We start from the raw sequence: 55595 nt of genomic DNA, 5'->3' as shown, positions 1-55595 counted from the left end.
ATCTTTTCCGGGTCCTGAAGAAAACCGGCCTTGCTCAGCGCAGCATGGGATTCATAGGCCTGGAAATAACCATGGGCCCCGGTACCGCGGGCATGGACGATGCGCTCTGGAATACGCTCATGGTCAAAATGCGTGATCTTTTCACGCATGATGAAGTCTTCCAGCAGGGACGGGCCACGTTCACCGGCTTTGAGGGTGTTCTGGTTGTCGGCAACCTTGACCCCCTGATTGGTACGCAGCGCCTGACCTGTGGCGTCACTGCGAACAGCTTCCAGGCTTTGCAGCTTGGCATTGGTGTTGGCCCGGTCCGGGGTCTGGGTGCCGGCGAGTTGGCTTTGCTTGGGAGGGTTGTTCTTGCTGGGCATCAGTGTGCTCTCCTCACTCAATCTGCGGTTCGACCCCACGGTGGGCCTTATCCACTAGTGACTGATGCCCCCCGCAGGCGTTCCTTCGGATTGACCACTGATCGCGTTATTCCAGTAGCATTGGTCAATTGCGAAATAAATGCTAAGAACCTCTATACGAACAGGCTAAAATGCGCGCCCGGCCAACAGCTGCCCCTATTCCCATGCGCCCCACAAGGTTCGCTACGTGATCGAGTTTCAAAATGTCCACAAGACCTACCGCGTCGCCGGTAGGGATATCCCCGCACTGCACCCGACCAACCTGAGCGTCGAAGACGGCCAGGTGTTCGGGCTGATCGGCCATTCCGGCGCCGGTAAAAGTACCCTGCTGCGCCTGATCAACCGCCTGGAAGCGCCGAGCGGCGGCAAGATCATCGTCGACGGCGAAGACGTCACTGCGTTCAACGCCAACGACCTGCGGCGATTCCGCCAGCAAGTCGGGATGATCTTCCAGCACTTCAACTTGCTGGCCTCCAAGACAGTCGCCGACAACGTGGCCTTGCCACTGACCCTGGCAGGCCAACTGTCGCGCAAGGAAATCGACACCCGCGTCAACGAACTGCTGGCCCGTGTCGGCCTGGCCGATCACGCGAAGAAATACCCGGCGCAGCTCTCCGGCGGTCAGAAGCAGCGCGTCGGCATCGCCCGCGCCCTGGCCACCAAGCCGAAGATCCTGTTGTGTGACGAGGCCACCAGCGCCCTCGACCCGCAGACCACGGCCTCGGTGCTGCAGTTGCTGGCCGAGATCAACCGCGAACTGAAGCTGACCATCGTGCTGATCACCCATGAAATGGACGTGATTCGCCGGGTCTGTGATCGCGTGGCCGTAATGGACGCTGGACGGATCGTCGAACAAGGCCCGGTGGCCGATGTGTTCCTGCACCCGCAGCACCCGACCACCAAGCGCTTCGTCCAGGAAGACGAGCAGGTTGACGAGAACGAGCAGCGCGACGACTTCGCCCACGTACCAGGGCGCATTGTGCGCCTGACCTTCCAGGGCGATTCGACCTACGCACCACTGCTGGGCACCGTCGCCCGGGAAACCGGTGTGGACTACAGCATCCTGGCCGGACGTATCGATCGCATCAAGGACACCCCCTATGGGCAGCTGACCCTGGCCGTCACTGGCGGCGACATGGAAGCGGCGTTCGCCCGCTTCACTGCAGCTGATGTTCATATGGAGGTACTGCGTTAATGGACGCCTTGAGTTTCTTTGCCAACGTCGACTGGGCCGAAATCTGGCTGGCCACGATCGACACCATGATCATGCTGTTCGGCTCGCTGTTCTTCACCGTGCTGCTCGGCCTGCCCCTGGGCGTGCTGCTGTTCCTTTGCGGTCCGCGCCAGCTGTTCGAACAGAAGGGCGTGTATGCACTGTTGTCGCTGGTGGTGAACATCCTGCGCTCGCTGCCGTTCATCATCCTGCTGATCGTGATGATCCCGTTCACCGTGCTGATCACCGGTACCTCGCTGGGCGTCGCCGGGGCCATCCCGCCGCTGGTGGTCGGTGCCACACCGTTCTTTGCCCGCCTGGTGGAAACCGCGCTGCGTGAAGTCGACCGCGGCATCATCGAGGCCACCCAGTCGATGGGCGCCAGCACCCGCCAGATCATCGTCAACGCCTTGCTGCCCGAGGCCCGTCCGGGCATCTTCGCGGCCATCACCGTTACTGCCATTACCCTGGTGTCGTACACCGCCATGGCCGGTGTGGTGGGCGCCGGTGGCCTGGGCGACCTGGCGATCCGCTTCGGTTATCAACGCTTCCAGACCGACGTGATGGTAGTCACCGTGGTCCTGCTGCTGGTACTGGTTCAAGTCCTGCAGAGCGTGGGCGACAAACTGGTTGTGCATTTTTCCCGTAAGTAACCCCATGGGTCGGCGCTGCCGACGCACCGGGGGCCGGACCGGCCCTCACAAGGAGTGATTTGATGAAAAAGCTGCTTGCTGTTGTCGCCGCCGTCGCGGCCTTCTCGGCCCAGGCCGAGACCCTGACCGTCGCTGCCACCCCGGTGCCGCACGCCGAGATCCTCGAGTTCGTCAAACCGGCCCTGGCCAAAGAAGGCGTGGACTTGAAGGTGAAGGTGTTCACCGACTACATCCAGCCAAACGTGCAAGTGGCCGAAAAACGCCTGGACGCCAACTTCTTCCAGCACCAGCCGTACCTGGATGAGTTCAACAAGGCAAAGGGCACTAGTCTGGTCAGCGTTGCCGGTGTGCACCTGGAGCCGCTGGGCGCCTATTCGAGCAAGTACAAGAAGCTCGACGAGCTGCCGTCGACGGCCAACGTGGTCATCCCCAACGACGCCACCAACGGCGGCCGTGCCTTGCTGCTGCTGGAAAAGGCCGGTGTGATCAAGCTCAAAGACAAAACCAACATCCTCTCGAGCGTCAAAGACATCGTCGAGAATCCTAAGAACCTGAAATTCCGTGAGCTGGAAGCTGCCACCATCCCGCGCGTGCTGACCCAGGTCGACCTGGCGCTGATCAACACCAACTACGCGCTGGAAGCCAAGCTCAATCCTGAAAAAGACGCCCTGGTCATCGAAGGCAGCGACTCGCCTTACGTGAACATCCTGGTAACCCGCGCCGACAACAAGGACGCGGACGCGGTGAAGAAGCTGGTTGCAGCCCTGCACACGCCGGAAGTGAAGAAGTTCATCGAAGAGAAGTACAAGGGCGCGGTCAAGCCGGCGTTCTGAGTCATCGTGTAATCGCGGGGCAAGTCGAGGCGTCGCACCGCCGCTCCCACAGGATTAGGTAATCACTGTGGGAGCGGGCTTGCCCCGCGATGCTTTTAATCGCGTTTAACCAGCCCAGGCAACTGCGCAACCAGCTTCTGGTTGTTGAACGGCGCCCGGATAAACCCGCGCTGCTTGCCATCGGGTCCCAACAGCGCCAGGTTGCCACTGTGATCAACCGTGTAGTTCGGCTTGCTGGTATCGGCCGGAATGAACGGAATGCTCACCGCATTGGCCAGCTTCTGGATGTTGTCCAGCGGGCCGGTCACCCCACGAAAATCCTTGTCGAAATAACCCAGGTACTGCTTCAGTTGTGCCGGGGTGTCGCGGTTCGGGTCAACACTGACCAACACCACTTGCAAGCGCTCCACAGCCTCCTTGGGCAGCTCGCTCTTTACCTGGCGCAGTTGGGCGAGGGTAGTCGGGCAGATGTCCGGGCAGAAGGTGTAGCCGAAGAACAACAGCGACCATTTGCCCTTGAGCTCGTCCATCACCAGCGGCTGGCCCTGCTCGTCGGTCATCTCCACGGCGGGCACGGTGCGGCTCTGCGGCAGCAGGATGATGCCAGCATCGATCAGCGCGGTCGGGTTGCCTTCGCTACGGCCGTTGAGCACCTTGTTGACAGTAAGCCCGAGGATCACGGCGACCAGGGCAACGAGAATAAAGACGGTTTTCTGGGTTCGAGTCATAGGTTCAACAGTAAGTAGTGGTCAACAAGCAGCGCGATGAACAGCAACAGCAGGTACCAGATAGAGTACTTGAAGGTCTTGATCGCCGCGTGCGGCCGACTGCCACGGTACAACACCCAGGCCCACTGCAGGAAGCGCCCGCCCAGGACCAGGGCACAGGCCAGGTACAACGGGCCACTCATGTGAATGGCATAGGGCAGCAGGCTGACCGCCAGCAGTACCAGGGTGTACAGCAGGATATGCACCTTGGTGTAGTGCTCGCCATGGGTCACCGGCAGCATTGGAATATCAGCCTTGGCGTATTCCTCCTTGCGGTGAATGGCCAGCGCCCAGAAGTGCGGTGGCGTCCAGGCGAAGATGATCAGTACCAGCAACAGCGGTTCGGCGCTGATGTGCCCGCTGATCGCCACCCAGCCCAGCAGCGGCGGTGCAGCGCCCGCCAGGCCGCCGATAACGATGTTCTGCGGGGTGGCACGCTTGAGAAAACCGGTGTAGATCACCGCGTAGCCCAGCAACGAGGCCAGGGTCAGCCAGGCGGTCAGGGCATTGGTGAACACCAGCAGCAATGCCATGCCCACGACCGCCAACACCAGCGCAAAGGTCAGCGCCGCCGCCGGCGCCACCCGCCCTTCGGCGATCGGGCGCTTGTGTGTGCGTGCCATCAGCGCATCGATGCGCCGGTCGACCACATGATTGACCACCGCCGCACCGCCGGCGCAACAGGCGATGCCCAGGTTGCCGAACAGCAGGATGGTCCATGGCACTCCGGCGCGGGTGGCGAGGAACATGCCGACCAGCGAGGTGATCAGCATCAGCACCACCACCTTGGGTTTAGTCAGCTCCAGGTAGTCGCGCCAGCCCGCTTGTAGCCTGCGTTCACTTAGAAGCGTCGCCATGAGTTATCTCCCAGATAATGAACGACTCCACCGCTGGCCAGCGGAGTCAGGCGCCAACCCTGGCTGACCCGACGGACTTTGGCCTGGGCAACCAGGCGGATGCGGTAGTTGACCAGCACCATGCTCAGCAACAGCAGCGCGCCACCGGCGTTGTGGGCTACGGCCACGGCCAGCGGCAAGTGCAACAGCACGTTGCTGATCCCCAGGCTCACCTGCACGGCCAGCGCCAGCAGCACCCATCCGGCCAGCTTGCCCAGGCCATGGCGATACAGTTTCCAGCTCAGGGTCAGCATGACCGCGGTCACCAACAAGGCACCCAGGCGGTGACTCATGTGAATCGCGGTGCGGGCATCGCTGTCGAGTTGGCCGCCAAGGTAATTGGGGCCGATGTGCTGGGTCAGGTGAAAGCCGTTGGCAAAGTCTGCCTGCGGCCACCACTGGCCGTGGCAAGTGGGCAGATCAACGCAGGCCACGGCCGCGTAGTTGGCGCTGACCCAGCCGCCCAGGGCGATCTGGCCGATCACCACCAGTAACCCCAGCGCCGCCACCCGGCGCACGCTCAAAGGCAGTTTGGGCAAGGGTGCAAAGGCCCGCGACAGGCGCAGGCTGAGCAGGAATAACAGGCTCAAGGTGGCAAATCCGCCCAATAAATGCGCCGTGACCACTTGCGGCCAGAGCTTGAGGGTCACCGTCCACATGCCGAAGGCTGCCTGGGCGAACACCACGCCGAGCAACAACAGGGGCAGCCTTAGTGGCTGGCCGTCACGGCCACGGCGACGCCAGGCCTTCACGGCGAGCAGGCTGATCACCAGGGCCAGGGTGCCGGCAAAATAGCGATGGAGCATTTCGTTGCGGCCCTTGTGCGCCTCCACCGGGGTGTCGGGGAAGTGCAACTGGGCATGGGCCAACTGCGCTTCGCTCTTGGGTACGCTGATGAAGCCATAGCAGCCCGGCCAGTCCGGGCAACCAAGGCCGGCATGGGTCAGGCGGGTATAGGCACCGAGCAACACGACAACCAGTGCCAGCACGGTGGCGAAGACGGCGAGGCGAAATCCGGGTCTGGCCATGGCGATGTCCTATCCGATGTTGGACAGCTTCAGCAGATGGCGCAGGTCATTGAGCAAGTCCTTGCCCTTGACCCTGGCGTCGTAGCGCAGCACCAGGTTGCCGTGCGGGTCGATGATCCACAGCAAAGCGTCCTGCTTGCCCTGGCTGACGGCCCCGTAACGCGAAAGGTCCAGGGGGTAGCGCTGCAGTTGCGGGTACTCGCGCGCAAGCTTGGCCTGGTAGTCGCCGGCCAAGGGCTGGGCGGCGGCCAGGGCATGGCTGGCGCGGCTGGCATCGCGGCCCAGACCGATCTGGATCTGCCGGGCCAGGTAAACCAGTTGCTGACAGTCCAGGCCGCATGCCCCGGGCGTGCTCACCAGCAGTTGCCAGCGTCCTTCTTCAGCAGGCACGCCAAGGTCCACGCGGGTCTGGCCGGTGCCGACCATTTCCCCGTGGTAGCTGCGGCTGTCGGGTACCCAGAACTTGAGTTTGTACATGCTGGTGGCAAGGACCATCGGGCCGAGGACCACCAGCAGGATCAGCAACAGTTGCAGGCGACCGCGCGCCCGACTGCGCGGCGCCTTGCCTTCAGACATGTTGAGTGGACTTGTGACGGCTCCCATGCTGTTTCTCCTTGTTGTTATGCCAGCCGAAGTAGAGGTAGAGCAGTACCAGGGCCAACGCCAGGGCGAACCACTGCACGGCGTAACCCAGGTGTTTTTCCGGCCCCAGCGCCACCACTGGCCAGTCCAGCCGGTAGCTGGCAGGGCCTGGCTCCAGGCGCAATTCATGGACAAAACCTTCGCGGCCCAGTTGCGGCCACAGCGAGCCGGCGTCGATGGCAGTCATCAGCCGCGGCCAACTCCCGCCCTGCGGATCGGCATGCAACTGGAAGGTCGCACCCGGTGCGACGTACACCGAGGCATCCAGGCTCAACGGCTGCTCAGGGGTGCTGAATTGCACGGGGATGCGTCGATCCGGCCAGGGCAGCCAGCCGCGATTGATCAACAGCCACAGGCCGCTGGCCTGATCGAGAAAGGGTTGCAACAGCTCAACGCCAACCTGGCCGTCGCGCATGCGGTTATCCAGCAGCAGGCTGTGTTGGCCATCGAACTGGCCGTACAGGTGCACCCGGCGATAGGCCGGATCATCAATCTGCAGCAACTGCGCGCTGCCCACCGCATCGCTGGCGCTGCGCTCGGCGTAGGCCTGCAGTAGCTGGCGTTTCTGTTCAGCGCGCCCGAGCTGCCAGCAGCCGAGCGCAATCAACCCCGGCAGCAGCAACAGCACCACCAGGGTCGGCACGAGGCCTGGGTGAAAGCGCTTCACCGGGCCCTCGAAAAGTCAGTCGCTATACTTGTATTCATCACTGCATCCCCCCGGAGTTTCGCCATGCTCAAAGCCGCGATCGTCCTGATGCTGTTGGCGACCATCGCCAGCCTGTTCAGCGGCCTGATCTTTCTGGTCAAAGACGACGGGCAGTCGACTCGCCTGCTCAAAGCCCTGACTGTTCGCGTCACCCTGGCCGTCTTGACCCTGGCCCTGGTGGCCTGGGGCTTCTACAGCGGCCAGTTGGTGTCCCACGCGCCGTTCTGAACCCGGCTACAGCACGTAAACGAAGATAAACAGCCCCACCCAGACCACATCCACGAAGTGCCAGTACCAGCTGGCCGCCTCGAAGCCGAAGTGTTTGTCGGCGTTGAAATGCCCCCGCAGGATGCGTACCAGCATCACGATCAAAATCAGGGTGCCCATGGTCACGTGGGCGCCGTGGAAACCTGTGAGCATGAAGAACGTAGCGCCGTAAATGCCCGAGCCCAGGGTCAGGCCCAACTCGTTATAGGCTTCGTGATACTCGTATGCCTGCAGTACCAGGAAGCTCAGGCCGAGGAGGATGGTCAACGCCAACCAGGCCTTCAGCGCTCCACGGTGGTTCTTGCGCAGGGCATGGTGGGCGATGGTGATGGTGACACTGGAGCTGACCAGCAAAATGGTGTTGATCAACGGCAAGTGCCAGGGGTCGATGATGTCCTTGGGCGGCGGGAACAATTTCGGGTCCGGCGTATGCAGCAGCGGCCAGGAGAACTCGAAATTCGGCCAGAGCATGTGCGCCACACCCTTGGCGCCTTCCCCACCGAGCCAGGGGCCGGCCAGGTTACGCACATAGAACAGGGCGCCGAAAAAGGCGATGAAGAACATCACCTCGGAGAAGATGAACCAGGACATGCCCCAGCGGAACGAGCGGTCCAGCTGTGGGCTGTAGAGCCCGGCGCGGCTCTCCTTGACCACCGCGCCAAACCAGCCGAACAGCATGTAGGCCAGGCACAACGCACCGAAGAAAAAAATCCACGGCCCATGGGACTCCGGCCGCCCGGCCTTGAGGTCATTGAACCAGGTGCCCAGGCCGAACACCGTGATGAACATGCCGACCGTGGCAATGATCGGCCACTTGCTTTGCGCCGGGACGTAATAGTGCTCATGGGAAGCCATCGTGGTGTTCTCCTTATCGGGCGCCCTGTGCAACCGGGTCCGCCAGGTGTGCAACCGGCGGGTGGCGAGCGGTGATATCGAACAGCGTGTAAGCCAGCGTCAGGTGTTTCACATCTTTGGGCAGGTCGCGGTCGACGATGAATCGCACCGGCATTTCGATGCGCTCGCCCGGCTGCAGCACCTGCTGGGTAAAGCAGAAGCATTCGGTCTTGTGGAAATACGCCGCCGCCTCGGCCGGGGTGATGCTGGGGATGGCCTGGGCGCTCATGGGTTTATCGGTCGGATTACGGGCAATGAAGACCATCTGGTTGACCGCCCCCGGATTGACGTCGATCTGGTCGGCGGTGGAGTAAAAATCCCAGACCATGTCGCTGGCGTTGGTCGACATGAACTGCACCTTCACCGTGCGGTTCATGTCACTGACCTGGGTGCCTTCATACTGCCCGCCGGTCTTGCCGTTGATGCCGAAGGCTTTGCACATCACGTCGTAGATCGGCACCAGGGCAAAGCCGAAGGCGAACATCACCACGGTCAGCAGCATCAGCCGCCACACCAGGCGCTTGAGCGAGGTCCCTTCACTCATGGCTGTATCCTCGGGCCTGAGCCGTTCATTTCACTTCCGGTGGGGTCTGGAAGGTGTGATAAGGCGCCGGTGATGGCACCGACCACTCCAGCCCTTCAGCGCCATCCCAGGGCTTGGCCGGCGCCGGGGCGCCACCGCGAATGCACTTGATGACGATGAACAGGAAGAAGATCTGCGTGGCGCCGAAGGTAAAGGCACCAATCGACGAGATCATGTTGAAGTCGGCGAACTGCAGGTTGTAGTCCGGAATCCTGCGCGGCATGCCCGCCAGCCCCACAAAATGCATGGGGAAAAAGGCCATGTTCATGCCAATGAACGACAACCAGAAGTGCAGCTTGCCCAGGGTTTCGTCGTACATATGCCCGGTCCACTTCGGCAGCCAATAGTAGGCCGAGGCAAAGATGCCGAAGATCGCCCCGGGCACCAGCACATAGTGGAAGTGGGCAACCACGAAGTAGGTGTCGTGGTACTGGAAGTCCGCCGGGGCAATGGCCAGCATCAGCCCGGAGAAGCCGCCGATGGTGAACAGGATGACAAAGGCGATGGCGAACAGCATCGGTGTTTCGAAGGTCAGCGAGCCTTCCCACATGGTGCTGACCCAGTTGAACACCTTCACCCCGGTCGGCACCGCGATCAGCATGGTGGCGTACATGAAGAACAGCTCGCCAACCACCGGAATGCCGACCACGAACATGTGGTGAGCCCAGACGATGAACGACAGGAAGGCAATCGCCCCGGTGGCGTAGACCATCGAGGTATAGCCAAACAACGGCTTGCGCGAGAACGCCGGGATGATCGAACTGACCGCGCCGAACGCCGGCAGGATCATGATGTACACCTCGGGGTGACCGAAGAACCAGAACACATGCTGGAACAACACCGGGTCACCGCCGCCGGCGGCGCTGAAGAAGCTGGTGCCGAAGTGGATGTCCATCAGCATCATGGTCACCACACCCGCCAGTACCGGCATCACCGCGATCAGCAGGAAGGCGGTGATCAGCCAGGTCCAGACGAACAGCGGCATCTTCATCAGGGTCATGCCCGGGGCGCGCAGGTTGAGGATGGTGGCGATGACGTTGATCGCGCCCATGATCGAACTGATACCCATGAGGTGAATGGCGAAGATGAAGAAGGTCACGCTTTCCGGTGCGTAAGTGGTCGAGAGCGGGGCGTAGAAGGTCCAGCCGAAGTTCGGCCCGCCGCCCGGCATGAACAGGGTCGATACCAATAGCAGGAACGCTGCGGGCAATAGCCAGAAGCTGAAGTTGTTCATCCGTGGCAGAGCCATGTCCGGCGCGCCGACCATCAGCGGGATCATCCAGTTGGCCAGGCCGACGAAGGCCGGCATCACCGCACCGAAGACCATCACCAGACCATGCATGGTGGTCATCTGGTTGAAGAACTCCGGCTGGACGATCTGCAGGCCAGGCTGGAACAGCTCGGCGCGGATCACCATGGCGAACGAGCCGCCCAGCAGGAACATCATGAAACTGAACCACAGGTACATGGTGCCAATGTCTTTGTGGTTGGTGGTCAGCACCCAGCGCATCAGGCCCTTGGCCGGCCCGTGGGCGTGCTCATGACCGTGGCTGTGGTCGTCGATCACTGCGCTCATGTCCTGTCTCCTGCAGTCCGGTGGCCGGTGCGCGAATACGCCTCACCCCGGCTCATTTGCTTTCAGCCTGTTTGATCGCCAGCACATCTTTTGGCGTGACCATGTCGCCCTTGTTGTTGCCCCAGGCATTGCGTTCATAGGTCACAACAGCGGCGATATCGACTTCCGAGAGCTGTTTGCCGAAGGCAGCCATGGCCGTGCCCGGCTTGCCGTGGAAGACGATGCTCAGGTGGTCTTGCTTCGGCCCGGTGGCGATTTTCGAGCCCTTGAGTGCCGGGAACATTGGCGGCAAGCCCTGGCCTTCGGCCTGGTGACAGGCCACGCAGGTGGTGTGGTAGACCTTGTCGCCGCGCTCGACCAGCTCTTGCAGGGTCCATTCCTTGCTGGTCAGCTCCTTGAGCTTGGCGGCTTCGGCCTTGCGCTCGCCGAGCCAGGTGTCGTAGTCGGCCTTGGACTTGACCTCGACCACCACCGGCATGAAACCGTGGTCCTTGCCGCACAGCTCGGTGCACTGGCCGCGGTAGATGCCGGGCTTCTCGACCCGGGTCCAGGCTTCGTTGACGAAGCCGGGGATGGCATCACGCTTGACCGCGAAGGCCGGTACCCACCAGGAGTGGATAACGTCCGCGGCAGTTACCAGAAAGCGCACCTTGGCGCCCACCGGCAGCACCAGCGGCTGGTCGACTTCGAGCAGGTAGTGCTCGTCCTTGGGGGCTTTGTTGTGGATCTGATCGGCAGGGGTGGCCAGGTTGCTGAAGAATTCAACATCCTGGCCCAGGTATTTGTAATGCCACTTCCACTGATAGCCGGTGACCTGGATATCGACGTCAGACTCGCTGGCATCGTAGATATCGATCAGAGTCTTGGTCGCCGGGATGGCCATGGCCACCAGGATCAGGAACGGCACAACCGTCCACATGATCTCGACCCAGGTGTGCTCGTGAAAATGCGCAGGCTGCTGGCCGGTGGAGCGACGGTGAATGATCATCGACCAGAACATTGCGCCAAAGACCACCAGGCCGATGATCACGCAGATCCAGAAAATGGTCATGTGCAGGTCGAACACTGCGTTGCTGACTTCAGTCGCCCCTGGCGCCATGTTAACGGTCCAGGCGGCGTGCGCCTGACCGAATACCGACCACAACAGGAGGCCCATCCAGACATGTGGATGTCGCATCATTGCGGGTTCCCCTTATCGTTCTTGTTATCCCGGAGGCGTGGACCTACGGCTAAGGGTACGGCGGCCAAGACTGCGAACTTCGACGACCGAGCCCCTGCGAACTGCAGTCGGGCCTCATCAGCGAATCACTTTCAAACCGGAGTATAGACAGCGACCCTCGCCTGGCAATGCGCGCAGACAAAACATCGGCAGAAGTTGAACGTTTGCGCGCGAAGCCGCGAATTACCTGGCCTGGGGCACAATGATGGCACTTCGATATAATCGACGAATATTAATCTATTAATGGTTATGCAAAATGCGTCTTAGCCATTTTTGTATCCGAGCTACCTTATGTCTTCCGTTTGTCACGCCTTTACCCTGGAGTTGTCATGAACATCGCCGCTTTGCGCGAGCAGATCACCCGTGCCCGTCAACATGAGACCGAAACCGGCCAACTCAAAGAGCAACTCGAAAAACAGCTGCCTCACCTGCATCCTTCGATTCATCTGCCAGAAGCCGACGCCAATGGCGCCCTGGCCCGCTTTGTCGGCGCTTACATCGATCAAGTTCCTGAGCTGCTGGAAGCGGCCAACGACGTTGCCCGCGAAGCAGGCATCGAATCGCAAATCAAACCGGTGCTGAAAATCGCCGAGCAGTACTTCCTGCAACCACCCGCAATCACCTCTACCCACTTGGGTCTGGGCTGCCTGCTGGACGAGGCGTACCTGGCCCATCGATTGGTGGAAGAAGTTAACGATCTGTACATCAAGCACTTCAATCAGCCCCTGATCCCGCTGGATACCACAGTGGCCAACCTGATCGCCCACCAGTTGATCGGCGAGGCGTTCGCCAACCAGCTCGATGAAGTGGTGCACCACTCGGTGGACGAGATGCTCAATGACGAGAGTTTCGCCCTGGAGTCGGTCGAGCAGTACCGCGACAAACTCAGCAGCCCGGATACCGGAGCCGCCTGGAAGCGCTGGCCGTGCCTGTCGCGGCAACTGGGTGTGGAGTTGGAGCTGGATCAGAGCGCTTGAAGCCTATCGCGGGGCAAGTCGAAGCGGCGGTGCGACGCTTCGACTTGCCCCGCGATGAATCACCTCAAGCCCCCAAGCCAGCCGTAGTGCGCACGCGACCCTCAACCCGGCGCTTGAGCCGGTGCTGCTCGATCAGCAGCCGCGACCCCTTGCCGGCATTGGCCCGCCCCCAATCCTCGAGCAGCTCCAGGCAGGAGTGGTCGATGTAGCTGAGGTTCGCCAGCGGCACATGCAGCGTGGTCCCGGATGGAATCCCTTCCAGCACCTGGGCCAGCGCCGGCACCTTGAGAAAGGTTGCCGCACCGCTCAGGCGCAGTTCCAGATGGCCCGGTTGCTCAAGGCTGACCACGCTGATCTTCAGGCGTGCGGCCTTGAGCGCCAGCTTCAGCAGGGTCAGGGCGAAACCGAGCAGCACGCCGGTGAGCAGGTCGGTGAAGATGATTGCCAACGCCGTCGCCGCATAGGTAATCATCGGCATCCGCCCATAGCGTCCCAGCCCGCGAAAGGCTTTGAAGTCGACCAGCTTGAGCCCGGTAAAGACCAGCACCCCGGCCAGGCTCGCCACCGGAATCTGCTGCAGCACACTGCTCAGCACCACCACGAACCCCAGCAACCAGACGCCATGCAGAATCGCCGACAGGCGCGTCTGCGCCCCGGCCTGGACGTTGGCCGAACTGCGCACGATCACCCCGGTCATTGGCAGCGCCCCCAGTAGCCCGCAGAGCATGTTACCCAGCCCCTGGGCTGACAGTTCACGGTCAAAGTCCGAGCGCTGGCCGTTGTGCATACGATCGACTGCAGCGGCAGAGAGCAGGGTTTCGGCGCTGGCAATGAAAGCCAGGGCGAATGCCGCCACCAGCAGGCCGGGGTCGGCAAGGTTGAGCAGGTCCGTAGGGCGCAGCCAGTCGATGGCTTGGCTCAAGTCCGCGGGAACCTCGACGCGGTTCACCGACAATCCCAGCCAGATGCTGATTACAGTCATCAATGCCACGCCGAGCAGGGCGCCCGGCACGAAGCGCAACGGCTGCGGGCGCAAGCGTTCCCAACCCCACATAATGACGATGGTGCCAAGCCCAAGCAGCCCGGCCTGCCAGCCATTGCCGGTGCCTTCCAGCGCCTGGGTCAGGGTTGCCGCAAAGCCCAGCAGGTTGGCCAGGCCCGAGGGCTGCGGTGCGCTGTCGAACATCACATGCACCTGGGACAACACGATCAGCACGCCAATGCCGGCGAGCATGCCGTATACCACCGCCGGCGCAGTCACCCGGAACCAGCAGCCCAGGCGCAGGCGCCCGGCGAGCAATTGCAGCAAGCCTGCCAACAACAGGATCGGCCCCAGCATCGCCACGCCATGCTGGCGCACCAGTTCGAACACCAGCACCGCCAAGCCAGCTGCCGGGCCACTGACCTGCAACGGCGAGCCGGCCAGCCAACCGACCACGATACCGCCGACGATCCCGGTAATCAGGCCTTTGGCCGGTGGCATGCCCGAGGCGATGGCAATGCCCATGCACAAGGGCAGGGCGACCAGGAACACTACCACCGAGGCCAGCAACTCACGCGGCAATGCCGCTTTCACTTGTGTCTTGTTCACCCAGTCACTCCTTCTCTGATGATGCCGGCCAATCCAATGGCCGTTGGCACGGTCCCTGACAGGCGCGCAGCCGCACATCGCCAGCGGGCGCCGGCACGGCAGTCAGGGGAACTCAAGGCAGCCGATGACCAGGCCGCACCAGGCAGGTGCAGCCGTCAATCAGCGGGTTGCGGGGGGCGGGAACGCTTAGTAGCGGCCTCGGGGTGTTGCGCAAGGGATCGGCTGGCCTTGTGCAAGGGGCAGGAAGCTGTCACTTGCGGCGTCGTAAGCCTCGATCTGGCTGGTTTCAATGTCATAGATCCAGCCGTGGATGTACAGCTGGCCAGCCGCCAGGCGCGAGGCCACCGACGGGTGGGTGCGCAGGTGGTGCAACTGGGCGATGACGTTTTCCTTGGTCAGCACCTGCATGCTTTCATGCTCGCTGCCGCAGGAGCAGTTGTCTTCGACCACCGTGCGGGCGACCTCGGCATGGCGCAGCCAGGCCTTGACCGTCGGCATCTTCTCCAGGCTCTGCGGGTTGAGTACCGCGCGCATGGCGCCGCAGTCGGAGTGACCGCAAACGATGATGTGGTGTACGCCCAGGGCAAGCACGGCGTATTCGATGGCGGTGGAGACGCCGCCGTTCATCTGCCCATAGGGTGGCACGACGTTACCGACGTTGCGGGTCACGAACAGGTCGCCAGGGGAACTCTGGGTAATCAGCTCGGGCACGATGCGCGAGTCGGCACAGGTGATGAACATCGCCCGGGGCGTTTGTGCGGTGGCGAGTTTCTTGAACAGCTCCTGCTGTTCGGGAAAAACGTCATGATGGAACCGCAGAAAGCCGTCGACGATATGCTTCAGGGCGGCATCGGCGCTCTCGGCAGGGGCTTGCGGGGCGGCCTTGGATGGGTCCTTGACGGGCATGATTCATCCTCTTTGACGGTTTTGGGTTAAGTCCATTTTACCGGGTTGATGATTCAAACAGCGCATGACAGTTGGATGAAATGCGCGTGCCAATAATCACATCAGTTATTGACTGAATTCCTACGCTACTCGGCGAAACTTAACTCAAACTGAATTGAGAGGCTCTAGGACGGGCGTTACAGAGATTCAAAGAGTTGCCTAGATAATATCAAAAAAACATTAATGGCCAATACCCAGTATCGAAAATCAGAGCAGTGACAGCTGTCCACCGGGGGGGCAGAACGCACTGCAATCAAGCGCATAGCCTTCACGCAGGTTCAACCCCAGGCGACGGTTCGCCTTGCTGAAGCGCTGCGCCAGCAACTCGGCGAACACCCCTTCGCCACGCATGCGCGCCCCGAAGCGGCTGTCGTACAGCTCACCGCCACGGCTCTGGCGAACCAGGCTCAGCACATGATTGGCCCGTTGCGGATAATGGTCCTGCAGCCATTGCTCGAACAGCGGCGCCACTTCACGTGGCAGGCGCAGCATCATATAGGCTGCACTCAGGGCGCCATTGGCCTTGGCCGCTTCGAGCAGGTGTTCCAGCTCACTGTCGTTGATCATCGGGATCATCGGCGAGCACAACACGCCCACCGGAACGCCGGCTTCAGTCAGCACGCGGATCGCCCGCAAGCGCGCCTTGGGCGCCGCTGCCCGCGGTTCAAGGGTGCGCTTGAGTTCATCGTCCAGGGTAGTCAGGCTGATCATCACGCTGACCAGGCGCTGGCGGGCCAGCTCGGCGAGCAGGTCCAGGTCACGCAGAATCAACGAGCCCTTGGTGACGATGGTTACCGGATGACGATAGCGCAGCAGCACTTCGAGTAGCCGCCGGGTCAGCCGCTGCTCGCGCTCGATGGGTTGGTAAGGATCCGTATTGGAGCCCAGGTTGATCGGCGCGCAGACATAACCAGGCTTGCTCAACTGCTGTTCGAGCACGGCCGCAGCGTTGGTCTTGGCGATCAGCTTGGTTTCGAAATCCAGCCCCGGCGACAGGTCCCAATAGGCATGACTGGGACGTGCATAGCAGTAGATACAGCCATGTTCGCAACCGCGATAAGGGTTGATCGAACGATCGAAAGGCAGGTCGGGCGAGTTGTTGCGGGTGATGATGCTCTTGGCGGTTTCGAGGCGCACCTCAGTGCCCTGGGTCAGCGGCACTTCCTGGTACCAGCCATCGTCCTCGGCTACCGAGCGGTTGGGGGCAAAACGATTATGCGGGTTGCTGGCGGTGCCGCGCCCGCGTATCGGTGCTTGAGGCGTAGACATGTGAACAACCCCGAATACTGTTTTTATATACAGTACACGGGGTGCCTTTGTCATTCCACTACCGCTGAGCGCTCAAGGAACGCCTGGACGGACGCTGACATCGATCGCAATGCGCCCGGCGCCAGCAGTTCCTCGCGCATGGCCTGCCCCAGGCGCGGATTGAAAACACCCTTCGCCTTGAACCTGGCGAACACCTCGGTGGCCTTCACGTCTGCCCACAAGTAGCAGTAGTAGCCCGCTTCATAGCCGGCGACCATATAATCGAAACCACTGCTGAAGCGGTCATTTGTGGCCAGCGGCAGCACTTGGGTTCGTGCGTAAACAGCCTCCCTGACGTGCTGGATGCTGCGTCGATCCGGGTAACTTCGGTGCAGTTCGAAATCGAGCAGAGCACGCTTGAGTTCCTCGGCAACCTCCAGGCCCCGCTGCGTTTCTCGCGCCGCCAGCCATTGCCGAACGTCACTGAGCGAGGCGCTGGACGCATTCACACGATGCCTTGAAACAGACTGCAAGCACTCGGCTGACCAGCACCACTGCTCCAGCAGTTTGGCGATGAACTCCGAGAGGTCGTGGCCCAGGTCGCGAATGCTGTTCAAGCGGCGATGGCTGTTGCTCATCAGCACCTGCTGGAGGCAATGATGAAACTCATGGAACAACTTGCGCAGGTCCAGATGACCCAGTTGGGCCTTACCCGAGTCATAAGTGGCAAACAACACCGCAATCGGTAGTGACAGTTTGGCATCCGCGTCCACATGCCGGTTGCGAACGAAATGCGCCCAGGGGTAGTCCGGCTTGCCAGGTCGGGCGTAAACATCCAGGTAGATATGCCCTAGCACCTCACCGGCTTCGGTGATTTTCAGCACCTGTACCTGAGAGTCCCAGACGGGGGCATCAACCCAGGTGATCGACAGGCCATACAGCTGCTCGACCAGGCCAATCAGCCCGTTCACCGCCGAGTCGAAGGAAAAGTATTCACTCAGGGCCTGATCCGGATCGATGCCATCCACCAGGCGCATCTTTTGCGCATAGAACTCGTAATCCCATGGCTGCAGGTCATCACAGCCCAGGCGTTTGGCGAATGCCCTCAACTCGCTGGCTTCACGCTCAAGCCTTGGCGTACTGAGGGCGATCTGGGTGTTCAAGAATTCTTCGACTTCTGTGCTCGACTGCGCAGCCTTGGCTTGCAAGCTCAACTCGATAAAATCGCTGAAACCCAGCAGTTGAGCCTTTTCGTGACGCAAACGCAGCAATGCCTGCAACACCGGCTGGTTGTCGAGGTGGCTTTGCCCTGCAACCTGGTCGGATGCCCGGGTCACATAGGCCAGGAATATCGCTTCACGCAGTTCACGGTTATCGGCATAGCGCAGGATCACGCCGCAAGTCGATTCATCCAGGGTAAGCAGCCAGCCGCTGAGGCCTCTGGCTTGCGCTTTGTCTTGCATGACCTGCAGATCCGCAGCCGGTACACCGGCCAACTCGTGCTCTTGCGTGATGTGTTTGCTCCATTGTTCTGCAGCAACAGCGAGATTTTCCTGAAAGCGCGCCTCCAGGCCAGTAATCGCCGTGACCTGATCCATGAACTGTTGTTGCTCGGAGGCTACGATATTGGCCCCCTCAAGACGAAAATCCCGAAGGATCCGGGCCAGTACCGCGTGCTGTTCAACAGTAAAGTCGGTGCTGTCGAGGCGCTGGTAGGCTTTGAGCAATGCGATGTTCTGATATTTCTGCGCGCGATAGGCCCTGTATTGCCCATAGCATCCATCGACCGCAGCGCCCCATTCATCATCGGTGAACGCCAACGGTACCAACGCGTAAAAAACATCTTCCAGACGCTGGTCGAGTGCCTCGATGGCCAATACCAGGCCATTCCAGGTCGGTGAATCGGTCTCACGCTCGACGATCTGCGCCAAGGCCGCGTGATTGTCCTCGACGATCTGCTCGATCGCCGGTTGCAGGTCTTCTATGCGTACATGGGTGTAGGGGAACAGATCGAAAGGTTGCAAAAGCGGGTTGGGGCTAGACATGAGTTGCTCCTGACGGCAGTAGGACAAGACCAACAACCTACCGTCAGGACGCACTCACGCTGAGCTGGATAACTACCGCAGCTTGCCTCCCGAATCTGCTACCGGGAGGCGCCACGTCAGTCTTGGGCCGCGGGCTTTTTCAGCTTGGGATTGGGGAAGAACTGCACCGTCTGCACCGAAGGGGCAGCCGGTTTCACCTCAACCTTGTTGACCCGCGTACCGAGCTCCTTGGGCACCGAAAGCCCCTGTTCATTGAGGGTGTCGGAAAACCCGCAAGCCACGCACTCACGGTGCGGAACGCTGTCTTCGCTCCACATCATCAGTTTGTCCGGCTCGCTGCACGCCGGGCAGACCGCCCCGGCAATAAAGCGTTTTTTCGTGATTACAGGCCCATCACTCATGCCGCCACTTCCTCACTCAAGCCGCTATGGCGCAGGAGTGCATCGATTGACGGCTCACGGCCACGGAAGTCGACGAACAGCAGCATCGGCTCCTGAGAACCGCCACGGGCCAGGATCGCTTCGCGGAACGCGCGGCCGGTGTCGGCATTGAGCACGCCTTCTTCTTCAAAACGCGAGAAGGCATCGGCTGACAGCACTTCAGCCCACTTGTAGCTGTAGTAACCGGCGGCATAACCACCGGCGAAGATATGCGCAAAGCTGTTAGGGAAGCGGTTGTACGCCGGTGGACGCATGACCGAGACCTCGTCGCGAATGCCTTCGAGCACTTGCAATACGCTGCGGCCATCGCCGTGGCTGGCATGCAGTTCGAAGTCGAACAGCGAGAACTCCAGTTGGCGAACCATCATCAGCCCGGACTGGAAGTTCTTCGCCGCGAGCATCTTCTCCAGCAGGTCCTGGGGCAGCGGCGCGCCGGTTTCATAGTGAGCGGAAATCAACGCCAGGCCTTCAGGCTCCCAGCACCAGTTTTCCATGAACTGGCTCGGAAGTTCGACCGCATCCCAGGCCACGCCGTTGATACCGGACACACCGGCATGCTCGATACGGGTCAGCAGGTGATGCAGACCATGGCCGAATTCATGGAACAAGGTGGTAACTTCATCGTGGGTCAGCAGCGCCGGCTTGCCCGGGGCGGCCGGGGTGAAGTTGCACACAAGGTTTGCCACCGGGCTCTGCAGCTGGCCGTCAACGGTCAAGCGACGGTCGCGGGCGCCGTCCATCCAGGCACCGCCACGCTTGTTGGCGCGAGCATAGAGGTCGAAGAAGAAACGCCCGACGTGCTGGCCGTGCTCCTTGATTTCGAACAGGCGCACATCCGGATGCCAGCTGTCGAAGCCCTTGAGCTCGGCAATCTCGATGCCGTACAGGCGCTGGACGATGGTGAACAGGCCGGTCAGGACCTTGTCGATCGGGAAGTAGGCGCGCAGGGTTTCCTGGGAAACGCTGTAGCGCTGTTCACGCAGTTTTTCACCGTAGAAGCCGCTGTCCCAGCTCTGCAGATCCGGGCAACCCTGCTCGGCGGCGTAGGCCTTGAGCTGAGCCAGGTCCTGGACGGCAAACGGCTTGCTGCGCTTGGCCAGGTCACGCAGGAAGCTCAGCACCTGGTCGCTGGACTCGGCCATCTTGGTCGCCAGGCTCAGCTCGGCAAAGTTGGCGTAACCAAGCAGGCCGGCCAGTTCCTGACGCAGGTCGAGGATTTCGCGCATCACCGGGCCGTTGTCGAACTGGCCGGCATTCGGGCCCTGATCGGAGGCACGGGTACAGTAGGCGGCGTAGATTTCTTCACGCAGGGCGCGGTCTTGGGCGTAGGTCATCACCGCGTAGTAGCTGGGGAATTCCAGGCTGATCAGCCAGCCGTCGAGGCCCTTGGCCTGGGCGGCGGCGGCCATCTGCGCCTTGGCCGAATCGGTCAGGCCGGCCAGCGCAGCTTCGTCGCTGACGTGCTTGGTCCAGGCTTGTGTCGCATCGAGCAGTTGGTTGGAGAAACGGCTGCCCAGCTCGCTCAGTTTGCTCTGAACTTCGGCATAACGCTGTTGCTTATCGGCCGGCAGGTCGATACCCGACAGGCGGAAGTCACGCAGGGCGTGTTCCAGAATAGTCTTTTGCGCCACATCGAAACCGCTGGCTTCGGGGCTGGCGATCAACGCTTCGTAGGCCTGGAACAGCTCGCGGTTCTGGCCCATTTCGGTGGCGTAGGCGCTCAACGCTGGCAGGCACGCCTCATAGGCTTCGCGCAGTTCGGCGCTGTTGCACACGGCGTTGAGGTGGCTGACCGGGCTCCAGGCGGCGCCCAGGCGGTCGTTGAGTTCGTCCATGGCCAGGACCAGGCCAGCCCAGCTTGGGGTTTTGCCCTGAGCCTTGAGGATGTCGGCAATGGCGGTACGGTTGTCGGCCAGGATCTGTTCAATCGCCGGCTGCACATGCTCGGCACGGATCGCCGAGAACGGCGGCAAGTCATAAGACTGCAGAAGCGGGTTGTTTGCACTCACGGTTAAACACCTTGGCAGAAGAAACACTTCCCCATCTTAATTACAATCGACGCCGACCGCAGCCCTATCCATACCAAAGAGAATTCCTATCATGGCCATCCGCAGCTTCCACAATCACACACCCAAGCTTGGCGATCGGGCCTTTGTCGACCGTAGCGCCGTGGTCCTGGGTGATGTCGAGATCGGCGCGGACAGCTCGGTGTGGCCATTGACGGTGATCCGCGGCGATATGCACTACATCCGCATCGGTGCGCGCACCAGCGTGCAGGACGGTAGCGTGCTGCACATCACCCATGCCGGGCCGTTCAACCCGGACGGTTTCCCGCTGCTGATCGGCGATGAGGTAACCATTGGTCACAAAGTCATGCTCCACGGCTGCACCTTGGGCAACCGCATCCTGGTCGGCATGGGCAGCACCCTGATGGATGGCGCCGTTGTCGAAGACGAAGTGATCATCGGCGCTGGCAGCCTGGTGCCGCCAGGCAAGCGCCTGGAAAGCGGCTTTCTCTATGTCGGCAGCCCGGTCAAACAGGCCCGCGCCCTGACCGAGAAGGAGCGTGCGTTCTTTTCCTACAGCGCCGGCAACTACGTCAAACTCAAGGACCAGCACCTGGCCGCCGGCTATCACCTGCCTGAGTGAAGCTGCCCACAGCCCTATTCGAGACTGCCATGCATCAGCAAAACATCCTCTTCGACCTTGACGGCACCCTGACCGACCCGCGCTTGGGCATCACCCGCTCGATCCAGTACGCACTGGCCAAGCTCGGCATCGACGAGCCGGACCTGACGCGTCTGGAACACTTCATCGGCCCACCGCTGCTGCAGGCCTTCATGCAGTTCTATGACTTCGATGAAGCCAAGGCCTGGGACGCGGTGAATTACTATCGCGAGCGCTTCAAGGTCACTGGCCTGTACGAAAACCAGGTGTTCGACGGTGTCAGCGAGATGCTCGAAACCCTGCAAGGGCAGGGGCGTACGCTGTACATCGCCACCTCCAAACCCTGGGAATTTGCCCGCGAGATCGCCCGCCATTTCGATTTCGCCCGGCACTTCAAGGTGATCTACGGCAGTGAGCTGGACGGCACACGCACCAACAAGGTAGAGCTGATCCGTCATCTGTTGACTGAAGAAGCCCTGGACCCGGCGCACACCTTGATGATCGGTGACCGCAAGCACGACCTGATCGGGGCGCGCAGCAATGGCCTGGAAGCAGTGGCGGTGGGCTATGGGTTTGGCAGCCAGGAAGAGCTGACAGCGGAACAGCCGGCGTATCACTTTGCGACCCTGGCTGAGCTGCATCAGGCGTTTCAGCGCGGCTGAGGGCTCTATCGCGGGGCAAGCCCGCTCCTGCTGTGGGAGCGTGCTTGCCCCGCAAAGCTTTTCAACGCTTGTTGGCGCTGATTAACCGGCAACTGCCCCAAAGCATCTACTCGCTGATAAAACACCTGCCAATCGCCCCCCACTTCGACAAACAGCTGGGCAAAAGCCGGCACCCACTGGTCATACAGGCCAAAGGGCAGCAGCTTGGCGTTGTTCAGTGGCGCATTGATCCAGGCGTCGTAGCGACCGACACCACCCCATTGGCCCTCGCGCAGGGCCCGGTACTCCCGGCGCAAGCGTTCGAACTCGGCCTGCTTGCCGGAGCGCTTGGCAGAGTCGCTCAGCGGCGCCGCGTACAAGCCCTTGAGCCGTTCGCGGCTGGCCAGAACCAGGGCGACAAACTGATCGCGCTGCTCGCCAGCCCCGTCGGCCAAGGCCGGCAGCCCGCGTGCCGCGCGCCATTGATGGCTACCTTCTTGCTCGACAAAGGTGGCGAAGGACTCGTTGAACGCAGTGTCGTCCTGCACATAGACCCGCTGATGCGCCAGCTCATGAAAAATCACCGCGGCCAGGCGCTCGTCGCCCCAACCGAGCATGGAGCTTAGAATCGGATCATCGAACCAGCCCAGTGTCGAATAGGCCTCAACACCGCCGATGTACACATCCAGCCCCTGCTGCTTTTGCAGTGCCGCCGCCCCGCGCGCGGCGCCCTGACGGTAGTAGCCTCGGTAGGCGACGCAACCGGCAATAGGGAAACAATGGGTTTGCGGCTCAAGGGATAATTCAGGGGTGGCAAACACGTTCCAGACCACGAAGGGCCTACCAATGTCGGCATACACCCGGTAGCTGCGGTTGTCCGGCAGCTTGAGCTGCTTACTGGCAAAGGCTCGTGCCCGCTCGGCCTGCAGCAGTTGCTGGCGCAGTTTGCCGTCGGTGGCAGGATCGGCAATCAGTTCAGCAACCGGCTGGCGTGCCTGCAGCAACTGCAATTGACCGCTGGCCAGTTGCTCGTAGTAACTGACGCTGGCGCAACCGTTCAGCAGCCCGATGGCCAGCAGGGGAACCAAGTGGCGAAAAATGTGGTCGAGTGCCCCATGACTTGAGCGTAACAAAAGAAATAGTCGAAGCATTCGTGTCCTGTCATCCGCTCAAGTACTCATCAGCTTCAAGACTATCCTGCCCGGCTGGAGTTTTGCCATGCGTACACTGCTTGTCGTCAGCGCTGTTGTGCTTGTTTGCGGCTGTGCCAGCCTGCCCGTCGCCGACCCCAATCAGGCCTGGATCGACCTTGCCCCGGATCGGGACGATACCCTGCATGCTATTGAAGTGGACGAGCGTGCCTGGGCCGACAAACGCTACTTCGAAGTGTCGCCAGGTAGCCATGAACTGACCGTGCGCTACCTGTTCCCGGTGACCCCGAGCAATATCGGCCCGGTCGAAGAGCCGCTGTGGCGCGATTGCCAGCTCAATGTGAAGTTCAAGGACTTCGCTGCCGGCCAGCGTTACCAGCTCGAAGCGGGCAGCATCGGTTTCCGTCCGTGGGCAAAGCTCTATGACCAACAGCGCAAAGTGGTGGGCACCGGCTTGCCGGCAGGCTGCCAACGCACCTGAAGACGTGAATGGCGCTATGCTTAAGCTTTGTAACCCGCACGTCGGAGTTCGCCATGCGCCAGCCTATGATGCTGCTCGCAATCAGTACGCTGGGGGCCTGCGCCAGCCCCCTGCCACCTGTGGATAACAAACAGGCCTGGGTCGATTTTTACACCATCACGCCAGGGAAACTGGTGATGGCCGAGCGCCTGGATGGCCAGCGTGTGACCGATGGCCGTTTCTTCCAGGTGACGCCCGGCGCACACGAGCTGGTGGTACGTTTCGATTACGAAATCCAGTCCGGCGGTTTCATCACCGACCCCACCGAACGCACCTGCTACCTGACCGTCAAGTTCGATCACTTCGAGGCGGGGCAGCGCTATCGCCTGGAAGCCCGGGCCCCGGCCATGCAGCCCAGCGCCTACCTGTATGATGCCCAGCGCAAGGTGGTTGCCGAAGAATCGAACAACATTTTCTGTACGCCCTGAAGTCTAACGATCATTCTTCTGATAGATGATCTTCCGGCTGCCGCCTTCACAGCTGCCGACCACCATGTTCTGGTCGTGGACATCCTCGGTCTTGACGATTTCCAAGGTATAGGAGCTCACGTTGTTGGCCTGGATCTTGGCTTCGATCTCGGCCTTGAGCTCTTCACAGTTCTTTGGCGCGGCCAGCGCAGAAGTCGCCAGCAGCGAAGCCAGCACAGCCATTGCAACACGAATCATGGGACAGCTCCTGGTGACGGTGGACGCTCCACCGACTTCTATTTGACCACAACAGGTGCGTCCCGGTTCTGCCTTAGCTCAGCAGCGTTGCCTCCAGGCTGATTGTCGCGTTGAGCACCTTCGAGACCGGGCAACCGGCCTTGGCCTTGTTGGCGATCTCGACAAACTGCGCCTCGCTGGCACCAGGCACCTTGGCCTTGAGTATCAGGTTCACGGCGGTGATGGCAAAGCCATCAGGCAACTTGTCGAGGGTGACTTCGGCAATGGTGTCAATGCGCTCGGCGGTCAGACCCGCCTCGCCCAGCATCATCGACAAGGCCATGGAGAAACAGCCGGCATGCGCCGCGCCGATCAACTCTTCAGGGTTGGTCCCCGGCTGGCCTTCGAAACGGGTGTTGAAGCCATAGGGGTTTTGCTTGAGGGCACCACTTTCGGTGGAAAGCAGGCCTTTGCCTTCCTTAAGCCCGCCCTGCCAAATAGCCGATGCTGTCTTTTTCATAAAGCCTCCTGAGCTCCCAGGGCACGTGATATCGCGCCTTGCCTTAAATTCAGAGACCCCTGACACATGCAAGTTCATACGGATTACGAACTCCGGCATTGATTCCTGCGGATGTGCCCATACAGAGCTAGAAAGGCCGTTGCTCCACCTCGGCCAAATGACTGCCCAGGAGGCTCAATCGCCCATGAAGCAACTTGCGGATATCAAGATTTCCACCCTCGACCTGGTACCCGTGCGCGCTGACAGCGGCCCGGCACAGTCGCTGCGCAACTCGCTGGACCTTGCACAACATGTCGAGAAGTTTGGCTACAACCGCTTCTGGGTGGCCGAGCACCACAACATGGATGGCATCGCCAGCTCGGCAACCTCGGTGCTGCTCAGCTATCTGGCCGGCGGCACTTCGACGATCCGCGTGGGCGCCGGCGGGGTAATGCTGCCCAACCATGCGCCATTGGTGATCGCCGAACAGTTCGGCACCCTGGCCAGCCTTTATCCCGGGCGTATCGACCTGGGCCTGGGCCGCGCCCCGGGTTCCGACCAGATGACCGCCCGCGCCCTGCGCCGCGAGCGCTCCGGCAGTGCCGACGACTTTCCTGATGATGTCGAAGAACTGGTGCGCTACCTGGGCCCACGGACACCGGAGCAAAAAGTCATTGCGGTGCCGGGTTACGGCACCGAAGTGCCGATCTGGTTGCTCGGTTCGAGCCTGTTCAGTGCGCAACTGGCCGGCATGCGCGGCTTGCCCTACGCCTTCGCCTCGCATTTCGCCCCTCGCTACATGCATGAGGCGATTCGCGTGTACCGCAACCACTTCCAGCCTTCGGCGGTACTCGACAAGCCCTACGTGATGCTCGGTGTGCCGCTGGTTGCCGCCGATACCGACGAGCAGGCGGATTACCTGGCCACCTCGGTGTACCAGCGCATCCTCGCCCTGATGCGCGGGCAAAGCCTGGTGCAACGTCCGCCGGTAAAAACCATGGACGGCCTGTGGCTGCCTCATGAACGTGAAGCGGTAGGCAGTTTCCTCGGGCTGGCGATGGTTGGTAGCCCAGAGAAGATCCGCGCCAAACTTGAAGTGCTGCTGGAGCAGACCGAGGCCGATGAGCTGATCTTTACCTGCGACCTGTATGAACATGCGGACCGGATCCGCTCCTATGAGCTGCTTGCGCGCACAGTGCTGGGCGGCTGAGGGCCCAATCGCGGGGCAAGCCCGCTCCCACAATAATGTAGGAGCGAGCTTGCCCCGCGATGGATTCAATATCGATCAGCCACGCTTGTAGATGATTTGCTTGGTACCGCCTTCACAGCTACCCACAACTTTGCCGTCTGCGGCAGCACCTTTATCAACGATCTCCAGCGAGTAACCGCTGACGCCTTTGGCATCGAGCTTGGCTGCTATTTCGCTCTTGAGCTCTTCGCATGGCTTGCCGGCGGCTAGTGCGGTACCCGCCAACGTCATTAAACCTATCGCTACTACCAATGTCTTCATCGATCGCTTTCCTTGTTCAGATCAAATAGAGAAGGGCGCCAGGAAGGCCGGGCGCCTCAGGAGTGTTTAACGCAATTGACCCGCACAAGCCAGTGCCGCCGCTTCAGCTATTGACGATGCGGAAGCCCACTTTGAGCGTGACCTGAAAATGCGCGGCCTTGTTGTCCTTGATATGGCCCCGGGTGTCGACCACCTCGAACCACTCAAGGTGCTTGATGCTCTTGCCGGCCTCGGCCAGGGCGTTGTTGATCGCCTCCTCGATGGAGGTGGGCGATGAGCCGACCAGTTCGATTTTCTTGTAGGTGTGGTGATCAGACATGGGCAATCTCCTTTTTGAACATGAGATAGAGCCTAGCAGTGCCGGGCTTTTTTACCTGCCAGAGGTAAATGCCGCCAAAAGTTCGACTGCACTTTCCCGGCGCCCTGTAGTCGGAACCTACACAGCTCAACTCAACCTCGAAGGAGAGTCACCATGGCCAACACCTCGCTGCGTAAAGCTTCGCTGCAAAGCATGGAAGCCGAGATCGAAAGCCTGCTCAAGTCACTGGAAAGCCTCAAGGACGATGCCTCGGACGAGTCGCGCAAGACCCTGAAGACGCTCAAGGGCAACGCCGAGAATGCCCTTCGCCATTCGCGCAGCCTGCTCAGCGATGCCTATGAAGAGGTGAAGACCAAGACCCGTGAAACCGGCTTGGCCACCCGTGACTACGCTCAGGAGCACCCTTGGGCCACTGCCGGTGTCGCGGTTGGCGCCCTTGGCCTGCTGGCGGCGTACCTGATGTGCAGACGCAGTCACTAAGCGACCTGGCGCGCAAGCTCATCGCGCAACCAGCCAGCCAGTTGCTCGGCGCGCCCGTCTGCGGCGCGTCGCGGCACCCACAGGGCCAGCGCGGCCCGGGTCTGGCAAAACCCCCACGGTGCGGCCAGACGCCCGGCGCGCAAGTCGTCGGCTACCAGCGGTTGCGGGGCAATGGCCACACCCAGCCCGGCTACTGCCGCTTCCAGCAAGTAATACAGATGCTCAAAGTCCTGCCCGTAGCGCAGCGCCTGCGGGTCTATACCTTGCTGCGCGGCCCAGTTCGGCCAGGCTTGCGGGCGCGAGGTGGTCTGCAACAAGGTCTCGGCCAGCAGCGCCTGCGCCGGTGCCTGCTGCAAGCGGTTGAACCCGGGGAAATGCGGGCTGAGCACCGGGCCAATGTGCTCCTGGGCCAGCACGTGCACCTGCATGTCGGCCGGCCACGGCGGCTCGGCAAACACCAACAGGGCATCCAGCCCGGGCCGGCGCGGGTCGAGGTCGCCTTCACCGGCCGACAGGTGCAGGCGCAATTGCGGCAAGTCCGCCTTGAGCCGGCCCAGCCGCGGGATAAACCAGCGGGCCAGCAGGCTGCCGGAGCAGCCGAGGACGAATGGCGCATCGGCGCTGCTCTGGCTGATTTCTGCACACACGCCGCGCAAGCGCTCGAACGCATCACTGCTGGCATCGCGCAGGCGCACGCCGGCATCTGTGAGTTTAAGGCCGCGCCCTTCCTTGACGAACAGCGCGACCCCAAGGTGCTCTTCAAGCACCTTCAACTGCCGGCTAACCGCGCCATGGGTAACATGCAGCTGCTCGGCCGCCTGGCTAACGCTGTTGAGCCGGGCAGTGGCTTCGAACGCCCGCAGGGCATTGAGGGGAGGCAGGTCCTGGCGCATAACGTGTGAGTTTTCCTGACAGGTTGTAGCAATCTTATCGGTTTTCAGCGGCGCGTGTGGTGGTTAGAGTAAAGCCATTCCTGACTTCACTACCGCCCTGGAGCGACCCATGACCCAGACCAACTTCCGCGCCGGCCCCGATGCCAATGGCCTGTTTGGCGCATTCGGCGGCCGCTACGTGGCAGAAACCCTGATGCCGCTGGTGCTCGACCTTGCCCGTGAATACGAGGCAGCCAAGGCCGACCCGGCGTTTCTCGAGCAACTGGCGTACTTTCAGCGCGATTATATTGGCCGGCCAAACCCGCTGTACTTCGCCGAACGCCTGACTGAACACTGCGGCGGCGCGAAGATTTTCTTCAAGCGTGAAGAGCTCAACCACACCGGCGCGCACAAGGTGAACAACTGCATCGGCCAGGTACTGCTGGCCAAGCGCATGGGTAAAAAACGCCTGATCGCTGAAACCGGCGCCGGCATGCACGGCGTGGCCACTGCCACGGTCGCTGCGCGCTTCGGCCTGCCGTGCGTTATCTATATGGGCGCCACCGACATCGAGCGTCAGCAGGCCAACGTGTTTCGCATGAAGCTGCTGGGCGCCGAAATCGTGCCAGTGACCGCCGGTACCGGCACCCTCAAGGATGCGATGAACGAAGCCCTGCGCGACTGGGTCACCAACGTCGACGACACCTTCTACCTGATCGGTACCGTGGCGGGCCCGCACCCTTACCCGGCCATGGTTCGCGACTTCCAGTCGATCATCGGCAAAGAAACCCGCGAGCAGTTGCAGGCCAAGGAAGGGCGCCTGCCCGACAGCCTGATCGCCTGCGTCGGTGGCGGTTCCAATGCCATGGGCCTGTTCCACGATTTCCTCGATGATGCCAGCGTACAGATCATCGGCGTCGAAGCTGGTGGCCATGGTGTCGACACCGACAAGCATGCTGCCAGCCTCAATGGTGGCGTACCGGGCGTACTGCACGGCAACCGCACCTATCTGTTGCAGGACGCTGACGGCCAGATCACCGATGCCCACTCGATTTCCGCAGGCCTGGATTATCCGGGTATCGGCCCTGAACACGCCTGGTTGCACGAAGTGAAGCGCGTCGAGTACGTCAGCATCACCGACGACGAAGCCCTGGCGGCGTTCCACACCACCTGCCGCCTGGAAGGCATCATTCCGGCCCTGGAAACCTCCCACGCCCTGGCCGAAGCCATCAAACGCGCACCGACCCTGCCCAAGGATCACCTGATGGTGGTGTGCCTGTCCGGGCGCGGCGACAAAGACATGCAAACCGTGATGAGCCATATGGCTGCCCAGGAGAAACAGGCATGAGCCGTCTAGAACAACGCTTCGCCGAGCTTAAAGCCGAAGGCCGCTCCGCACTGGTCACCTTCATCACCGCAGGCGACCCTGGCTACGACGCCTCGCTGGCGATCCTCAAAGGCCTGCCGGCCGCCGGTGCCGATGTGATCGAGCTGGGTATGCCGTTCACCGACCCCATGGCCGATGGCGTGGCCATCCAGCTGGCGACCCTGCGCGCCCTGGACGCCGGCCAGACCCTGGCAAAAACCCTGCAGATGGTTCGCGAGTTTCGCATCGACAACCAAACCACGCCGATCGTGCTGATGGGCTACTACAATCCGATTCACCGTTTTGGTGTCGAGGCTTTCGTGGCCCAGGCCAAGGCCGTGGGCGTGGACGGCCTGATCATCGTCGACCTGCCACCGGAGCACGATGCTGAACTGGCCACCCCGGCCCAGGCCGCAGGCATCGATTTCATCCGCCTGACCACCCCGACCACCGACGACGTGCGCCTGCCGCGCGTGCTCGAGCGCAGCTCCGGGTTCGTCTACTACGTCTCGGTTGCCGGTGTCACCGGTGCCGGTTCCGCGACCACCGAGCATGTCAGCAGCGCCATCGAGCGCCTGCGCCGGCACACCGACCTGCCAATCAGCGTCGGCTTCGGTATCCGCACGCCAGAGCAGGCCGCGGCGATCGCCAAACTGGCGGAGGGTGTAGTGGTCGGTTCGGCATTGGTCGACAAGATTGCCAATGCCAAAACCGCCGAGCAGGCCGTGGGTGATGTGCTCGAGCTGTGCTCGGCGCTGGCCCAGGGTGTGCGGGGCGCGCGCAAGGCCTGATCATTGCCCCGCGAATGCGGTCCATCAGACAGATCGCAATCGCGGGGCAAGCCCGCTCCTACTTGAATATTGTCAGATCCAGCGGCCGCACCGCCCCCATCCAGATCGCATAATCGCGATGATCGACCAGATCATCGCCGGTCAGCGGGTGCAGAAACACCACCAGCCCATGGCGATACAACGCCAGCCAAGGCAACACCACGCCCACCACCTCAGGCCCGAACGCCAACTGGCAGCTCCAGTCCGGGTGCGGCCCGACGGGCTTCTGGTGCATTCGCCCCATGCTCACCGGAAACAGCTGCGCGGCTTGTTCGCACAATTGCCGGGCTTGTTCCATGGTGCTGGCGTCATAGTAAATATGCGCGTGATAACCCTTGATCCTCTGCACGAAAACTCCTGAATCACGACGAACCTGCGGCACATTGCACGGGTAAATCTTCACCCGCAACTATACGCCGGCAGGCGAACAGGTGAACCTTGTCTTCTGCTGCGGCTTGCACCCGAGTGCACAAGCTCGAAAGGGCAGCGAACTGCCCGATCCACTTTGAGGATTAGCCGCGGGCGAGCTGGCGGCGCAGCTCATCCAGTACCGGACCGGTATCCGGGCGAACGCCGCGCCAGATGAAGAACGCTTCGGCAGCCTGCTCGGCGAGCATGCCCAGACCATCCAGGACCTTGGCGGCCTGGTGCTCGCTGGCCCAGCGGCAGAAGGGTGTCGGCTCCTTGCCATACATCATGTCGTAGCACACGGTTTTGCCGGGCTCGATCAGGCTGGCGGCAATCGGCGGCAGCTCGCCGGCAAGGCTCGCGGAGGTGGCGTTGATGATCAGGTCGACCGGCTCTTGCAACCAGCTGAAGCCGCTGGCAGCCACCGGCCCGAGGTCGGCGAACTCACGGGCCAGTTGCTCGGCCTTTTCCACTGTGCGATTGGCGATCACCAGCGACGCGGGGTTCTGCGCGAGCAAGGGTTCCAGCACCCCGCGAACTGCGCCGCCAGCACCGAGCAGCAAGATTCGCTTGCCGCTCAGTTGCACACCGGCGTTGACGGTAAGGTCGCGCACCAGCCCGGCACCATCGGTGTTGTCGCCCTGCAGGCTGCCGTCGGCCAGTTTGCTCAGGGTGTTTACCGCCCCCGCGCGTTTGGCCCGCGGCGTCAGGCTATCGACCAGGCGATAGGCTTCTTCCTTGAATGGCACGGTGACATTGGCGCCCAGGCCCTGCTTGAAAAAGCCCTGGGCACACATGCTGAAATCGTCCAGCGGCGCCAGCAGGGTGTTGTACTCCAGCTGCTGGCCGGTCTGGTCGGCGAACAGGCGGTGGATCAGCGGCGACTTGCTGTGGCCGATCGGGTTGCCGAATACAACGTACTGGTCCATTCACGCGGTTCCTAGGTCAAGGTCGGGCAGGGCCGAGAAGTTATCCACAGCCGCTCAGTGGCGGGTACTGGCCTGACCAAGCCAGTCGCGGTCCTGCAGGAAGTACTCGGTCAGGCGCGCTTCTTCGCTGCCTGGCACGGCCTTCCAATCGTACCCCCAACGCACCTGCGGTGGCAGCGACATCAGGATCGATTCGGTACGCCCGCCCGATTGCAGACCAAACAACGTGCCACGGTCGTAAACCAGGTTGAACTCGACATAGCGGCCGCGCCGGTATTCCTGGAACTCACGCTGCTCGGCGGTATACGGCTGGGCCTTGCGGCGCTGGATGATCGGCAGGTAGGCCTCGACATAGGCATCGCCAATGGCGCGCATGAAGGCGAAACAGGTGTCGAAGTCCCACTCGTTCAGGTCATCGAAGAACAGACCGCCGATACCGCGTGGTTCGCCACGGTGCTTGAGGTGGAAGTAGCGGTCGCACCAGGCTTTGTAACGTGGATAGACGTCGGCACCGAAAGGCGCGCAGGCACGCTCGGCAACCTGGTGCCAGTGCACGCAGTCTTCTTCATTGCCATAGTAGGGGGTCAGGTCGAAGCCGCCGCCAAACCACCAGACGGCTTCTTCGCCTTCTTTCTCGGCGATGAAAAACCGCACGTTGGCATGGGAAGTCGGCACATGGGGATTATGCGGATGGATCACCAGCGACACGCCCAGGGCCTCGAAGCCGCGCCCGGCCAGCTCTGGGCGGTGGGCACTGGCCGACGGCGGCAAGCCGCTGCCGAATACGTGAGAGAAGTTCACGCCGCCTTTCTCGATGACCTGACCGTCACCGATCACCCGGGTCCGTCCGCCACCACCGGCCTCGCGCGTCCAGGCGTCCTCGACAAAGCGGGCGCCGCCATCTTCGTTTTCGAGGGCAGTACAGATACGGTCTTGCAGGTCGAGCAGGTAGGCTTTCACGGCCTCGGTGCGGCTAGTCATCAGGTCACCTGGAAGCGGGCTAAGGCAAATTCGGCGCGTAGCATACCACCGGCGGCAGGCTGGCCGCAGTTGACGGCGATCAAGCAAAGGCGTCCGATAGGGCTTTTGCGGTACCTTCCAGGAGAGTGCAGATGGCCAAGCGTATTCAGTTCAGCCAGCATGGCGGCCCCGAAGTCCTGACCCTGGTCGACTTCGAACCACCAGCACCCGGCCCGCAGCAGGTTCGCGTGCGCAACCAGGCGATCGGTCTGAACTTCATCGATACCTACTTTCGCAGCGGTCTGTACGCGCCGCCCTCGTTGCCTTCGGGCCTGGGCACCGAAGGTGCCGGGGTGGTCGAGGCGCTGGGTGCTCAGGTCACCCGGTTCAAGATCGGTGATCGGGTTGCCTATGCCGGCGGCCCGCTGGGTGCCTACAGCGAGGTGCATGTGCTGCCTGAGGCCAATCTGGTCAAACTCCCAGACAGCATCAGCTTCGAGCAGGCGGCGGCAGTAATGCTCAAGGGCCTGACCGTGCAATACCTGCTCAAGCAGACTTACGCGGTACAACCGGGCGAGACCATTTTGTTCCACGCCGCCGCGGGCGGCGTCGGCTCACTGGCCTGCCAATGGGCCATGGCCCTGGGAGCCAAGTTGATCGGCACGGTCAGCAGCGCCGAGAAGGCCGAACGAGCCAAGGCCCTGGGCGCCTGGGCGACCATCGACTACAGCCATGAAAACGTGGCCCAACGGGTACTGGAACTGACTGACGGGAAGAAATGCCCGGTGGTCTACGACGGCGTTGGCCAGGACACCTGGCTGACCTCGCTGGACTGCCTGGCACCGCGCGGGCTGATGGTCAGCTTCGGCAATGCCTCCGGCGCAGTCAGCGGGGTCAACCTGGGGATCCTGGCGCAAAAGGGCTCGTTGTATGTCACCCGACCAACCCTGGCCAGCTATGCCAATAGCGCCGAGAACACCCAGGCCATGGCCGACGACCTGTTTGCAATGATTGCCAGCGGCAAACTGACTGTGGATATCCAGCAACGTTATCCATTGAGCGAGGCGGCCAGGGCGCAGACAGAGCTGTCGGCGCGGCGGACGGTGGGGTCTACTGTGCTGCTGCCTTGAATCGGTGGTGAGTCGATCGCGGGGCAAGCCCGCTCCCACATGCCCCGCGATAAGGCTTATCCCGCCCGCACCACTTCCCCGGTCGCCAGGTCACGAATCACACTGGGATTACGCCGCCCGCCCAGGGCGCCACCCAAGACCAAGTCCAATTGACCACGGAAATACTGCTCGACGCGCAAACGCGACTTGGCCGCAGGACGTCCCTGGGGGTTGGCCGAAGTCGATACCAATGGCCCGACCAGCGCACACAAGTCACGCACCACCGGGTGATCGCTGACACGCAGGGCGACGGTGTCATGCACGCCGGTAATCCACTCTGGCAGCAGGTTCTGATGCGGCACCAGCCAGGTGTTCGGTCCCGGCCAGGTTGCAGACATGCGGTCCAGCCAGGTTTGGGGGAAATCCTCGAAAAGAAAGTCGAACTGGCGGATATTATCGGCGATCAGGATCAACCCTTTGTCGACCGAACGCGACTTGATCGCCAGCAGGCGATCCACCGCTTCTTCGTTCCACGGGTCACAGCCCAGGCCCCAGACCGCCTCGGTCGGGTAGGCAATCACTGCACCGGCCCGAATTTCACGCGCGGCTTGTTGCACACGCCAACAGCTCACCATTGCTCTCACTCCGCATAAAGGCATATGAGCAGTGTACTTAGCCGGGCCGGGCAAACCAACGCCCGGCTTCACTACAGATCCTGCCAGCCAGTTCCAGCTCGGTCAGCGCCGCCAGTACCCTGGGTAACGGCCAGCCGCTGCTGCTGGCCAGGCCCTCGGTGGTCTGCGGCGCGGCCAGCAACAGCTCGACCAGGGGGTGGCTGGCGCTGACCGCCGATTGCAACGGCGGCAAGCGCTGCCAACCCTGCAGGGTTTCGACGATCTGTTCGACGGTTTCTACCAGCAAGGCACCGTCGCGGATCAGTTGGTGACAGCCTTTGGAGCCCGGATGATGAATCGAGCCAGGAATGGCGTACACCTCCCGACCTTGCTCGGCGGCCAGGCGCGCGGTAATCAGCGAGCCACTGGCGAGGCTAGCCTCGACCACCAGCACCCCCAGCGACAGGCCGCTGATGATCCGGTTACGCCGGGGAAAATTCCCAGCCACAGGCCCGGTATCCAGCGGAAACTCGGAGAGCACGGCACTGCCTTGATCGATCATTGCCGCCGCCAGCGCCCTGTGCCGCTGTGGATAAAGTTTTTGCAGGCCGGTGCCCAACACGCCGATCGTCTGCCCGCCAACCTCCAGGGCAGCCTGATGCGCAGCGCCATCGACCCCCAGGGCCAGGCCGCTGGTGATGACAAAGCCACCTCGGGCGAGGCTGCGCGAGAAGGCCGCGGCGGTATCGAGCGACGGCATCAAAGCCCTGCGGCTGCCGACGATCGCCAATTGTGGTTTTTCCAGAATGGCCGGGTTGCCGGCTATGAAAAGCAAAGGCGGGGCGTCCTCAAGTTCAGCCAGCAAACCCGGGTAGCCAGGGTCGTCCCACATCAGCAAATGTTGGTCGCGGGCCTCTAGCCAGCGCATTGCCGCTGCCGCGCCGTCCCGCACTTCATGGCTGCGCCGGCCATCGCTGCTCTGCGCAGGCACGCCCAGCGCACGCCAGGCCGTGGCCGGTGCACTGAGTGCCGCCGAGGCACTGCCGAAGGCCTGGATCAATGTGTGAAAACGCCGCGGTCCCAGGGACGGCAGCAAATGCAGGCGCAAGCGCGCTTCGAGTTCGGCGGGAGAGCACGCCGGCGATAAGGGTTGCGACATGACGATCATCCTTGATCGGACAGCCTGGGCCAGCCGTGAAAAAGCTGTGGATAACTCTGTTGATAATACTTTGACAACCGGTTGAAGAATTTCCCTCGCAGGCATCCCTTCGGGCTTGCGGCCACGGCTGGAAAAGCACCCTGAAACCTTAGCTGACCTTTGCCAGGTGCCGAATGCGCCGAATCCCTTTATTATGTGTACTCATGTTTGTAATTCATCGCACAGTGCAGCTCATACGCTTATGGCCATTCTGAACATCCTCGAATTCCCGGACCCGCGCCTTCGCACCATCGCCAAACCGGTGACCGAAGTCGACGACGGCGTTCGCCAGTTGATCGATGACATGTTTGAAACCATGTACGAAGCCCCTGGTATCGGCCTCGCCGCCACCCAAATCAACGTGCACAAGCGCATCGTGGTCATGGACCTGAGCGAAGATCGCAGCGAGCCGCGGGTGTTCATCAACCCGGAGCTGGAGATGCTGACCGACGAAATGGATCAGTACCAGGAAGGCTGCCTGTCGGTACCCGGCTTCTACGAGAACGTCGATCGCCCGGTGCGGGTCAAGGTCAAGGCGCTGGATCGCGACGGCAAGCCGTACGAACTGATCGCCGAAGGCCTGCTGGCAGTGTGCATCCAGCACGAATGCGACCATCTCAACGGCAAGCTGTTCGTTGACTACCTGTCGACGCTCAAACGCGACCGGATCAAGAAGAAGCTGGAAAAGCAGCACCGCCAGCAAGCTTGATCTCCTCTTCCCAAAGGCTTGCTCCGGCAAGCCTTTTTCTTTTTAAGCGAGAACTCCATGCGCATTGTCTTCGCAGGCACCCCAGAGTTTGCCGCCGAACACCTCAAAGCCCTGATCGACAGCCCTTACGACGTGGTGGCGGTCTACACCCAGCCGGACCGTCCGGCCGGTCGAGGGCAAAAACTGATGCCAAGCGCGGTCAAGCAACTGGCTGTGGATAACGGCATCCAGGTCCTGCAACCGCCAACCCTGCGCAATGCCGAGGCACAAGCAGAACTGGCCGCCCTCAAGCCCGACCTGATGGTGGTGGTCGCCTATGGCCTGATCCTGCCGCAGGCGGTACTGGATATTCCGCGCCTGGGCTGCATCAACAGCCATGCTTCGCTGCTGCCACGCTGGCGTGGCGCCGCGCCGATCCAGCGCGCGGTCGAGGCCGGTGACAGCGAAAGCGGGGTGACGGTAATGCGCATGGAAGCGGGCCTGGACACCGGCCCCATGCTGCTCAAGGTCAGCACCCCAATCAGCGCCAGCGATACGGGTGGCACCTTGCACGATCGCCTGGCCCAGATGGGCCCGCCTGCTGTGCTTGAGGCTGTTGCTGGCCTCGCCGCGGGCACCCTGCAAGGTGAAGTTCAAGACGACAGCCTGGCCACTTATGCACACAAACTGAACAAAGACGAAGCACGCCTGGACTGGACTCGCCCGGCACTTGAGCTGGAACGCCTGATTCGCGCCTTCAACCCATGGCCGATCTGCCACAGCACGCTCAACGGTGAAGCGCTGAAGGTACTCGCCGCAAGCTTATCCACAGGCTCGGGTACTCCGGGTGAGATCCTCGGTGCCAGCAAAGACGGCCTGATCGTCGCTTGCGGTGATCAGGCCCTGTGCCTGACTCGCCTGCAACTGCCGGGTGGCAAGGCACTGAACTTCAGCGACTTGTTCAACAGCCGCCGTGAGAAGTTCGCCATCGGCACGGTGCTTGGCCAATGAACCCACGTCTTGCAGCCGCCCGCGCCCTGGCGGCAGTACTCAATGGCAAAGCCTCGCTGAACAGTTCCCTGCCAGGCCAGTTGGACAAGGTCGAAGTGCGTGACCGTGGCCTGACCCAGGACCTGGCCTTCGGTACCGCGCGCTGGCAGCCACGGCTGTCGGCCCTGGCCGAGCGCCTGCTGCAGAAACCGTTCAAGGCTGCCGATGCCGACGTCGAGGCACTGCTGTTGGTCGGCCTGTACCAGTTGCTCTACACGCGCATCCCCGCACACGCCGCCATCGGCGAAACCGTTGGCTGTGCCGACAAGTTGAAAAAGCCCTGGGCCAAGGGCCTGCTCAACGCCGTGCTGCGCCGTGCGCAACGCGAAAGCAGCGAGATCCTCGCCGAGCTTGAGCGTGACCCGGTCGTGCGCACTGCGCACCCGCGCTGGCTGCAAAAGTCGCTCAAGGCCTTCTGGCCCGAGCAATGGGAAGCCATCTGCGCGGCCAACAATGCCCACCCGCCGATGATCCTGCGGGTCAACCGTCGCCATCACAGCCGTGACGCCTACCTCGAACTGCTGCGTGAAGCTGGCCTCGAGGCGGCGCCATGCCAGTTCAGCGGCGACGGCATCCTGCTCGCCGAGGCCTGCGATGTACGCGGCCTGCCCGGTTTCGACCAGGGCTGGATCAGCGTCCAGGACGAAGCGGCGCAACTGGCTGCCGACCTGCTCGACCTGGCTCCCGGCCAACGCGTGCTCGACGCCTGCTGCGCCCCGGGCGGCAAAACCTGCCACCTGCTGGAGGCCCAGGCCGGGCTCGACGCTGTGGTCGCCATAGACCTGGAAGCCAAACGCCTGACCCGTGTGCGCGAAAATCTCGACCGCCTTGGCCTCGACGCCCAGTTGATTGCCTGCGACGCCCGCGACACCGCCAGTTGGTGGGACGGCAAAGGCTTCCAGCGCATCCTGCTCGACGCGCCATGCTCGGCCACGGGTGTGATCCGCCGCCATCCGGACATCAAGCTGACCCGCCAGGCCGACGACATCGCAGCCCTGGCCAGCCTGCAAGGCGAGTTGCTCGACGCCCTGTGGCCAACCCTGGAAGTGGGCGGCATCCTGCTCTACGCCACCTGTTCGACCTTGCCGACGGAAAACACCGAAGTCATCGAGGCCTTCCTCGCCCGTACCCCCGGTGCCCGCGAGCTCGACCTGGCGACCCAGGCCGGTATCCGCCAGCCCCATGGCCGCCAGTTGCTGGCCCAGGAAGGCGGACACGACGGCTTCTACTATGCCAAGCTGATCAAAATCGCCGCCGCGCGCGGATAACAAGAGAAGGGAACAGCGGATGAAGATCATCATCCTCGGCGCAGGGCAGGTCGGCGGTACGCTGGCCGAACACCTGGCCAGCGAAGCCAACGACATTACCGTGGTCGACACCGATGGCGACCGCCTGCGCGACCTCGGTGATCGCTTGGACATCCGCACCGTACAAGGCCGCGCCTCGTTCCCGACCGTGCTGCGCCAGGCTGGCGCCGACGATGCCGACATGCTGGTGGCGGTGACCAACAGCGACGAAACCAACATGGTCGCCTGCCAGGTCGCCTACACCCTGTTTCACACGCCGACCAAGATCGCCCGGGTACGCGAATCGGCCTACCTGACCCGCGCCGGGCTGTTCGATAACGAGGCCATACCGGTTGACGTACTGATCAGCCCCGAGCAGGTGGTGACTCACTACATCAAGCGTTTGATCGAACACCCCGGCGCCCTGCAGGTGATCGACTTCGCCGAAGGCAAGGCCCAGTTGGTGGCGGTCAAGGCCTACTACGGCGGGCCGCTGGTCGGCCAGCAACTGCGCCAGATCCGCGCGCACATGCCCAATGTCGACACCCGTGTAGCTGCGATCTTCCGCCGTGACCGGCCGATCCTGCCGCAAGGCGACACGGTCATCGAGGCCGACGACGAAGTGTTCTTCATCGCCGCCAAGGCGCACATCCGTGCGGTGATGGGCGAGCTGCGTCGCATCGATGAAACCAACAAGCGCGTGGTCATCGCCGGCGGCGGGCAGATCGGCGAGCGCCTGGCCGAAGCGATCGAAAGCCGTTACCAGGTGAAGATCATCGAGATGAACCCAGCACGTTGCCGCCACCTGTCCGACACCCTGGAAAGCACCGTGGTGCTGCAGGGCAGTGCCTCGGACCGCGACCTGATGCTCGAAGAGAACATCGCCGAAGCCGACATCTTCCTGGCCCTGACCAACGATGATGAAGCCAACATCATGTCCTCGCTGCTGGCCAAGCGCCTGGGTGCGCGCAAGGTGATGACCATCATCAACAACCCGGCCTATGTCGATCTGGTCCAGGGTGGCGAAATCGATATCGCCATCAGCCCGCAGCTGGCCACCATCGGCACCCTGCTGGCCCACGTGCGCCGCGGCGATATCGTCAGCGTGCACTCGCTGCGCCGCGGGGCGGCCGAGGCCATCGAAGCCATTGCCCACGGTGACTCGAAGTCGAGCAAGGTGATCGGCAAGGCCATCGAAGACATCGCCCTGCCACCAGGCACCACCATCGGCGCGATCATCCGCGACGAAGAAGTGCTGATCGCCCATGACGACACGGTGATCGAAGCTGGCGACCACGTGATCCTCTTCGTTGTGGATAAGAAGTACATCCGTGACGTCGAGAAGCTGTTCCATGTAGGGTTGAGCTTCTTCTAAGAGGGACCTGGAATGCGCGAATCACTGGAAAAAATGTTGGCCAAGGGTGTGGATAACGCCCTGTTGCGCTTTGGTCTGGGCAAGGCCTGGCTTGATGAAGGCAACGGCGCCGAGGCGGCCATCCACCTGCAGCGCTGCGTCGAGTTTGACCCCAAGTATTCGGCGGCGTGGAAGCTGCTGGGCAAGGCGCATCAGCTTGAGGGTGACCTGGCAGGTGCGCGCCAGGCCTGGGAGCAGGGGCTGGAAGCGGCGAAGGCCCATGGCGACAAGCAGGCCGAGAAAGAGATGACGGTGTTTCTGAAGAAGCTGGATAAGAGTCTGTAGGAGTTGGCTTGCCTGCGATCGGGCGCGCAGCGGCCGCAGAACCTGAGTCCTGGGTTTGTCAGATGCAACCGGGACTCAGGATTTACGACGGTGCAAGGGCCCTCAATACCAGCGCGCTTCGCCAGCCGGGCGCTTCTTGAAGCGCTTCATGCTCCACATGTACTGGCTCGGATAAGCCCGTACATAGCGCTCGACCACCTGGCTCATGGCCGCAGCAGAGGTTTCGGTATCTTCGCTGTACATGGCCTCGGGCGCCGCTTCCAGGATGACCTTGAAGCCCGAACCATCCGGCAGGCGCAGGGCATGCAGGAATACCCCGACCGCCTTGCCGCCTGCGAGCATGTTCGGCACGAACTTGCTGGTCAGCGCCCGGGTGGCGAAGAACGGCACGAAGATCCCCGCCGACTCGGCTGGCTCTGGGTCAGCCGGAATACCCACCTGGCCACCTTTGCGCACTTCCTTGATGATGCTGAGGATGCCTTCCTTGGTCGATGCCGCCACGCGGTTACCCAGTTGCACACGCTGCTCGCGCAACAGATCATCGACCGCCTTGAGCTTGGGCGGGCGGTAGAAAATGATCGGTTTGCATTGGCTGCAGTAGAAGTGGTTGAGCACTTCCCAGTTGCCCAGGTGGCTGGTGATACCAACCACGCCCTTGCCCGAAGCCAGGGCCGCCTCAAGCACTTCCAGGCCTTCGACCTCGCGCACCAGGTCGAGCGAACGCTGGGCTGGCCAGATCCAGGCACAGGCGCTTTCGGTAAAGGACTTGCCGATGTCCATCAGGGTCCGGCCCACCAGTTGCTCGCGGGCAACCGGGTCCATTTCCGGGAAGCATTTGGCCAGGTTGATGCGCACGACGTTGCGTGAACTGTTCGGCACCTTCCACATGATCCAGCCAATCGCTGCGCCGACCCGCTGTACGGCGCCCCAGGGGAGCTTGGCAAACAATCGCAACGCCCCGACCATCAGGGCGCCCTTGAACTTATCCACAAGCTGGTTCCTCTTTCTGCAAGCCGGCCATTGTAACCCCCGGCGCAAGCGCAGCGTAGCGATCACAGTCGGTGGTGTGGTCCATGACCATGCCGGTCGCCTGCATGAAGGCATAGCAGATGGTCGGGCCGACAAAGGTGAAGCCGGCTTTGCGCAACGCTTTGCTCATGGCCTCGGCTTCAGCGGTCACGGCCGGGACTTCACTGCGCTGGCTGAAGTGATTGACCTTGGCGGTGCCTCCAACAAACGACCAGAGCCATTGCGCCGGGTTTTCCAGCGCTAGCCAGGCCCGGGCATTGCGCCGCGCAGCATTGAGCTTGAGGCGGTTGCGGATGATACCCGGATCAAGCATGCGCTCTTCGATTTCTTCGTCGCTCATCTGCGCCAGGCGCTGCGGATCGAAGCCGAACAACACCTGGCGGTAGCGTTCACGCTTCTTCAACACGGTGATCCACGAAAGCCCGGCCTGGAAGCCTTCGAGCAGGAGCATTTCAAACAACTGCCCGGGGTCGCGCTGCGGCGTGCCCCACTCCTCGTCGTGATAGGCCTGGTAAAGCGGATCGTCGGTACACCAAAAGCAACGTGGCATAAGGCTCCAAGGGTAGAGGCCTGCGCGAATCGGGTTATACTCCCGCTCTTTATATTCGCAGCCCTAGAAACAGGTGAATTTCGTGAGCCAGCCTACGCCAGCCGTGCGTACCTTCCAAGACTTGATCCTCGCCCTGCAGAACTACTGGGCCGAGCAAGGTTGTGTGGTGCTTCAGCCCTACGATATGGAAGTAGGCGCCGGCACTTTCCATACTGCCACGTTCCTGCGCGCCATCGGCCCGGAAACCTGGAACGCCGCCTATGTGCAGCCTAGCCGTCGTCCGGCGGATGGCCGTTATGGCGAAAACCCGAACCGCCTGCAGCACTACTACCAGTTCCAGGTCGTCCTCAAGCCGAACCCGGCGAACTTCCAGGAACTGTACCTGGGCTCGCTCAAAGCCATCGGCCTCGACCCGCTGGTGCACGATATCCGTTTCGTCGAAGACAACTGGGAATCGCCGACCCTCGGCGCCTGGGGTCTGGGTTGGGAAATCTGGCTCAACGGCATGGAAGTCACTCAGTTCACCTACTTCCAGCAAGTGGGCGGCATCGAGTGCTTGCCGGTCACCGGTGAAATCACCTACGGACTGGAACGCCTGGCCATGTACCTGCAAGGTGTGGATTCGGTCTACGACCTGATCTGGACCGACGGCCCGTTCGGCAAGGTGACCTATGGCGACGTGTTCCACCAGAACGAAGTGGAGCAGTCGACCTACAACTTCGAGCACGCCAACGTCGAGAAGCTGTTCGAACTGTTCGACTTCTACGAAAGCGAAGCCAACCGCCTGATCGAGCTGGAACTGCCGCTGCCGACCTATGAAATGGTCCTCAAGGCCTCGCACACCTTCAACCTGCTCGATGCCCGCCGCGCCATTTCGGTAACCGAGCGTCAGCGCTACATCCTGCGCGTACGGACCCTGGCCCGGGCCGTGGCCCAGAGCTACCTGCAAGCCCGCGCCAAGCTGGGCTTCCCGATGGCATCCCCTGAATTGCGTGATGAAGTGTTGGCTAAGCTGGAGGCTGCACAATGAGTGCTCAAGATTTCCTGGTTGAACTGGGCACCGAAGAACTGCCACCCAAGGCCCTGAACAGCCTGGGTGATGCCTTCCTCGCCGGTATCGAGAAAGGCCTGCAGGCCGCTGGCCTGAACTACACCGACAAGCAGGTGTTCGCCGCACCGCGCCGCCTGGCCGTGCTGATTCGCAACCTCGACACCCAGCAGCCTGACCGCAGCGTCAACCTCGACGGCCCGCCACGCCAGGCCGCCTTCGACGCGCAAGGCCAGCCAACCCAGGCCGCCCTGGGCTTTGCCAAGAAGTGCGGTGTAGAGCTGTCGGATATCGATCAGAGCGGCGCCAAGCTGCGCTTCTCCCAGCACATCCCGGGCAAGGCCACCGCCAGCCTGCTACCCACCATCGTCGAAGACTCGCTCAACGACCTGCCGATCCCCAAGCGCATGCGCTGGGGGGCGCGCAAGGAAGAGTTCGTGCGCCCGACCCAGTGGCTGGTCATGCTGCTCGGTGACGAGGTGGTCGACTGCACCCTGCTGGCGCAGAAAGCCGGTCGCGAATCCCGTGGCCACCGCTTCCACCACCCGGAAAACGTGCGTATCAGCGCCCCGGCCAACTACCAGGAAGACCTGCGCAAGGCCTACGTCCTGGCAGATTTTGCCGAGCGCCGCGAGCTGATCAGCAAGCGTACCGCCGAACTTGCCCTGCAGCAGGAAGGCAGCGCCATCGTGCCACCGGCGCTGCTCGACGAAGTAACTGCCCTGGTCGAATGGCCGGTGCCGCTGGTGTGCTCGTTCGAGGAACGCTTCCTCGAAGTGCCGCAAGAAGCGTTGATCACCACCATGCAGGACAACCAGAAGTACTTCTGCCTGCTGGACGCCGACGGCAAGCTGCTGCCGCGCTTCATCACTGTAGCGAACGTCGAGAGCCGCGATCCGAAGCAGATCGTCGAAGGCAACGAGAAGGTCGTGCGCCCGCGCCTGACCGACGCCGAGTTCTTCTTCAAGCAAGACAAGAAGCAGGCGCTGGAAAGCTTCAACGAGCGCTTGAAGAACGTGGTGTTCCAGGCCCAACTGGGCAGCGTTTTCGACAAGGCCGAGCGGGTTGCCAAGCTGGCGGCCTTCATCGCCCAACGCATTGGCGGCGACGCCCAGCGTGCGGCACGTGCCGGCCTGCTGTCGAAGTGCGACCTGGCCACCGAGATGGTCGGTGAATTCCCTGAGATGCAGGGTGTTGCCGGCTATTACTACGCCCTCAACGACGGCGAGCCTGAAGACGTCGCCCTGGCCCTGAACGAGCAGTACATGCCGCGCGGTGCTGGCGCTGAACTGCCGTCGACCCTGACCGGTGCGGCGGTGGCGATTGCCGACAAGCTCGACACCCTGGTCGGTATCTTCGGTATCGGCATGCTCCCGACCGGCAGCAAGGACCCCTATGCCCTGCGCCGTGCAGCACTGGGCGTACTGCGCATCCTGATCGAGAAGCAGCTGGACCTGGACCTGAACGACGCGGTGAACTTCGCCGTCAGCCAGTTCGGTGCCAAGATCAAGGCCGCAGGCCTCTCCGAGCAAGTCCTGGAGTTTGTCTTCGATCGCCTGCGTGCCCGCTACGAAGACGAAGGCATCGATGTTGCCACCTACCTGTCAGTGCGGGCCCTCAAGCCGGGTTCGGCGCTGGACTTCGACCAGCGCGTGCAGGCCGTACAGGCCTTCCGTCAGTTGCCTGAAGCTGCCGCCCTGGCCGCGGTGAACAAGCGCGTGTCGAACCTGCTGAGCAAGGCCGAGGGCGCTGTCGCCAATACGGTTGAGCCGAAGTATTTCGACAACGCCAACGAGTTCTCCCTGTACTCGGCGATCCAGCAGGCCGACCAAGCTGTGCAGCCAATGGCCGCCGCTCGCCAGTACAGCGAATCGCTGGCACGCCTGGCTGCCCTGCGCGAACCGGTCGATGCCTTCTTCGAGGCGGTGATGGTCAACGCCGACGATGCCAATGTACGCGCCAACCGCTATGCCTTGCTCAGCCGCCTGCGCGGTCTGTTCCTGGGCGTTGCCGACATTTCGTTGCTGGGGTAAGTCTTGAAGCTGCTGATTCTCGATCGGGACGGGGTGATCAACCAGGACTCCGACGCCTACATCAAGTCGCTGGACGAGTGGATTCCAATCCCCGGTTCGATCGATGCGATTGCGCAGTTGAGCAAAGCTGGCTGGACGGTGGCCGTTGCCACCAACCAGTCCGGCATTGCCCGTGGCTACTACGACCTGGCTACCCTCGAGGCCATGCATGCGCGTTTGCGCATGTTGGTGGCTGAACAGGGTGGTGAGGTTGGCTTGATCGTCTATTGCCCACATGGACCGGATGAAGGCTGCGATTGCCGCAAGCCCAAACCAGGAATGCTGCGAACTATTGCCGCTCATTACCAGTCTGACCTGGCCGGCGTGTGGTTTGTCGGTGACAGTAAGGGTGACCTGGAAGCCGCTTTGGCCGTCGATGCTCAACCGATTCTGGTAAAAACCGGAAAAGGCGAGAAGACCCTGAGCAAGGGAATTCCTGAAAATACGCTGATTTTTGATGATCTGGCAGCCATCGCCAGAGAACTTATCCACAAATAGCGCGTCTGCACAACAGGCGCACTTTTACTAGGCGGGCAAGCCCGCAACGGTACATGCCGCTATGTCGATCTTGCAGGCGATCAGAATTTTTCTTTTTTACCTGCTGCTGGGTACCAGCTCCTTGCTGTGGTGCACCCTGAGCTTTTTTATCGCGCCGTTTCTACCATTCAGCGCCCGCTACCGCTTCATCAACGTTTACTGGTGCCGTTTTGCGCTGGTGCTGGTACGGGTGTTTCTCAACATCAAGGTCAAGGTCACCGGGGCAGAAAACATCCCCAAGCAACCCTGTGTGATCCTCTCCAACCACCAGAGCACCTGGGAAACCTTTTTTCTTTCCGCCTATTTCTCGCCTTTGAGCCAAGTGCTAAAGCGCGAACTGCTGTACGTGCCGTTCTTCGGCTGGGCCATGGCCATGCTGCGGCCAATCGCCATTGACCGCGACAACCCCAAGGCCGCCTTGAAGCAAGTCGCCAGCAAGGGCGACAAGCTGCTCAAGGAGAACGTCTGGGTCCTGATCTTCCCTGAAGGCACCCGCGTGCCGTTTGGCCAGATCGGCAAGTTCTCACGCAGCGGTGCGGCACTTGCGGTCAACGCCAACCTGCCTGTGCTGCCGATCGCCCACAACGCTGGCAAGTTCTGGCCCAAGCAGGGCTGGAGCAAACGTGCGGGCACCATCGAGGTGGTGATTGGCGCTCCGATGCACGCAGAGGGTAGCGGCCCACGGGCCATTGCCGAGCTCAACGACCGCGCTGCGGCGTGGAACGAACAAGCCCAGCGCGACCTTGGCTCGCTGCCAGCAGCTGCGCCAAATCAAGCGCAGGGGGTGGCCTGAGCGATCTGTGGATAACTTGTGCACAGTATTTGGATTTTTCAGATAAAAATTCGCTAAGTTATTAATTTAGCTACTTATTTCTCTGTATGACTGATTTCTGAAAATCGTGCATAAGTTTTCCCGCGGCATAAAAAAACCGGCGCTTGCGCCGGTTTTTTTGTACCCGTCGTGTCTTAAACCTTATCGATATCCACGTCCCGGGTTTCTTTCAGGCAGAACAACCCCACCACCAGGCTGATACCGGTGATCAGGACCGGGTACCAGAGCCCATAGAAGATATCGCCGGTGTAAACCACCAGAGCGAATGACACAGTCGGCAGGAAGCCACCGAACCAGCCGTTGCCGATGTGGTAGGGCAGGGACATGGAGGTGTAGCGGATGCGGGTCGGGAACAGCTCGACCATCACCGCTGCCAGCGGCCCGTAGGTCATGGTCGCGATCAGGATCATCGCCACGATCAACAACACCACCATCGGCTGGTTGACGCTGGCAGGGTCTGCCTTGGCTGGATAACCGGCCTTTTCGATGGCTGCACGCATGGCCACTTCGTCGAAGCCGCTGATCTTCTGCTCACCGATGCTCACCACCACCTCGGTACCCGCAACCGCCTCAGCCGAGCTATAAGGCAGGCCCTGTTTGACCAGGAAGGTCTTGACCTTGTCGCAGGGGCTGTCAAACCGCGCCTTACCCACCGGGTCGAACTGAAAGGTGCATGCTTGCGGGTCTGCCATGACCACGATAGGTGCCTGACGGCTGGCGGCGTCGATCTGTGGATTGGCGTAATGGCTCAGTGCTTTGAACAGCGGGAAGTAGAGCACCGTTGCCAGCAACAAGCCGAGCATCAGGATCGGTTTGCGTCCAATACGGTCGGACAGCCAGCCAAAGAACACGAAGAACGGCGCACCGATCACCACACTGATGATCAGCAGGGTATTGGCCTGGGCCGGGTCCATCTTGAGCATCTGGGTCATGAAAAACAGCACATAGAACTGTGCCGTGTAGAAGGTGACCGCCTGGCCCGCGTTAATGCTGAACAATGCGGTCAGCACCACCTTCAGGTTTGGCCAGGAGGTGAAGGACTCACGAATGGGTGACTTGCTGATCTTGCCCTGGGCCTTCATTTTCACAAAAGCAGGCGACTCATGCATGCTCATGCGGATCCAGGTGGAAATCCCCAGCAGGACGATCGACAGCAAAAATGGCAGGCGCCAGCCCCAGACTTCGAACTGGTCGCCGCTGATATAACGGCTGCCCAGCACCACCAGCAATGACAGCAGCAGGCCAAGGGTCGCTGTGGACTGAATGAAACCGGTGTGGAAGCCGCGTTTGCCGGGTGGGGCATGTTCGGCAACATAGGTCGCCGCACCACCGTACTCACCCCCTAACGCCAGGCCCTGAAGCATACGCAAGATCACCAGAATGATCGGTGCCGCGATGCCGATGCTGGCGTAGGTTGGCAACAGGCCGACGGCAAAGGTCGACAGGCCCATCAGCACGATGGTCACCAGGAAGGTGTACTTGCGCCCGATCATGTCGCCCAGGCGGCCGAACACCAGCGCACCGAAAGGCCGTACCAGGAAACCGGCGGCGAAGGCCATCAAGGCGAAAATAAAGGCGGTGGTATCGTTCACCCCGGCAAAAAACTGCTTGCTGATGACCGCGGCCAACGCCCCGTAGAGAAAAAAGTCATACCACTCGAACACCGTCCCGAGGGATGACGCAAAAATGATCTTGCGTTCTTCCCGGCGACTGTTGCTCGCCGTTGCAGCGCCCTGCTCTTGAATGTAATCCGACATCGTTGCTGTCCTCGGCCTGCAGGCCCCAGTGATTATTTTTGTTGTTCCACTGTCGTCACCGGCAGACTGCGTCCGGCGTCGTTGTTGCTACGCACCCCGGTCAGGGCGTCGGTACTGTGCTTTTTTCGTCGATGCTGGCTGTGGATAACGTCCCCTGGCGAATCAGTTGCGCCGCCTTCTCGGCAATCATCAAGGTAGGTGAGCAGGTATTGCCTGAAACGATGTACGGCATGATCGAGGCATCGGCAATGCGCAGCCCCGGCACACCGTGCACACGTAGCTGGTCGTCGACCACATCCAGCGCGCCACTGCCCATCCGGCAGGTGCCCACCGGGTGGAAGATCGTCGTGCCGATCTGTCCGGCGGCTTCATGCAGTTGCTCTTCGCTGTGCAAGTCCGGGCCTGGCAGATATTCACGCGGGTTGAAGGCAGCCAGGGCAGGGGCCTGAACGATCTTGCGGGTCAGGCGAATGGCCTGGGCGGCGACGCGCAGGTCTTCGGGGTCGCTCAGGTAGTTGGGATCGATCAGCGGTGCATCGTCCGGGTTGGCCGAGCAGATATCGATACGCCCGCGACTGGCAGGGCGCAGGTTGCACACCGAGGCGGTAAAGGCCGGGAAGCGGTGCAGCGGCTCACCAAAACGTTCCAGCGACAGCGGCTGCACGTGGTACTGCAAGTTGGCCGACGCCTGTTCGGGGCCGGAGCGAACGAAAGCACCCAACTGGCTTGGCGCCATGGCCAACGGCCCGCTGCGATCATAGAGGTAACGCAGACCCATACCGAGCTTGCCCCAGAGGCTATTGGCGACCTGGTTGAGGGTTCGCGCCTGGCTAACCTGATAGATCAAGCGCAATTGCAGATGATCCTGCAGGTTGCCACCGACGCCGGGCAGCTCATGCCGAACGGTTATCCCCAGGCGCTCAAGCAAGCCGCGCGGACCAATGCCCGAGCGTTGCAATATCCCCGGGGAACCTACGGAACCTGCGCACAGGATGATCTCCCGGCGCGCACTGAAGTGCTGCCAGTCGCCCTGCCAGCGGGCCCGTACTGCATCAGCACGGCCGTCTTTCAACCGCACCTGATCAACCAGCACATCGGTCAGCACGGTCAGGTTGGGGCGTTTAAGGATCGGACGCAAAAAGGCTTTGGCCGAATTCCAGCGAATGCCGGAACGCTGGTTGACCTGAAAGTATCCACAGCCCTGATTGTCCCCGGTATTGAAGTCGGCAACGCTGGCGATGCCACTTTGCGCTGCGGCTTCGCGGAACGCATCGAGGATCGGCCAGGAGTAGCGTTGTTGTTCGACCCGCCACTCGCCTTGATCCCCATGGGCTTGGCTGGCACCGCCGAAGTGGTTTTCGCTGGCCTTGAACAGCGGCAGCACATCCTTCCAGGCCCAACCGGCATTGCCTTGCTCGGCCCAGCGATCGTAATCACCAGTCTGGCCACGCATGTAGATCATGCCGTTGATGGAAGAACAGCCACCGAGCACCTTGCCCCGTGGATAACCCAGGGCGCGGCCATTGAGGCCCGGTTGCGCTTGGGTCTTGAAGCACCAGTCGGTACGGGGATTGCCGATGCAGTAAAGGTAACCCACCGGGATATGAATCCAGGGGTAGTTGTCGCGCCCGCCAGCTTCGAGCAGCAGCACCCGGCAGCCTGGGTCGGCAGATAAGCGATTGGCCAGAAGGCATCCGGCAGGGCCGGCACCCACCACCACATAATCGTAGACAGGATCGGCTGATGGCATGGGCAACCTCGCGCCTGATTATTATTCTTGTCCCAGCCCATGTTATTGATTAATTTCGGGATGAAAACGTTAGATTTCACTCAAGTGCTGTGCGTTTTAACACAACGTCCGTGAACACCGATTCACAAGGAAAAGCATGTTCGACTGGAATGATCTGCGGTTTTTTCTCGAGTTGCAGCGCAGCGGCCGGCTACTGACCGCAGCCAAGCGCCTCAACACCACCCACAGCACCGTGGCCCGGCATATCGACAATATCGAGCAGAGCCTGGGCACAGCCCTGTTCGTTCAGCACGCCCAGGGTTACGAACTGACGCCCTCCGGCCAGGCCCTGCTCAAGCATGCCGAAGCGATGGAAAACGTCGCCCTGCTGGCCCAGGAAGAGATCACCCAAGCCATAACGCCACTGGGCAAGATTCGCCTGGGAGTGACCGAAGGCATTGGCATCATGTTCTTCACTCCGCGCATGGGCAGCCTGTTCGAGCGTTACCCGGGCCTTGAAGTGGAGCTGGTGGCGGTGCCGCGCTTTGTCAGCATCCTCAACCGCGAGGCAGAAATCAGCATTCACCTGGAACGGCCCAATGCCGACCTGTTGATAACCCGCAAACTCACCGACTATCGCCTGGCGCTGTACGCCAGCCCCGAGTACCTGGCCCAGGCGCCGGCGCTCAATCACCGCGAAGACCTGGCCAAGCACAGCTGGATCGGTTACGTCGACGACCTGCTGTTCAGCCAGGAGCTATTGTTTTTGAACAGCTTCTGCCGAGCGCCGAACGTGGTGTTTCGCAGCACCAGCGTGATCGCCCAACAGCAAGCCGCTCGCGCCGGCCTGGGCATCGCCGTGCTGCCCAATTACATGGCCCGCCACGATCCGGCACTGGTGCGGGTGCTGCCCAGCGAGACGATCCAGCGCAGCTACTGGATCTGTACCCGCCGCGAGCTGCACAAGTCGGTGCGGCTACGGGTCGTCTGGGATTTTCTCCTGGCCCTGTGCGCACAGGAGCAGGACGACTTGCTGGCGGAGTAGGCCATCAGCTGGCCAAGGTCCTGACCGCCAGCAACACTGCCGCGCAAATCCCCACAGCGGCGAACAACTGCTGCAATCGCGGCCCGGCCAGTTTGCCGGCGACCTGACGCGCCAGCAGCAACCCGAGCACTGCGCCACCGGCAAAGGGTGCACCCACTGTCCACTGCATGACGCCGCCGACTGTAGCGCTGACCACGCTACCGGTGGAGACCAGAGCAATCACTGCAAGGGACGTGGCAACGATGCTTTTCATGTCCAGGTTGGTATAGCGGCTCAGCGCCGGAATGATCACAAAACCACCACCGACACCCAGCAGCCCCGACAATAAACCGGACAGGGCGCCTGTAAATGCCAGGGCACGTGCGCAAGGCAGGGTCCAGCGCAAGCGCCCCTGCAAGGGGTTAAGCACGCAAGGCATGACCATGCGCTGCCCCAATGGCGGCTGCCCACGCAGCTCGCGGTGCGCCTTGAGCAGCATGCGGGCACAGGCATAGACCAGCACCAGGGCAAAGGTCAGGGCCAATGGCCCGTTCGGCAAGCGATGGGCAAGCATCAGCCCGAAGGGCGCAACAGCAATGCCGATCAACGCCACGAACAGCGCCGCGCGATAACGCACCAGGCCTTGGCGCAATCCCAACAGGGCGCCCACTGCCGCGGCCATACCAACGGCCAGCAAGCCGACTGGCGCCGCCTCGACCATCGACAAACCCAAGCCGAACACCAGCAAGGGCACGGCAAGAATGCCGCCACCGGCGCCGGTCAGCGCCAGCACCGCACCGATGAGCGCTCCCAAACCTGCCGCTAAAAATTGATGCTCGATCACCGCAGGCCCTCGGCCGTTACCCGGGGCTTGGCCAGCCACTCACGGCCCTTGAGCATGCAGCGCCAATACAGCGGCGGCAGGATCTGCGCCTTCAGCAGCCAGGCCAACCGTGTGGGCCGTCGCCCGTCTAGCAGCCAACGCGGGAAGCTCGGCGACAGTTTGCCGCCATAGGTGAACTCAGCGAGCACAATCTTGCCGCGCTCGACCGTCAACGGACAGGAGCCATAGCCATCGTAGTGAGCGAGGTTGGGCAAGCGGCCCAGCGCCACCAGAACATTGTTGGCCACCACCGGTGCCTGCTTGCGCGCAGCTGCTGCGGTCTTGGCATTGCTAGTGTTGATGCCGTCACCCAAGGCGTGGATGTTGCCGTAGTGTTTGTGGCGCAAGGTGGCCGGATCGACATCGATCCAGCCAGCCTGGTCAGCCAGCGGACTGTTGTGGATGAACTCCGGTGCAACCTGTGGCGGCACCACATGCAGCATATCGAAGGGCTGAATGCAGGTTTCGGTGCTGCCATCGGGCAAGGTGCGCACGAAGGTCGCTCGTTTGCCCGGACCATCGACCGCCACCAGGCGATGAGCGTACTGCAAGTCCACGGCGTACTTGTCGATGTACTCCATCAGCGCCGGAACATAGTCGGGTACCCCGAACAATACACCGCCGGCATTGAAGAACTGCGCCTGGATGTTGCCCAATCGGCCATTGCGCAGCCAGTGATCACACGACAGGTATAAAGCCTTTTGCGGTGCACCGGCGCACTTGATCGGCATCGGCGGCTGGGTGAACAACGCCCGGCCTTCGCGCAGGTTCTGTACCAGTTGCCAGGTATACGGCGCCAGGTCGTAGCGGTAATTGGAGGTCACGCCATTGCGCCCGAGGGTCTGGCTCAGGCCTTCGATGGCGTCCCAGTCGAGCTTGAGCCCGGGGCAGACCACCAGCTGTTCATAACTGAGCACGCGGCCGTCATTGAGGCTGACTGTTTGTGCCTGCGGGTCAAACGTCTCGACCCGTGCCTTGATCCACTGCACGCCGGCGGGAATGGTCGAAGCCATGGTGCGTGCGGTCGAAGGCGCCTGGAAGATACCGGCACCGACCATGGTCCAGCCCGGCTGGTAGTAGTGAACCTCGGCCGGGTCGATGATCGCGACATCCAGCGAAGGGTCACGGCAAATCAGGCTGGAAGCGACAGCGATACCGGCGGCGCCGGCACCGACGATCAGCACTTTATGGTGGTCGCCTTTCGGCACCTCGACAGGGGAGGGTTGAGCAGGCATGGCAAGGGTCCTTCTAATAATAATTCTGGGGTGTAGCTCAGAGCACGTTGAGCGGGATTTTCAGGTAGCGCACTCCGTTTTCTTCAGGTTCGGGCAACTGGCCGCTGCGCATGTTGATCTGTACCGAAGGCAGGATCAGCACCGGCATGTCCAGGGTGGCGTCGCGGGCTTCGCGCATGGCGACGAAGCTGTCTTCGCTGATGCCTTCGCGGATATGGATATTGCTGGCGCGCTGTTCAGCCACGGTGGTCATGTAGCGCAGTTCGCGGCCACCTGGCAGGTAGTCGTGGCACATGAACAAGCGCGTCTGGGCGGGCAGGGCGAGAATGCGCTGGATCGAGCGGTACAGGGTGCGCGCACTGGCGCCGGGGAAGTCGCATCGGGCAGTGCCGTAATCGGGCATGAACAAGGTGTCACCGACGAAGGCAATGCTCTGTCCGGCGACCTCCACCACATAGGTCATGCACGCCGGGGTGTGCCCGGGCGTGTGCAAGGCGCGCGCCTGAAGATTGCCAATGGTGAAGGGTTGCTCATCGTTGAACAGCACATCGAACTGGCTACCATCGCGGGCGAAGCCACCATCGGCATTGAACAGCGCACCGAAGACTTTCTGCACCTGGGTGATCTGGCTGCCTATCGCGATCCGCCCTCCCAAGGCTTGCTTGAGGTAGGCGGCGGCAGACAGATGGTCAGCGTGAACATGCGTTTCCAGAATCCACTGAACCTTGGCACCCAGTTCGTTGACCCGATCGATGAGTTTGTCCGCCGATGCGCTGTTGGTACGCCCGGACTTTGGATCGTAATCCAGCACGCTGTCGATCAAGGCACAGTCGCCATTGTCACGGTCCATCACCAGATAGCTGATGGTCGAGGTCACCGGGTCGAACAGTGCCTCTATATACAAGTTGCCGCCGATGATCATTTACCACGCTCCGAGTTCATCACAAATGCCAGCTATGCAGCCTTGCTGACAGTGGACAGGCTGTCATCAAGATATGTGCCACCCTTTAGATAAGCTGTTTCTCAAAGGCTACGGCGAATTTTCGGGCTGGGTATCGCTAACCGCTGCCAAACTGTCAGCATAGTTGGCAGTGACATGGCAGTACCTGGCAGTTTTTGGCAGTCCTTGGCACCTTCAGTTAAGCTCTGCCCGAGCTTGCCCAGGTGTCGCCATGTCCTTCTCTTCCGTTGTTACTCCTGATCCTGCCGTGCAGGCACTGGTGTCCTACCTCGAACACGACGCCCTGCCGACCATCGTGCTCGACACTGACTACAACATCCTTGCCGCTAACAGCGCCTACCGCCGCCAGTTCGGCATGGATGGCCAGCCGCCCATTGGCGCCAAGTGCCACCGGGTGTCCCATCACTACGCTGTACCATGCGACCAGGCCGGCGAACACTGCCCGATGCGCAAGGCCTGGGACAGTCGTGTACCTGAGCGTGTGTTGCATGTGCACCACACGCCGCGTGGGCCAGAACACGTCGATGTCGAATTGCGCCCTATCCTTGATGAAGAGGGTCAGGTGGTGGCTTTTGTCGAGCGCCTGACCAGTATCACCATTGCCTCGGCGCAGCCCCAGCAACACGGGTTGGTCGGGCGCTCACCGGCATTCCAGGAGGCACTGGCCAGCTTGCAGCGCGCAGCGCCTGCGCAAATCCCGGTGTTGCTTCAGGGTGAGTCCGGCACCGGCAAGGAGCTGTTTGCCCGCGCTATTCACCTGGGCAGCCCACGAGCAAATGGCCCACTGGTGGTGGTCGATTGCACCGGCCTGACCGAGTCGTTGTTCGAAAGCGAGTTGTTCGGTTACGAGAAGGGCGCCTTCACCGGTGCCCATCAGCGCAAGATCGGTCTGGCCGAAGCAGCCCATGGCGGCACCTTGTTCCTCGATGAGATCGGTGAAGTGCCGCTGGCGATGCAGGTCAAACTGCTGCGCTTGATCGAGTCCGGCAGCTTTCGCCCGGTTGGCAGCCTGCGCACTGTTCACTCGGATTTCAGGCTGGTCTCGGCTACCCACAAACCCCTCAAGGAAATGGCTGCCGCAGGCACCTTTCGTGAGGATCTGTACTACCGCATCAGCGGCTTTCCGATTCGGCTGCCAGCTTTGCGTGAGCGGGTTGATGATCTGCCGTTGTTGATCCAGAGCCTACTGCAGCGCATGGCCGGTTCGGCCGCGCCGCAAGTCGATGCCCAAGCGATGAAACAGCTGAGCTTGCATACCTATCCCGGCAACATCCGCGAACTGCGAAACATCCTTGAGCGTGCGCGATTGTTCACTGACGACGGAATGATTCGTGCCGAGCATCTGCCTACCGAGCTCGGCTCAGTCCTTGAACCGACGCAAACCTTGAGCCGCCGCGCCAAGGACAATCTCGGACAACTGGCTCAGGCCCTGGATAGTTTCAACGGTTCGCGCAGTGAGCTGGCCCGCCACCTTGGCCTAAGTGAGCGCACCCTGTACCGGCGCTTGCGCGAGCTGGGTCTTTGACCTATTCGCAGAAACAACAAACCCCGGCTTTTGGCCGGGGTTGTTG

Annotated in this window: 59 protein-coding genes (1 of these 59 only partly in view); 25 read left to right on the top strand and 34 right to left on the bottom strand. The window is 61.7% G+C overall.

Annotation, left to right across the window (positions count from 1 at the left end; genetic code table 11):
* Nucleotides 1–365, bottom strand: the 5' portion of a protein-coding gene (gene katE, locus EXN22_RS01895) for a catalase HPII (protein WP_130262199.1). The gene continues 1774 nt to the left of window position 1, outside the view; the window shows 365 of its 2139 coding nt (coding positions 1–365); its start codon is at nt 363–365; the stop codon falls past the left edge of the window.
* Nucleotides 366–591: 226 nt separating this feature from the next.
* On the opposite strand from katE, the gene EXN22_RS01890 reads away from it, so the two are divergent.
* From EXN22_RS01890 to EXN22_RS01880, 3 genes are all read left to right on the top strand, one after another.
* Nucleotides 592–1599, top strand: coding sequence for a methionine ABC transporter ATP-binding protein (locus tag EXN22_RS01890; RefSeq protein ID WP_130262198.1), 1008 nt, complete (start codon nt 592–594; stop codon nt 1597–1599).
* Nucleotides 1599–2270, top strand: coding sequence for a methionine ABC transporter permease (locus EXN22_RS01885; RefSeq protein ID WP_130262197.1), 672 nt, complete (start codon nt 1599–1601; stop codon nt 2268–2270). Before EXN22_RS01890 ends, EXN22_RS01885 begins: the two co-directional genes overlap by 1 nt.
* A gap of 62 nt (nt 2271–2332) precedes the next feature.
* A complete protein-coding gene (locus tag EXN22_RS01880; protein WP_130262196.1) occupies nt 2333–3103 on the top strand; it encodes a MetQ/NlpA family ABC transporter substrate-binding protein in 771 nt (256 codons plus the stop codon).
* Nucleotides 3104–3198: 95 nt separating this feature from the next.
* Here the strand turns inward: EXN22_RS01880 and EXN22_RS01875 are convergent, their stop codons facing one another.
* From EXN22_RS01875 to EXN22_RS01855, 5 genes are read right to left on the bottom strand one after another with little or no spacing between them, the layout of a single operon-like run.
* Nucleotides 3199–3831, bottom strand: a complete 633-nt coding sequence (locus tag EXN22_RS01875; protein ID WP_130262195.1) for an SCO family protein — start codon at nt 3829–3831, stop codon at nt 3199–3201.
* Complete coding sequence (gene cyoE, locus EXN22_RS01870; RefSeq protein WP_130262194.1) at nt 3828–4727, bottom strand: heme o synthase; 900 nt, start codon at nt 4725–4727, stop codon at nt 3828–3830. Before cyoE ends, EXN22_RS01875 begins: the two co-directional genes overlap by 4 nt.
* Nucleotides 4712–5794 carry a COX15/CtaA family protein gene (locus tag EXN22_RS01865; protein ID WP_130262193.1) on the bottom strand — a complete coding sequence of 361 codons (1083 nt, stop codon included), beginning with the start codon at nt 5792–5794 and terminating at the stop codon, nt 4712–4714. Before EXN22_RS01865 ends, cyoE begins: the two co-directional genes overlap by 16 nt.
* Before the next feature lie 9 nt (nt 5795–5803).
* A complete protein-coding gene (locus tag EXN22_RS01860) occupies nt 5804–6397 on the bottom strand; it encodes a hypothetical protein (RefSeq protein ID WP_130262192.1) in 594 nt (197 codons plus the stop codon).
* Entirely contained in the window at nt 6363–7103 is a 741-nt protein-coding gene (locus EXN22_RS01855) for an SURF1 family protein (protein WP_130262191.1), read from the bottom strand. The genes EXN22_RS01860 and EXN22_RS01855 overlap by 35 nt, the downstream gene beginning before the upstream one ends.
* Before the next feature lie 63 nt (nt 7104–7166).
* On the opposite strand from EXN22_RS01855, the gene EXN22_RS01850 reads away from it, so the two are divergent.
* Entirely contained in the window at nt 7167–7370 is a 204-nt protein-coding gene (locus EXN22_RS01850; protein ID WP_130262190.1) for a twin transmembrane helix small protein, read from the top strand.
* A 6-nt stretch (nt 7371–7376) separates the two neighbouring features.
* On the opposite strand, the gene EXN22_RS01845 is transcribed toward EXN22_RS01850, so the two are convergent.
* Genes EXN22_RS01845 through coxB form a run of 4 tightly spaced genes read right to left on the bottom strand, consistent with a single transcriptional unit; the run spans nt 7377 to nt 11642 of the window.
* Complete coding sequence (locus EXN22_RS01845) at nt 7377–8264, bottom strand: cytochrome c oxidase subunit 3 (protein ID WP_130262189.1); 888 nt, start codon at nt 8262–8264, stop codon at nt 7377–7379.
* A 13-nt stretch (nt 8265–8277) separates the two neighbouring features.
* Nucleotides 8278–8847, bottom strand: coding sequence for a cytochrome c oxidase assembly protein (locus EXN22_RS01840; protein ID WP_130262188.1), 570 nt, complete (start codon nt 8845–8847; stop codon nt 8278–8280).
* Nucleotides 8848–8872: 25 nt separating this feature from the next.
* Nucleotides 8873–10462: a cytochrome c oxidase subunit I gene (ctaD, locus tag EXN22_RS01835; protein WP_130262187.1), complete on the bottom strand. Its 1590-nt coding sequence runs from the start codon at nt 10460–10462 to the stop codon at nt 8873–8875.
* A gap of 52 nt (nt 10463–10514) precedes the next feature.
* Nucleotides 10515–11642, bottom strand: a complete 1128-nt coding sequence (coxB, locus tag EXN22_RS01830) for a cytochrome c oxidase subunit II (protein WP_130262186.1) — start codon at nt 11640–11642, stop codon at nt 10515–10517.
* 368 nt (nt 11643–12010) lie between these two features.
* Here coxB and EXN22_RS01825 point away from each other — a divergent pair, with 368 nt between their 5' ends.
* Nucleotides 12011–12658 (top strand): hypothetical protein, encoded by a 648-nt coding sequence (locus tag EXN22_RS01825; protein WP_130262185.1) that lies wholly within the window; start codon nt 12011–12013, stop codon nt 12656–12658.
* Between the two features lie 64 nt (nt 12659–12722).
* Here EXN22_RS01825 and EXN22_RS01820 read toward each other — a convergent pair whose 3' ends face one another.
* From EXN22_RS01820 to prlC, 6 genes are all read right to left on the bottom strand, one after another.
* A complete protein-coding gene (locus EXN22_RS01820; protein ID WP_130262184.1) occupies nt 12723–14249 on the bottom strand; it encodes a SulP family inorganic anion transporter in 1527 nt (508 codons plus the stop codon).
* A gap of 186 nt (nt 14250–14435) precedes the next feature.
* Nucleotides 14436–15155: a carbonic anhydrase gene (locus EXN22_RS01815; protein ID WP_130262183.1), complete on the bottom strand. Its 720-nt coding sequence runs from the start codon at nt 15153–15155 to the stop codon at nt 14436–14438.
* Nucleotides 15156–15401: 246 nt separating this feature from the next.
* Nucleotides 15402–16463 (bottom strand): PA0069 family radical SAM protein, encoded by a 1062-nt coding sequence (locus EXN22_RS01810; protein WP_130262182.1) that lies wholly within the window; start codon nt 16461–16463, stop codon nt 15402–15404.
* Between the two features lie 50 nt (nt 16464–16513).
* On the bottom strand, nt 16514–18487 hold the full coding sequence (locus tag EXN22_RS01805) for a M3 family metallopeptidase (protein WP_130262181.1): 1974 nt from the start codon (nt 18485–18487) through the stop codon (nt 16514–16516).
* Between the two features lie 116 nt (nt 18488–18603).
* A complete protein-coding gene (locus EXN22_RS01800) occupies nt 18604–18888 on the bottom strand; it encodes a YheV family putative zinc ribbon protein (protein WP_130262180.1) in 285 nt (94 codons plus the stop codon).
* Complete coding sequence (gene prlC, locus EXN22_RS01795; RefSeq protein WP_130262179.1) at nt 18885–20936, bottom strand: oligopeptidase A; 2052 nt, start codon at nt 20934–20936, stop codon at nt 18885–18887. Before prlC ends, EXN22_RS01800 begins: the two co-directional genes overlap by 4 nt.
* Nucleotides 20937–21027: 91 nt before the next feature.
* Between prlC and EXN22_RS01790 the strand changes: the two genes are divergently transcribed.
* Together EXN22_RS01790 and EXN22_RS01785 are read left to right on the top strand one after the other, a co-directional pair.
* Nucleotides 21028–21576 (top strand): gamma carbonic anhydrase family protein, encoded by a 549-nt coding sequence (locus EXN22_RS01790; RefSeq protein WP_130262178.1) that lies wholly within the window; start codon nt 21028–21030, stop codon nt 21574–21576.
* Nucleotides 21577–21605: 29 nt separating this feature from the next.
* The gene (locus EXN22_RS01785; RefSeq protein WP_130262177.1) at nt 21606–22256 is read left to right on the top strand and encodes an HAD family hydrolase; all 651 of its coding nucleotides are present in this window, start codon (nt 21606–21608) and stop codon (nt 22254–22256) included.
* A 5-nt stretch (nt 22257–22261) separates the two neighbouring features.
* On the opposite strand, the gene EXN22_RS01780 is transcribed toward EXN22_RS01785, so the two are convergent.
* Nucleotides 22262–23368: an aminopeptidase gene (locus tag EXN22_RS01780; RefSeq protein WP_130266744.1), complete on the bottom strand. Its 1107-nt coding sequence runs from the start codon at nt 23366–23368 to the stop codon at nt 22262–22264.
* An 85-nt stretch (nt 23369–23453) separates the two neighbouring features.
* Between EXN22_RS01780 and EXN22_RS01775 the strand changes: the two genes are divergently transcribed.
* Nucleotides 23454–23867 carry a PA0061/PA0062 family lipoprotein gene (locus EXN22_RS01775; RefSeq protein WP_130262176.1) on the top strand — a complete coding sequence of 138 codons (414 nt, stop codon included), beginning with the start codon at nt 23454–23456 and terminating at the stop codon, nt 23865–23867.
* Nucleotides 23868–23920: 53 nt separating this feature from the next.
* Nucleotides 23921–24334, top strand: coding sequence for a PA0061/PA0062 family lipoprotein (locus EXN22_RS01770; protein ID WP_130262175.1), 414 nt, complete (start codon nt 23921–23923; stop codon nt 24332–24334).
* A gap of 3 nt (nt 24335–24337) precedes the next feature.
* On the opposite strand, the gene EXN22_RS01765 is transcribed toward EXN22_RS01770, so the two are convergent.
* Together EXN22_RS01765 and EXN22_RS01760 are read right to left on the bottom strand one after the other, a co-directional pair.
* Nucleotides 24338–24571 (bottom strand): DUF1161 domain-containing protein, encoded by a 234-nt coding sequence (locus EXN22_RS01765; RefSeq protein ID WP_130262174.1) that lies wholly within the window; start codon nt 24569–24571, stop codon nt 24338–24340.
* Nucleotides 24572–24644: 73 nt separating this feature from the next.
* Complete coding sequence (locus EXN22_RS01760) at nt 24645–25070, bottom strand: OsmC family protein (protein WP_130262173.1); 426 nt, start codon at nt 25068–25070, stop codon at nt 24645–24647.
* Nucleotides 25071–25254: 184 nt separating this feature from the next.
* On the opposite strand from EXN22_RS01760, the gene EXN22_RS01755 reads away from it, so the two are divergent.
* Nucleotides 25255–26259 carry an LLM class flavin-dependent oxidoreductase gene (locus EXN22_RS01755; RefSeq protein ID WP_130262172.1) on the top strand — a complete coding sequence of 335 codons (1005 nt, stop codon included), beginning with the start codon at nt 25255–25257 and terminating at the stop codon, nt 26257–26259.
* 75 nt (nt 26260–26334) lie between these two features.
* On the opposite strand, the gene EXN22_RS01750 is transcribed toward EXN22_RS01755, so the two are convergent.
* Entirely contained in the window at nt 26335–26559 is a 225-nt protein-coding gene (locus tag EXN22_RS01750; protein ID WP_130262171.1) for a DUF1161 domain-containing protein, read from the bottom strand.
* Nucleotides 26560–26662: 103 nt separating this feature from the next.
* Nucleotides 26663–26878 carry a dodecin gene (locus EXN22_RS01745; RefSeq protein ID WP_010222667.1) on the bottom strand — a complete coding sequence of 72 codons (216 nt, stop codon included), beginning with the start codon at nt 26876–26878 and terminating at the stop codon, nt 26663–26665.
* A gap of 153 nt (nt 26879–27031) precedes the next feature.
* Between EXN22_RS01745 and EXN22_RS01740 the strand changes: the two genes are divergently transcribed.
* Nucleotides 27032–27358 carry a DUF883 family protein gene (locus EXN22_RS01740; protein ID WP_130262170.1) on the top strand — a complete coding sequence of 109 codons (327 nt, stop codon included), beginning with the start codon at nt 27032–27034 and terminating at the stop codon, nt 27356–27358.
* Here the strand turns inward: EXN22_RS01740 and EXN22_RS01735 are convergent.
* Nucleotides 27355–28251, bottom strand: a complete 897-nt coding sequence (locus EXN22_RS01735) for a LysR family transcriptional regulator (RefSeq protein WP_165392177.1) — start codon at nt 28249–28251, stop codon at nt 27355–27357. The two genes, EXN22_RS01740 and EXN22_RS01735, sit on opposite strands and share 4 nt — an antisense overlap.
* A gap of 109 nt (nt 28252–28360) precedes the next feature.
* Between EXN22_RS01735 and trpB the strand changes: the two genes are divergently transcribed.
* Nucleotides 28361–29578, top strand: a complete 1218-nt coding sequence (gene trpB / locus EXN22_RS01730) for a tryptophan synthase subunit beta (protein ID WP_130262168.1) — start codon at nt 28361–28363, stop codon at nt 29576–29578.
* The gene (gene trpA, locus EXN22_RS01725) at nt 29575–30387 is read left to right on the top strand and encodes a tryptophan synthase subunit alpha (RefSeq protein WP_130262167.1); all 813 of its coding nucleotides are present in this window, start codon (nt 29575–29577) and stop codon (nt 30385–30387) included. Before trpB ends, trpA begins: the two co-directional genes overlap by 4 nt.
* Before the next feature lie 58 nt (nt 30388–30445).
* Here trpA and EXN22_RS01720 read toward each other — a convergent pair whose 3' ends face one another.
* The 3 genes from EXN22_RS01720 to hemF form a co-directional block, all read right to left on the bottom strand.
* The gene (locus EXN22_RS01720) at nt 30446–30775 is read right to left on the bottom strand and encodes a DOPA 4,5-dioxygenase family protein (RefSeq protein ID WP_130262166.1); all 330 of its coding nucleotides are present in this window, start codon (nt 30773–30775) and stop codon (nt 30446–30448) included.
* A gap of 163 nt (nt 30776–30938) precedes the next feature.
* Nucleotides 30939–31763, bottom strand: coding sequence for a shikimate dehydrogenase (aroE, locus tag EXN22_RS01715; RefSeq protein ID WP_130262165.1), 825 nt, complete (start codon nt 31761–31763; stop codon nt 30939–30941).
* A 54-nt stretch (nt 31764–31817) separates the two neighbouring features.
* Nucleotides 31818–32744, bottom strand: a complete 927-nt coding sequence (gene hemF / locus EXN22_RS01710) for an oxygen-dependent coproporphyrinogen oxidase (protein WP_130262164.1) — start codon at nt 32742–32744, stop codon at nt 31818–31820.
* A gap of 131 nt (nt 32745–32875) precedes the next feature.
* On the opposite strand from hemF, the gene EXN22_RS01705 reads away from it, so the two are divergent.
* Nucleotides 32876–33853 carry an NADPH:quinone reductase gene (locus EXN22_RS01705; protein WP_130262163.1) on the top strand — a complete coding sequence of 326 codons (978 nt, stop codon included), beginning with the start codon at nt 32876–32878 and terminating at the stop codon, nt 33851–33853.
* A 56-nt stretch (nt 33854–33909) separates the two neighbouring features.
* Here EXN22_RS01705 and EXN22_RS01700 read toward each other — a convergent pair whose 3' ends face one another.
* Together EXN22_RS01700 and dprA are read right to left on the bottom strand one after the other, a co-directional pair.
* Entirely contained in the window at nt 33910–34467 is a 558-nt protein-coding gene (locus EXN22_RS01700) for an L-threonylcarbamoyladenylate synthase (protein ID WP_130262162.1), read from the bottom strand.
* A 37-nt stretch (nt 34468–34504) separates the two neighbouring features.
* Nucleotides 34505–35605, bottom strand: a complete 1101-nt coding sequence (gene dprA, locus EXN22_RS01695; protein WP_130262161.1) for a DNA-processing protein DprA — start codon at nt 35603–35605, stop codon at nt 34505–34507.
* A gap of 241 nt (nt 35606–35846) precedes the next feature.
* Between dprA and def the strand changes: the two genes are divergently transcribed.
* The 5 genes from def to EXN22_RS01670 are packed head-to-tail and all read left to right on the top strand — an operon-like array spanning nt 35847 to nt 40367.
* Complete coding sequence (gene def / locus EXN22_RS01690) at nt 35847–36353, top strand: peptide deformylase (protein ID WP_038605133.1); 507 nt, start codon at nt 35847–35849, stop codon at nt 36351–36353.
* Nucleotides 36354–36410: 57 nt separating this feature from the next.
* Entirely contained in the window at nt 36411–37343 is a 933-nt protein-coding gene (fmt, locus tag EXN22_RS01685) for a methionyl-tRNA formyltransferase (protein WP_130262160.1), read from the top strand.
* A complete protein-coding gene (gene rsmB, locus EXN22_RS01680) occupies nt 37340–38650 on the top strand; it encodes a 16S rRNA (cytosine(967)-C(5))-methyltransferase RsmB (protein WP_130262159.1) in 1311 nt (436 codons plus the stop codon). Before fmt ends, rsmB begins: the two co-directional genes overlap by 4 nt.
* 19 nt (nt 38651–38669) lie before the next feature.
* Nucleotides 38670–40043 carry a Trk system potassium transporter TrkA gene (gene trkA, locus EXN22_RS01675; protein ID WP_130262158.1) on the top strand — a complete coding sequence of 458 codons (1374 nt, stop codon included), beginning with the start codon at nt 38670–38672 and terminating at the stop codon, nt 40041–40043.
* 12 nt (nt 40044–40055) lie between these two features.
* Nucleotides 40056–40367 carry a hypothetical protein gene (locus EXN22_RS01670; protein WP_130262157.1) on the top strand — a complete coding sequence of 104 codons (312 nt, stop codon included), beginning with the start codon at nt 40056–40058 and terminating at the stop codon, nt 40365–40367.
* 102 nt (nt 40368–40469) lie between these two features.
* Here the strand turns inward: EXN22_RS01670 and EXN22_RS01665 are convergent, their stop codons facing one another.
* Together EXN22_RS01665 and EXN22_RS01660 are read right to left on the bottom strand one after the other, a co-directional pair.
* On the bottom strand, nt 40470–41357 hold the full coding sequence (locus tag EXN22_RS01665) for a lysophospholipid acyltransferase (RefSeq protein WP_130262156.1): 888 nt from the start codon (nt 41355–41357) through the stop codon (nt 40470–40472).
* Nucleotides 41350–41946 carry a DNA-3-methyladenine glycosylase I gene (locus EXN22_RS01660; protein ID WP_130262155.1) on the bottom strand — a complete coding sequence of 199 codons (597 nt, stop codon included), beginning with the start codon at nt 41944–41946 and terminating at the stop codon, nt 41350–41352. The genes EXN22_RS01665 and EXN22_RS01660 overlap by 8 nt, the downstream gene beginning before the upstream one ends.
* An 82-nt stretch (nt 41947–42028) precedes the next feature.
* Between EXN22_RS01660 and glyQ the strand changes: the two genes are divergently transcribed.
* From glyQ to EXN22_RS01640, 4 genes are all read left to right on the top strand, one after another.
* Nucleotides 42029–42976 (top strand): glycine--tRNA ligase subunit alpha, encoded by a 948-nt coding sequence (gene glyQ, locus EXN22_RS01655; protein WP_038997882.1) that lies wholly within the window; start codon nt 42029–42031, stop codon nt 42974–42976.
* Nucleotides 42973–45027: a glycine--tRNA ligase subunit beta gene (glyS, locus tag EXN22_RS01650; RefSeq protein ID WP_130262154.1), complete on the top strand. Its 2055-nt coding sequence runs from the start codon at nt 42973–42975 to the stop codon at nt 45025–45027. The genes glyQ and glyS overlap by 4 nt, the downstream gene beginning before the upstream one ends.
* Nucleotides 45028–45030: 3 nt before the next feature.
* On the top strand, nt 45031–45564 hold the full coding sequence (gene gmhB, locus EXN22_RS01645; protein ID WP_130262153.1) for a D-glycero-beta-D-manno-heptose 1,7-bisphosphate 7-phosphatase: 534 nt from the start codon (nt 45031–45033) through the stop codon (nt 45562–45564).
* A 61-nt stretch (nt 45565–45625) separates the two neighbouring features.
* The gene (locus EXN22_RS01640; RefSeq protein WP_130262152.1) at nt 45626–46396 is read left to right on the top strand and encodes a lysophospholipid acyltransferase family protein; all 771 of its coding nucleotides are present in this window, start codon (nt 45626–45628) and stop codon (nt 46394–46396) included.
* A 173-nt stretch (nt 46397–46569) separates the two neighbouring features.
* Here EXN22_RS01640 and EXN22_RS01635 read toward each other — a convergent pair whose 3' ends face one another.
* Nucleotides 46570–48192, bottom strand: a complete 1623-nt coding sequence (locus EXN22_RS01635; protein WP_130262151.1) for an MFS transporter — start codon at nt 48190–48192, stop codon at nt 46570–46572.
* Nucleotides 48193–48292: 100 nt separating this feature from the next.
* Nucleotides 48293–49942 (bottom strand): GMC family oxidoreductase, encoded by a 1650-nt coding sequence (locus tag EXN22_RS01630; protein WP_130262150.1) that lies wholly within the window; start codon nt 49940–49942, stop codon nt 48293–48295.
* Nucleotides 49943–50078: 136 nt separating this feature from the next.
* On the opposite strand from EXN22_RS01630, the gene EXN22_RS01625 reads away from it, so the two are divergent.
* Nucleotides 50079–50966, top strand: coding sequence for a LysR family transcriptional regulator (locus EXN22_RS01625; protein WP_130262149.1), 888 nt, complete (start codon nt 50079–50081; stop codon nt 50964–50966).
* Between the two features lie 4 nt (nt 50967–50970).
* Here EXN22_RS01625 and EXN22_RS01620 read toward each other — a convergent pair whose 3' ends face one another.
* Genes EXN22_RS01620 through EXN22_RS01610 form a run of 3 tightly spaced genes read right to left on the bottom strand, consistent with a single transcriptional unit; the run spans nt 50971 to nt 53985 of the window.
* Nucleotides 50971–51789, bottom strand: coding sequence for a sulfite exporter TauE/SafE family protein (locus tag EXN22_RS01620; protein ID WP_130262148.1), 819 nt, complete (start codon nt 51787–51789; stop codon nt 50971–50973).
* Entirely contained in the window at nt 51786–53063 is a 1278-nt protein-coding gene (locus EXN22_RS01615; RefSeq protein WP_130262147.1) for an NAD(P)/FAD-dependent oxidoreductase, read from the bottom strand. Before EXN22_RS01615 ends, EXN22_RS01620 begins: the two co-directional genes overlap by 4 nt.
* 37 nt (nt 53064–53100) lie before the next feature.
* Entirely contained in the window at nt 53101–53985 is an 885-nt protein-coding gene (locus EXN22_RS01610) for an MBL fold metallo-hydrolase (RefSeq protein ID WP_130262146.1), read from the bottom strand.
* Between the two features lie 250 nt (nt 53986–54235).
* Between EXN22_RS01610 and EXN22_RS01605 the strand changes: the two genes are divergently transcribed.
* On the top strand, nt 54236–55549 hold the full coding sequence (locus EXN22_RS01605) for a sigma-54 interaction domain-containing protein (RefSeq protein ID WP_130262145.1): 1314 nt from the start codon (nt 54236–54238) through the stop codon (nt 55547–55549).
* Nucleotides 55550–55595 lie beyond the last annotated feature (46 nt).

Source organism: Pseudomonas tructae (assembly GCF_004214895.1).
Taxonomy (GTDB): Bacteria; Pseudomonadota; Gammaproteobacteria; order Pseudomonadales; family Pseudomonadaceae; genus Aquipseudomonas; species Aquipseudomonas tructae.
Note: the sequence above shows the minus strand (reverse complement) of the source record. Positions and strands in the feature narration are given on the sequence as shown.

Coding starts and splice junctions, on each gene's coding strand:
- cyoE (WP_130262194.1), bottom strand. CDS start 4,727: ATGGCGACGCTTCTAAGTGAACGCAGGCTACAAGCGGGCTGGCGCGAC.
- EXN22_RS01845 (WP_130262189.1), bottom strand. CDS start 8,264: ATGGCTTCCCATGAGCACTATTACGTCCCGGCGCAAAGCAAGTGGCCG.
- EXN22_RS01810 (WP_130262182.1), bottom strand. CDS start 16,463: ATGTCTACGCCTCAAGCACCGATACGCGGGCGCGGCACCGCCAGCAAC.
- EXN22_RS01785 (WP_130262177.1), top strand. CDS start 21,606: ATGCATCAGCAAAACATCCTCTTCGACCTTGACGGCACCCTGACCGAC.
- EXN22_RS01750 (WP_130262171.1), bottom strand. CDS start 26,559: ATGAAGACATTGGTAGTAGCGATAGGTTTAATGACGTTGGCGGGTACC.
- EXN22_RS01740 (WP_130262170.1), top strand. CDS start 27,032: ATGGCCAACACCTCGCTGCGTAAAGCTTCGCTGCAAAGCATGGAAGCC.
- EXN22_RS01735 (WP_165392177.1), bottom strand. CDS start 28,251: ATGCGCCAGGACCTGCCTCCCCTCAATGCCCTGCGGGCGTTCGAAGCC.
- EXN22_RS01635 (WP_130262151.1), bottom strand. CDS start 48,192: ATGTCGGATTACATTCAAGAGCAGGGCGCTGCAACGGCGAGCAACAGT.
- EXN22_RS01815 (WP_130262183.1), bottom strand. CDS start 15,155: ATGCCCGTCAAGGACCCATCCAAGGCCGCCCCGCAAGCCCCTGCCGAG.
- EXN22_RS01770 (WP_130262175.1), top strand. CDS start 23,921: ATGCGCCAGCCTATGATGCTGCTCGCAATCAGTACGCTGGGGGCCTGC.
- dprA (WP_130262161.1), bottom strand. CDS start 35,605: ATGTCGCAACCCTTATCGCCGGCGTGCTCTCCCGCCGAACTCGAAGCG.
- EXN22_RS01625 (WP_130262149.1), top strand. CDS start 50,079: ATGTTCGACTGGAATGATCTGCGGTTTTTTCTCGAGTTGCAGCGCAGC.
- trpB (WP_130262168.1), top strand. CDS start 28,361: ATGACCCAGACCAACTTCCGCGCCGGCCCCGATGCCAATGGCCTGTTT.
- EXN22_RS01745 (WP_010222667.1), bottom strand. CDS start 26,878: ATGTCTGATCACCACACCTACAAGAAAATCGAACTGGTCGGCTCATCG.
- rsmB (WP_130262159.1), top strand. CDS start 37,340: ATGAACCCACGTCTTGCAGCCGCCCGCGCCCTGGCGGCAGTACTCAAT.
- fmt (WP_130262160.1), top strand. CDS start 36,411: ATGCGCATTGTCTTCGCAGGCACCCCAGAGTTTGCCGCCGAACACCTC.
- EXN22_RS01805 (WP_130262181.1), bottom strand. CDS start 18,487: ATGTCTAGCCCCAACCCGCTTTTGCAACCTTTCGATCTGTTCCCCTAC.
- EXN22_RS01700 (WP_130262162.1), bottom strand. CDS start 34,467: ATGGTGAGCTGTTGGCGTGTGCAACAAGCCGCGCGTGAAATTCGGGCC.
- EXN22_RS01880 (WP_130262196.1), top strand. CDS start 2,333: ATGAAAAAGCTGCTTGCTGTTGTCGCCGCCGTCGCGGCCTTCTCGGCC.
- trpA (WP_130262167.1), top strand. CDS start 29,575: ATGAGCCGTCTAGAACAACGCTTCGCCGAGCTTAAAGCCGAAGGCCGC.
- hemF (WP_130262164.1), bottom strand. CDS start 32,744: ATGACTAGCCGCACCGAGGCCGTGAAAGCCTACCTGCTCGACCTGCAA.
- EXN22_RS01660 (WP_130262155.1), bottom strand. CDS start 41,946: ATGCCACGTTGCTTTTGGTGTACCGACGATCCGCTTTACCAGGCCTAT.
- trkA (WP_130262158.1), top strand. CDS start 38,670: ATGAAGATCATCATCCTCGGCGCAGGGCAGGTCGGCGGTACGCTGGCC.
- EXN22_RS01800 (WP_130262180.1), bottom strand. CDS start 18,888: ATGAGTGATGGGCCTGTAATCACGAAAAAACGCTTTATTGCCGGGGCG.
- EXN22_RS01840 (WP_130262188.1), bottom strand. CDS start 8,847: ATGAGTGAAGGGACCTCGCTCAAGCGCCTGGTGTGGCGGCTGATGCTG.
- EXN22_RS01885 (WP_130262197.1), top strand. CDS start 1,599: ATGGACGCCTTGAGTTTCTTTGCCAACGTCGACTGGGCCGAAATCTGG.
- EXN22_RS01615 (WP_130262147.1), bottom strand. CDS start 53,063: ATGCCTGCTCAACCCTCCCCTGTCGAGGTGCCGAAAGGCGACCACCAT.
- def (WP_038605133.1), top strand. CDS start 35,847: ATGGCCATTCTGAACATCCTCGAATTCCCGGACCCGCGCCTTCGCACC.
- EXN22_RS01875 (WP_130262195.1), bottom strand. CDS start 3,831: ATGACTCGAACCCAGAAAACCGTCTTTATTCTCGTTGCCCTGGTCGCC.
- EXN22_RS01765 (WP_130262174.1), bottom strand. CDS start 24,571: ATGATTCGTGTTGCAATGGCTGTGCTGGCTTCGCTGCTGGCGACTTCT.
- EXN22_RS01630 (WP_130262150.1), bottom strand. CDS start 49,942: ATGCCATCAGCCGATCCTGTCTACGATTATGTGGTGGTGGGTGCCGGC.
- EXN22_RS01755 (WP_130262172.1), top strand. CDS start 25,255: ATGAAGCAACTTGCGGATATCAAGATTTCCACCCTCGACCTGGTACCC.
- EXN22_RS01790 (WP_130262178.1), top strand. CDS start 21,028: ATGGCCATCCGCAGCTTCCACAATCACACACCCAAGCTTGGCGATCGG.
- EXN22_RS01850 (WP_130262190.1), top strand. CDS start 7,167: ATGCTCAAAGCCGCGATCGTCCTGATGCTGTTGGCGACCATCGCCAGC.
- EXN22_RS01610 (WP_130262146.1), bottom strand. CDS start 53,985: ATGATCATCGGCGGCAACTTGTATATAGAGGCACTGTTCGACCCGGTG.
- EXN22_RS01865 (WP_130262193.1), bottom strand. CDS start 5,794: ATGGCCAGACCCGGATTTCGCCTCGCCGTCTTCGCCACCGTGCTGGCA.
- EXN22_RS01605 (WP_130262145.1), top strand. CDS start 54,236: ATGTCCTTCTCTTCCGTTGTTACTCCTGATCCTGCCGTGCAGGCACTG.
- EXN22_RS01640 (WP_130262152.1), top strand. CDS start 45,626: ATGTCGATCTTGCAGGCGATCAGAATTTTTCTTTTTTACCTGCTGCTG.
- glyS (WP_130262154.1), top strand. CDS start 42,973: ATGAGTGCTCAAGATTTCCTGGTTGAACTGGGCACCGAAGAACTGCCA.
- EXN22_RS01760 (WP_130262173.1), bottom strand. CDS start 25,070: ATGAAAAAGACAGCATCGGCTATTTGGCAGGGCGGGCTTAAGGAAGGC.
- aroE (WP_130262165.1), bottom strand. CDS start 31,763: ATGGACCAGTACGTTGTATTCGGCAACCCGATCGGCCACAGCAAGTCG.
- EXN22_RS01705 (WP_130262163.1), top strand. CDS start 32,876: ATGGCCAAGCGTATTCAGTTCAGCCAGCATGGCGGCCCCGAAGTCCTG.
- ctaD (WP_130262187.1), bottom strand. CDS start 10,462: ATGAGCGCAGTGATCGACGACCACAGCCACGGTCATGAGCACGCCCAC.
- EXN22_RS01825 (WP_130262185.1), top strand. CDS start 12,011: ATGAACATCGCCGCTTTGCGCGAGCAGATCACCCGTGCCCGTCAACAT.
- coxB (WP_130262186.1), bottom strand. CDS start 11,642: ATGATGCGACATCCACATGTCTGGATGGGCCTCCTGTTGTGGTCGGTA.
- EXN22_RS01860 (WP_130262192.1), bottom strand. CDS start 6,397: ATGGGAGCCGTCACAAGTCCACTCAACATGTCTGAAGGCAAGGCGCCG.
- EXN22_RS01670 (WP_130262157.1), top strand. CDS start 40,056: ATGCGCGAATCACTGGAAAAAATGTTGGCCAAGGGTGTGGATAACGCC.
- EXN22_RS01775 (WP_130262176.1), top strand. CDS start 23,454: ATGCGTACACTGCTTGTCGTCAGCGCTGTTGTGCTTGTTTGCGGCTGT.